This window comes from Allobosea sp. GW823-FHT02B03, from assembly GCF_058797755.1.
This window is the reverse complement of record NZ_JBXAJY010000004.1, coordinates 1-54,976: the sequence shown is the minus strand read 5'-3', so window position 1 is coordinate 54,976 and position 54,976 is coordinate 1. Positions and strand designations below refer to the sequence as shown.

The following is a 54,976-nucleotide window of genomic DNA, read 5'->3' as shown; positions in this document are numbered from 1 at the left end:
CTTGCCCTTTCCCGCGGACAAGCGCCTCGCCGCGCTTTGCCGAGCGTATATGGCCGCCCCCTCTGTCACCGAACGGCTGGACGACTGGGCCGGCAGACTGGCGATGAGCAGGCGCACCTTCACCCGCTTCTTCCAGAAGGAGACCGGCCTCAGCTTCGTCGCCTGGCGCCAGCAGGCGAGCCTGTTCGCCTGCCTGCCAAAGCTGGCCGAAGGCGCATCGGTCACCGACATCGCCATGCTGGCGGGCTATGACAATGTCGCGGCCTTCACCACGATGTTCAAGCGAAGGCTCGGAACCGCGCCGCGCAACTACATGCGCGCCGCGATGTCGCGATAACCGCTCGCCAGCCAGCGCGACGCGACGGCGGCAGTCTCAGCCGACAGCGAACTGCGCCTCGACCGCGCCGAGCGCCTCGATCTCGACCCGGACGGTAGCGCCCGGCGGCACCCATTGCGTCTTCACCAGGCTGCCGAGCAGCACGGTCTCGCCGGCCCGCAGCGGTTCGCCTCGCGCCAGCGCGTGATCGGCGAGCCAGGCCAGTGCCGTGTATGGGTGGCCGAGCACGTCCGCTCCGACACCGGTGCCGACCTCGACGCCGTCGACCAGCGTGCGCCCATGCAGCCCGGCGAGATCCGGCAGAGCGTCCGGTGCCAGCCCGGCGCCGAGCACGCAGCCGGCGGCGAAGAAGTCGTCGGCGATCAGCATCGGCGTGCCGATGGTCTGCCAGTCGACATAGCGGTTGTCGACGATCTCGATCGCCGCCATCACCGCGCCGACGGCGCCGCGCACGCTGTCCGCGGTCGCTCCCTCCCCGGCAAGATCATGCGCCAGCCTGACCGCGATCTCGCACTCGACGCCTACGCGGACGAAATCGCCATGGCGCAGCACGGCGCCGCTTGCATGGCTCGAGCCGGCGAAGAGCCCGGCGGCACAAGGGTGGCCGATGCCGAGATAGTCCTGCATCACCGGCGTGGTGCAGCCGATCTTCCAGCCGCTCCGCCGGCCGAAGCGCGAGGCTGCCAGCCGCCGATGCACGGCGCCCTGCACGGCATAAGCCCGAGCGACGTCGGGCGGCGCATTGCCTGCTTGCGCCGGCAGCGGCGCGCGCGCAAGCCGGGCGGTGGCGATGGTCTCGGCGAGGGCGTCGATGGCTTCAGTCTCAGGCAAGGCGGTCTCCGGCATTCCTCTAGCGGGAGCCTGCCATAGCCGCGCCCGCTCTGGCCAGCACGGAGCCATCAAAACAGAAGGCCCGCTTGCGCGGGCCTTCCAGGTCGTTTCCAGGGTCCAGACAGCGTTACCTCGGCGCAAAAATGCCGACGCTGCTCGCGGTGATGTCGAAGGACAGCGTGCCGACCACGGTCGGATTGCACCACTTCGATCGGCCCGAGCCCGAGACGATGCCACGCGGATCGGCCGTCAGCGCGAAGCACTCGGTTTTCGACAGGCTGGTGTCGTGATAGCGCACATCCGCCGTCAGGTTCTTCCAGGTGTAGGAGAGGCCTGCGTTCCAGTAGGTGTAGTCGGGCAGGTTGACCGGCGCGGGGAAGTAGATGCTGGCATTCGGCGTGCCGATCCAGTAGCGGCCGAGTTCGCCGGAGATTGCGAGCCCCTCGAGGAAGGGCAGGTTGTACTTCGCAGTGAGCGCGCCATAAGTGCCGGTCGCGCCCGTGCCGAGCCAGTCCCAGGCGTAGAAGAGATTGGCGCCGACGATCAGCTTGTCCTCGTAATTATAGGACAGCTTGCCGTAGACCTCGGTGAAATCGGTGTTCCTCGGCGTCCAGTAGCCACCGGCGAGGTCGATATACTGCTTCTCACCGGGGTAGTAGTACTGCCAGACACCGACATCCACGGTGAAGGGGCCGAATTTCGGCCGGATACCGGCATAGAAGTCGACCTCCGCCGTCGGGCTGGTGGTGAGATCGACATTCGAGGCGTAGACGCCGGCATAGAACAGGTTGTCGTAGAATTGCAGCTCGGCGCCGCCCTGGATCGCCGGCTTGCGGTCGGTCTGCGAGATGCCGCGGAAATTGTAGTCCGTCATGCCTTTGACGCTGACGGCGATGTCGAACCAGGTGATGCTCGGAGCCACGGGCGCCGGCGGCGGCGCCTTCCGGCTCGGCAGGTCGGAGGCCTGCGCCATGCCAGCGGCCGCCAGCGAGATCGACAGCGCCGCGGCGGCCGTCGCAAGCCTGCAAATACCAAAGACCATCGAAAGCTCCGTCGAAGGGTTCCATGCGCGATTCACTTCGCGCATCCGCCTCGATTACGCTTGCGATGCTCCAAAACCGGCAAGATGAGGTTTTTTGCAGCACGCCCAAGGACTAGGCAGACAGGGCTTCGGCAGCTGATTCCGTGCCTAGCAAAACGCCCGCCGCCAGCAATGACGACGGGCGTGATATTTTTATCTCAGCGCGACAGAGCGCCGATGCGGCCTTCAGCGCGTCGCCGGCTGGCTCGCATAGGCCGCATCAGGCTGATCCAGACGCGACGTGCGCAGGGCCGGCGAGCGGCGCGGCGGCAGCGGCGCCACAGTGCGCTGCGGCGTCTCGGGAACGACCGAGGCGATCGGCGCCGTCTCCGCCTTCGGCTCGGACGAGCCGCCCAGCAGCGGCACGAAGCTGAGCGCGCGCTGGTAGAAGGAGGGCTGCTCGGCGCTGGCGGCCGTCTGGATCGGCGCGGGCGTGGCCGCACCGGGCGAGACCTTGGCGACCTGCGTCGCGGCATCGGCCGGCTTCGCAGGGCTGGCGGGAGTGGCTGCGGCAGCGACCGCAGTTGCCGGCTTGGCCTCGGCCGCAGGCTGCTCGGCAGCGCCGCGCACCGCGGCGAGCACCGCGTCATTGTCGGCCGACTCGGCCCGGACGGTGGCCTTCGTCCGGCCCTTGTCGTCGAGGACGACGACGCGCGGGCCGATCAGCGAGTCGACGCGGCTGATGCCGACATCGCGCGATCCCCAGGCGACCGACTTGTTCATCGCATCGGCACCGGACTGCGCCAGCTGGCGCTTGAAGGAGGAATGCTGGTCGCCGTCGTCATAGATCAGCTTGACCGCCGGTGTGCCCTTGGCAACCAGCGCCGCGACCTGGACGTCGTCCTGCTGGCGCTTCTGCGCGACCGCCTGCGAGACCGACGTATTGCCGCCACCATTGAAGACGTAGCGGCCGCCGGACACGCCGACTGCGGGCTCATCCTTGGCGATCTCGAAATAGTCCGAGCCTTCCTTCAGGTTCTTCCAGAACGCCATGTTCGGGTCGAGCCGGTGCTTGGCGAGGTTCTCCGGCGTCATCCGGAACGGGAAGGCCTGCATCTGAACAGCCCGCTGCCCGCCATTATGGGCCTCGCGCACCAGGGCGTAGAGCTCGCCGATCTGGTCGTCGGTCATCGAATAGCAGCCGGCCGAAGAGCAGGCGCCGTGCACCATCAGATGCGCGCCGGTGCGGCCATGCGAGCGGTCATAGGCATTGGGATAGCCCATGTTGAACGAGACGTAGAAGGACGAGTTCGGATTCATCTGCGCCGGGGTGATGGCGTAGAAGCCTTCCGGCGCCATTCGGTCGCCTTCGCGGATCTTCGGGCCGAGCTGGCCGGACCAGCGGCACATCGGGAAGGTCTTAAGCAGCACGTACTGACCGTCCGAGCGCTTCTTCCAGACCTCCAGCTCCGATTCCTTCTTGTAGGAACGAATCACGATCGGCTGGCTCTTGGTCACGCCCTTCTCGGACATGAGCGCATAGGTCGCGGACGGGATCGGAATGTTGTGGCGCTGCGAGCCGCGATAGCGATCCTCCTCGCAGGCGGCCACGGAAAGGGCGATCAGGGCCGTCAGCGCGAGATGTTTCAATGCCACGTCGTCATTCCCATCGCTCGGCCGTCTGACCCGACCATGCATCAGGCATCGCGGCCAAATTATGCCGCTTGCCCGGATTTAGAACCGTTAGGCTTGACCGTTCCTTACCACAGGCCCTGCCGGGATGGCCATATGCTGAAATCCCGGCAAATCAGCGGGCCCGATCGCCGCCGGCTTCAGAGCGAGCGGCCGATCGCGAGGTACTTGTCCGCCCGCCGTTCCACGATCTCGTCAGCGCTGAGCCCGGAAAGATCCGACAGCGCGGCGGCGATCGCCGCTCCGGCGCGCTCGATCGCGAGCTGCGGCTCGCGGTGCGCCCCGCCCGTGGGCTCCGAGACGATCTTGTCGATGATCCCGAACTTCAGCAGGTCCTGCGCGGTGATCTTCATGCCCGTCGCGGCGTCCTGGGCGCGGGCCGTGTCGCGCCAGAGGATCGAGGCCGCGCCTTCCGGCGAGATCACCGAATAGATCGCGTGCTCCATCATCAGCACCTTGCTCGCGGCCGCGATCGCGATAGCACCGCCCGAGCCGCCCTCGCCGATCACCAGCGCGACGCTCGGCGTGCGCAGGGCAAGGCAGGTCTCGGTCGAGCGCGCGATCGCCTCGGCCTGGCCGCGCTCTTCGGCCTCGATGCCGGGATAGGCGCCGGCTGTGTCGATGAAGCTCAGCACCGGCAGGCCGAAACGGTCGGCGAGCTCCATCAGGCGCACCGCCTTGCGATAGCCCTCGGGCTTCGGCATGCCGAAATTGTGCCGGATGCGGGTCTCGGTCGAGTTGCCCTTCTCCTGGCCGATGACGCAGACCGGCTCGCCGCGGAAGCGGCCGAAGCCACCGACAATGGCCTCGTCCTCGCCGAAGGCGCGGTCGCCGGCCAGCGGTGTGAACTCGTCGATCAGCCCGGAGCAGTAATCGAGAAAATGCGGCCGCTGCGGATGGCGCGCCACCAGAGTCTTCTGCCAGGGCGTCAGGGCGCCATAGAGCTCCTTGAGCGACTGTCCGGCCTTGGCTTCCAGCTTCCCGATCTCCTCGGTCAGCGAATAGCCGTCGCCCTTGGCGTCCAGGGCCCGCAACTCATCAGCCTTGGCCTCCAGTTCGGCGACCGGCTTCTCGAAATCCAGATAGCTTCGCATCGACATCCAGTTCTGGTCCCACATCCTGAAGGGAGACGCGTCCGCGCTGCGGCTACGGTCGGGGAACCTAAGAAAAAGCGGCGGACCTTGGCCGCGCCCCGCCGCGATTGTCAACCCGGCGGCGGTGACGCACCACGATCCCGGGTCAGGCGGCGGGACGGCGTAGGCTGCGGCAACAACACCGGCCGGAAGGCGAAACTGCGGCGCGTCGCCCGCAAGGGCGCCTGGCGATAGAACTGTTTGGTCGCGTCCACGACATGCACGCCGGCGAAGGGCAGCGCGAGGCCCGCGCCGAACTTTTCCCAGGCTCCGGCCGAGCGCAGGAACAGGCGCCGGCGCAATGGCGGCACATAGAGCGCCTCGGCCCAGTTCTCCGGCGAGAACATCGCCCGGCGCATCAGGTTCTCGAGCTGGCTGCGGCTGAAGGGCCGGCCATGGCCGAAGGGCGTCGTGTCCATCCTTGCCCAGAGCCCGCGTCGATTCGGCACGATCACGATCAGCCTGCCGCCGGGGTTGAGCACCCGCGAAGCCTCCTCGAGCAGATCCTCGGGGCTCTCGGTCTCCTCGAGCGCGTGCACGATCAGCACGCGGTCGACCGAGGCGGTCGGCAGCGGCAGCAGGGTCGGCTCGACAAGGGCGGAAGCCGAGAGGCCCTGTGACGGCCAGTTCAGCACGCCCTGAGCAGCCGGCATGAAGGCGATGACGCGCTCGGCCTCGCCTCCGATCAGGGGCAGATAAGGCGTCGCGAAGCCGAGCCCGAGCAGGCGCTGGCGCTGGCAATGCGGCCAGAGCCTTATCACGACCCGTCCGACCGCCTGGCGCGCCACATGCCCGAGCGGACTGGCATAGAAGGCACGCAGGTCGACGACATCGAGAGCCATGACCACGGAGATGGCGCAGGCGGCGGGCCAGCGCAAGGGCATCTTACGCTGCGTAGTGTTGGGCTTGGCCCGGCAAAGCCGCTATGAACGGCTCGATCGCCATTGCGGCAGCGACTCGCTGCCCGCGCCCCGGAGCCTGCCATGCCTCTCGACATCCATGTCTTCCGCACGCTCAGCGACAATGCCGGCGCCCTGCTGCACGACCCGGCGAGCGGCGTCTGCGCCGCGGTCGACGTGCCCGATGCCGCCGAGGTCCTCGCCGCCGCCCGCGCCAAGGGCTGGCGGATCTCGCAGGTGCTGGTCACGCATGAGCATGCCGACCATGTCCAGGGCATCCTCACCCTGAAGCAGGCGACCGGAGCCAAGGTCTTCGCGCCCGCGGCCGCCCGCGGCGCCGCGCCGGTCGACGTCGTGATCGGCGAAGGCGACCATGTCGCGCTCGGCGCCTATGATTTCGAAGTCTGGGCGACGCCGGGCCATGCCGAGGGGCATGTCAGCCTGGTCAGCCGGGAAGCCCGCCTCGCACTCGTCGGCGACGTCGTCTTCGTGATGGGCTGCGGCCGCGTCATGCCTGGTCGCATGGATGCGATGTGGGCCTCGCTCTCCCGCATCATGGCGCTGCCGGACGCGACCAGGCTGATCACCGGCCACGACTACACCTTGTCGAACGGCCGCTTCGCCGCGGCGATGGACCCAAGCAATCCGGCTGTCGCCGCCCGCCTCGCCGAAGCCGAGGCCGCCAAGGCCGAGGGCCGCTTCTGGGCCGTGACGACGATCGCCGAGGAAAAGGCGACGAACCCGTTCTTCCGCTCTGGCGAGGATGCGCTAGCCGCCACCCTCGGCATCGTCGGCAAGCCTGCGGGCGAGGTCTTCGCCGCGCTGCGCGAAGCCAAGAACAAGTTCTAGAGGCAGCGATGATCGCACTTCACGGCCTCGATGCGGCCGGCATCATCGCGCTGCTCGAGCTGAAGCCCCATCCCGAGGGCGGGCATTACCGCGAGACCTTCCGCGACCCGCAGGGGCCGGAAGGCCGCGGCTTCTCGACCGCGATCTATTACCTGCTCGATGCCGGCGAGAGCTCGCACTGGCACCGTGTCGACGCGGCAGAGATCTGGCATCACTATGCCGGCGCGCCGCTGGCGCTCAGCCTGTCGCAGGACGGCGCCAGCGCCTCGACCCAGCATCTCGGCAAGGACCTCGCCGCCGGCCAGCGCCCGCAGATCGTCGTGCCCGCGGGCTGCTGGCAGAGTGCCGCCACGCTCGGCGGCTGGACGCTGGTCGGCTGCACGGTCGCGCCGGGCTTCGCCTTCTCGGCCTTCGAAATGGCGGAGCCGGGCTGGCAGCCCAGGGATCACTGAGCATGGACAAGCCCGTCACCGATCTCGCGCTGGTCCGCGCCTGCGAAAGCCGCATCGTCAATGCCTGGCCTGCCCCGGCCACGCTGGTCATCGACGACTGGGTGGTGCGCTTCGCCAACGGCTATTCCGGCCGCGCCAACTCCGCTTCGGCCCTGCAGGCCGACGCCGAGATGGACGATGGCACCCTGGCCTTCATCGAAAAGCTCTATGCCGAAGCCGGCCTGCCGCCGCGCATCCGCTTCACGCCACTCGTCGCCGAAAGCGCCCGCCGGCGTTTCGCCGCGCGCGGCTACCGGATCGAGACCGCCTCCTTCGGCATGGTCGCCGAGCTCGATCCTGCCCGGCATCCGGAAGATCCGGAGATGCTCGTCGATCCGCTGGCGATGGAGGCTTGGATCAGCGGCGTCTGCGGCCACCAGACCGGCAACAAGCGCAACCGCGAGCATCTGTCCGCCATCGTCTCTGGCGTGCGCCTGCCGGCCGCCTTCGCGACCCTGCTGCATGAGGGCCGCCCCGCCGCCTATGCGATGAGCGTCGCCGAGCGCGACATGGCCGAGATCGGCGCGGTGATCGTCGACGAGAGCCTGCGCGGGAAGGGCCTCGGCAAGAAGCTGATGCTCGGCCTGATGGGCTGGGCCGCGGCGCAGGGCTGCAGCCTCGCCTATCTCCAGGTCGACCAGAGCAACGGCCTCGCCTTCGAGATGTATCGCCGGCTCGGCTTCCGCACAGTCTATGCCTACGAGACGCGGGTGCTGGACCGCTGAGGCGGCGTTCCGGCACCCGGGCCGAAGCTCGCGACCAGCGCCCCGACCACGATCAGCACGCAGGACAGGCCGAGCAGCCAGCTCGCCGCCGCATAGCCGGCGAGCACCAGGATGATCGTGGAGAGCACGGGAGCGGCATAGGAGGCGACGCCGAGCAGGGAGACGTCGCCCTTCTTCATGCCGATGTCCCAGCAGATGAAGGCGAGCCCGGTCGAACCGAGGCCGAGCCCCAGCACCCCGCCCCACTCGACGAGGCTCGGCGTCCACAAGGTCTGCTCGAAGGCGAGATGGCAGGCCAGGGCCGCGACTGCGCAGCCGAGCATGGTGACGCCGAGGCTCTCCGAGGGAACGCCGGCGAAGCGGCGCGAGACCACTGAATAACTCGCCCAGACGAAGGCACCGAGCGCCGCCAGCACATGGCCGAGCTGGATGCCGCCACCGCCGGCGCCGAGACTGCCGGAGATCAGCACCGCCGTCGCCACGAGCCCGATCAGCGCGCCGGCGAGATGGCGCAGCTTCAACCCGCCGCCTGGCAAGAGCGCCGCGAACAGCACGATCAGCAGCGGCCAGAGATAATGGATCAGGTTCGCCTCTGCCGGCGGCGCCGTCTTGACCGCGGCGTAGTAGAGTGCGGTGTCGCCGAACGGCCCGTAGAGCCCGAGCAGGAAGGAAGCCGGCGTCGGCCGGGCCAGATGCAGCCGCCCCCGCGCGGCCGCGATCGCGAGGATGAAAAGGCCGCCGATCACGAAGGTCATGGCGACGAGCTGGAAGGCCGGCAGCCGTCCGCTCATCGCCGTGAACAGCGCCAGCGTCGACCAGAGCAGGATGGCGACGAAGCCGGTCGCGGTGGCGGTGCGGGAGGTCATCGGCGTCGAGCTCGGGAGGACGGCGCTCCGCTTAGCAGAGCGGCCCCGTCCTGCCTATGCCGCCTCGTCACCGAAACCGGCGACGCGCCGCCGCGAAGACGGCGCGCCGTGGGGCGTCAGGCCATGTACTGGCCGCCATTGACGGCGAAGGTCGCGCCTGTGGCGAAGGCGCCGTTGTCGGAGGCGAGGAAGACCACTGTCTGCGCGATCTCCTCGGGCTTGCCGAGGCGGCCGACCGGGATGCCGGCGACGACACGTTTCAGCGCCTCCTCGGGCATGGCGGCGACCATGTCGGTGCCGATATAGCCCGGCGTGATCGCGTTCACGGTGATGCCCTTGTTGGCGTTCTCCTGCGCCAGCGCCTTGACGAAGCCGATATCGCCGGCCTTGGCGGCGGAATAGTTGACCTGGCCCATCTGGCCCTTCTGGCCGTTGATCGAGGAGATCACGATGATCCGGCCGAAGCCGCGCCCGCGCATGCCCTCGATCACCGGCCGCGTCATGTTGAACAGCGAGTCGAGATTGGTGCGGATGACGGCCGACCACTGGTCCTTGGTCATCTTGTGGAAGAAGCCGTCCCTGGTGATGCCGGCATTGTTGACGAGGATGTCGACCGGCCCGACCTCGGCCTCGACCTTGGCGATGCCGGCAGCACAGGCGTCGTAGTCGCCGACATCCCATTTGTAGACGGGTATCCCGGTCTCGGCCTTGAACTTGGCGGCAGCCTCGTCATTGCCGGCATAGCTCGCGACGACCGTATGACCGGCCTCCTGCAGCGCCTTGCAGATCGCCGCGCCGATGCCGCGCGTGCCCCCAGTCACCAAAGCAACCCTAGCCATCGTCTGCTCCTCCCTCTGGGCCGGCCCCTCGGCCGCTTTATTGTTGCGAGAGATCGAGACCGGGCTCGTAGGCCCGGTCCACATCCTTGATGACCGCCTGTCCGCAGATCACGCGCCCCGCCTTCTCGTCATAGGTCAGGGTCGGGGGCCCGTAGAGCACCCAGCCACGGCTCAGCGCCTCCGAAACCCGATGACAGAACGAAGCGTCATCGGGCCCGGTCAGGTAGCGGTAGAGCGTGGTCTGCTTGGGCATGGTCGGCGGCTCAGCGCTCCACAGCCAGGGCGACGCCCATGCCGCCGCCGATGCACAGCGTGGCGAGGCCCTTCTTGGCGTCGCGCTTGGCCATCTCGTGCAGCAGCGTCACCAGGACGCGCGCGCCCGAGGCGCCGATCGGATGGCCGATCGCGATCGCGCCGCCATTGACGTTGACGATATCGGGGTCCCAGCCGAGGTCCTTGTTGACTGCCAGCGCCTGGGCCGCGAAGGCCTCGTTGGCCTCGACGAGGTCGAGATCGCCGATCTTCCAGCCGGCCTTTTCCAGCGCCTTGCGGGTTGCCGGGATCGGCCCGGAGCCCATGATCGCCGGATCGACCCCGGCGGTCGCCCAGGAGGCGATGCGGGCGAGCGGCGTCAGGCCGCGCTTGGCGGCTTCCTTGGCGGTCATCACCACGAGCGCCGCGGCGCCGTCATTGATGCCCGAGGCGTTGCCGGCGGTGACGGTGCCGTCCTTCGAGAAGGCGGGCTTCAGCTTGGCCATCGCCTCGAGCGTCGCGCCATGGCGCGGATACTCGTCGGCATCGACGATGATGTCGCCCTTGCGGGTCGAGACGGTGAAGGGAAGAATCTCGTCCTTGAAGCGGCCGGCCTTCTGGGCGGCCTCGGCCTTGTTCTGCGAGCCGACGGCGAAACGGTCCTGCTCCTCGCGGCTGATCTGCCATTTGGTCGCGACGTTCTCGGCGGTGGTGCCCATATGGTAACCGTGGAAAGCGTCCCAGAGCCCGTCCTTGATCATCGTGTCGATGAACTTGGTGTCGCCCATCTTGGTGCCGGAACGCAGATGCTGGGCATGCTGCGACATCGACATCGATTCCTGGCCGCCGGCGACGATGATGTCGGCGTCGCCATTGGCGATCTGCTGCAGGCCGATGGCGACGGCGCGCAGGCCGGAGCCGCAGAGCTGGTTGAGCCCCCAGGCGGTCGCCTCCTGCGGGATGCCCGCGATCATCGCCGCCTGGCGAGCCGGGTTCTGGCCCTGACCGGCGGTCAGGATCTGGCCCATGATCACTTCGTCGACCTCGCCGGCCTCGACCTTGGCGCGCTTCAGCGCCTCCTTGATCGCCGCGGCGCCGAGATCGTGAGCCGGCGTATTGGCGAAGGCGCCGTTGAAGGCGCCGACTGCGGTGCGCGCAGCGCCCACGATCACGATGTCAGTATCAGCCATGGGCTTGTCCTCCGGTTCTCTCACGCCTCCCGCCTTCCAGCGGTCCGGCAAACTCTCTCACGCACCTTCGAAGGGCGCGGCGACGCCGTCAAGCCAGCCATGGGGCGAAGCCTATCATCGAGGCAACGGCCGGCCCTGCCGCAACGGCGCTCAAAAAACTTGCAGCAGGGCGCCGACGAGCTATCGTCTGGCGGGGAACCGTTTTCCGGCTCCGTCCCGATCCCGGGGCGGACGGCCGGAGCAAGGCGCGTGGGTATCTATGGCCAGCGACAAAGAAGCGACCGTCATCAAGAAATACGCCAATCGTCGGCTGTACCACACGGGCACAAGCTCCTACGTCACGCTGGAAGATCTCGCCGGCCTGGTGCGCAACGGTGAGGATTTCGTCGTCTACGACGCCAAGAGCGGCGAGGACATCACGCGCTCAGTCCTGGCGCAGATCATCTTCGACGAAGAGAGCAAGGACGGACAGAACCTGTTGCCGATCACCTTCCTGCGTCAGCTTATCCGCTTCTACGGCGACAGCATGCAGGCCCTGGTGCCGCGCTATCTCGAATTCTCGATGGAGAATCTGACCAAGGAACAGAACCAGTTCCGCGAGCAGATGAGCAAGGCCTTCGGCGGCGGCACCTTCGGCACCGGCGCGCTCGACGCGATCCAGGCCCAGACCCGCGCCAACATGACGATGTTCACCGAGGCCTTCCAGCTCTTCAACCCGTTTGCCGCGGCAGCAGCCAAGGCGCAGGCGGAAGCCCCGTCGGCTGCGCCGGAAAACGCCGAGCTCGGCGATCTCAAGCGCGAGCTCAACGAGATGCGCGAGCGGCTCGACAAGCTCGCCAAGAGCAAGTGAACGGGTAAGAGCGCCAGTCGCGCGAACAGCTATTGCAACGGGCGGCAGCCATGCCGCCCGGATGCTTCAGACGGCTTCGCGCAGCGGCTCCGCCTGCGCCCGGTCGGGCTGCCAGAGCTCCGCCTTTCCGACCAGGTGACCCTGTAGATAGGTCACGCCCCAGTCGCGCAGCATCGCGGCCTGGAGATCGTCGTCGACCCACTCCGCCACCGTCTCGACTTCGAGATGGCGCGCCAGTTCCAGCAAGGTGCGCACGAAGAACCGGTCATCGGTCGAGCGCCGCAGATTCTGGGTAAAGGCGCCGTCGAGCTTCAGGATGTCGATCGGGAAGGCGCGCAGATGCCGCAGCGAGGTGTGGCCGGCGCCGAAATCGTCGATGGCGATGCGCGCGCCCTGCTCCTTGATCCGCGTCAGCAGCTTCACCATCCGCGCGGAATCGTCGATCGTCGCCGTCTCGGTGACCTCGACGATCAGCCGCGAGGTCTCGGCGCTGCGGCCCCCAGTGCAGGCTAGGAAGGCATCCAGCCATTCCGGATCGGCGAGCGAACGCGGCGAGACATTGACCGAAAGCACCATCTGCGGCTGCTCGGACAGCAGGGTCATGACGAGCTCGAGCACGCGATGGTCGAACAGCCTGATCAGACCGCGCCGCTCGAGCACCGGGATCAGCTCCGGCGTGGCGAGGAAGCCCCCGCCCTGCGCCCGCTCGACCCGCAGCAGCGCCTCATTGAAGACAGGCACGCGGGTGGCTGCGCTGACCACGGGCTGCAAAGCGAGCCGGACCCGGCGTTCGTTGAGCGCGACCACGGCCTCGATGTCATGGCTCACAGTCCCGCCACGGGATTCGCGCACGACGCTGCGCCGGGCTATCACAGCTTCGTCGACCGCCCCCGCCTTGGCCCCGGCAAGGGCATTCTCCGCAGCCGCGACCAGCACGCCGCCCTCCCGTGACAGGTCCGGCGCGACCGCCGCGCCAACCCGCAGCCGCGCCAGCGCGATGCCGCGCGAGGTCTCGATCGCGGACTGGGCCACGGCCTTGATGAAGCGCTGCGCCGCCACCTCGACCTGCGACGCCGGGCAGCCCGACAGCAGGATGGCGAAGCGATTGCCGGAATAGCGCATCAGGTGGTCGCGCCGGCGCATCACCGAGCGCAGGCGCTCCTGCACCTCCTGGATGATCTCGTCGGTCGCCTCATGGCCGAAATCGTCGTTGAGGCGGGCAAGCTCGTCGATCGCGCCGATCAGGACGACGAGGCCTCGCTCGGCGGGCAGATGCTCGGCCAGTGCCGTCTCGACATGCTCGACCAGCGAGGCGCGGTCGCAGAGATCGTGATGCTCGGCGCCGAGCTCCTCGGCGCGCACCGCCCGCTCGAGCCGCAGCACGCCGCGCGCCCGGGCCGGCCTACCGTCCATGCCGACGAACCAGCGCCCGGCATCCTCGATCCACATCTTGCGACCGGCGAGATCCGCCGCATAGCGGGTGCGGTAGACCACCCCATCGCCGAAATCGTGCCCCCCCACCGAATAGATCGCATCATAGCGGCTGCGCCCGCTACCGGGCTCCACCAGCCCGGCGAAGGCGAGGCCCCGCGCCAGCACCGCCGGCGCGACCGGGCCGAGCACCTCGGCGACGTTCGGGCCCCATTCCAGGGCGTCGGTGGCGATGTCCCAGGTGTAGACCACCTCCCCGATCGAGGAGAGCAGGCTGCGCGGATCGACAATTCTCTCGTCGCGGGAGCCGAAGATGGAAGGCGCGGGCATCGGACAGCGGCCTCGGCGACGGAAAGGGGCCGTCGGACCCGGATTCGAGAGGGCGGAATCTGTGCCGAAACGATGCATCCGACTGCGTTAACGCACGGTTAAGGCCGGCCCCCCGCTTGCAGCTTCGTCCCCCGAAAAGCCCTGGCGTTTCGGAGCGGAACAATGGCGGGAGAGATTTGGGACGGGGTTCGGGAACGCCGCAGAACCGAGCGGCGCAAGCCGCCGACCGCGCTCGTCCCGGCCGCTTTCCTGGTCCAGCTCGCCGCCAGCCATGCCGGCATCGGCCCCTTCGCCCGCCGCGACCGTGAGACGCCCGCCGCTGCGACCAGCCTCTACCGCAAGGCTGCCGGCGCCCCGCGCCGCACGCCCCGGATCGCGGCGCGTCTCGCCTGAACATCACTGCGAACGCGAAAAAGCCGGCCTGGCGGCCGGCTTTTTCCGAATCTCTCTGGACGGTCGGGGCTTCGAGCCCCGCCCGTTATCAGGCCTCGGTCTTGGCCTTCAGGACCTGGCGGCCGCGATACATGCCCGACTTCAGGTCGACATGGTGCGGACGGCGCAGTTCGCCGGAGTTCTTGTCTTCGATGTAGGCGGGCTGCTTCAGCGCATCGGCCGAGCGGCGCATGCCGCGCTTCGACGGCGAAGTCTTTCTCTTCGGAACGGCCATGGTACTCTCCATCATGCCGTCGCGGAACGCGCCGGGCTCTCGCCCGCACGACCTGTGCGACGACGTCACATTCGTGAGGTGGCAGGCCTTTACACGCTTGCGCGCGCTCTGGCTAGAGCATCCGGCCGAAAATCTGGCAAGGCCGCCGCCCTCCGGCGCGGCAGCGCACAGTCGCCGAGCGGCCCGAGCTGCTGCATGCGCCGCTGCACCCGCCCAGCCGCAGCCTGCAGGCCACGGTTCGGCCGGGCGGGATTTCGCACGATCGGATTGGGCAGTGCCCCGGCGAGCCGCGCCGCCTCGGCCGGCGTCAGCTTCGCGGCGGGCTTGCCGAAATAGAGCTGCGCTGCCGCCTCCGCGCCGAACACCCCCTCGCCCCATTCGGCGACGTTGAGATAAACCTCGATGATCCGCTGCTTGGGCCAGGCGAGATCGATCGACAGCGCCACGGGCAGCTCCAGCGCCTTGCGCAGATAGGAACGCCCCGGCCAGAGGAAGAGGTTCTTGGCGGTCTGCATGGTCAGCGTCGAAGCGCCGCGGCTCGGCCCGTCCTCGTCCTGCAGCACCGCGTTGAGCTCGCCCCAGTCGACACCGGCATGGCTGCAGAAGCGCTGGTCCTCGGAGGCGATCACGGCACGGACCAGATGCGGCGAGATCTGCTCCAGCGGCACCCAGTCACGATTCACCTCGCGAAAGGTCAGCCAGCGCCCGAGCATCAATGTCGATGGCGCCGGGACGAAGCGATAGAGCGCGAGCGCCACGCCGAAGCTGATCGCCAGAACCAGCATGGTCATCGTCAGGATGCGGATGATTCGCGTCACGAGGCCGCTGCGCTTCGGACCCGGATTGCCTGCCATTCCTGTCATGCCCCACGCTTGACGATGAAGCCCGCCTCCTGCAAGCCCCAAAACGCTGGGCACCGGCCCGGCGAGCGAACGCAAGAGGGCTTCATGAGTTCCGCGCAACCTGCCTCCGAAGAGGCTCTCGCCGCCGGCCTTGCCGAGACCGCCGATGCCATCGAGGCGCTTCTCGCCAGCCTGTTGCACGACGAGCCCGAGGCGGGCGAGATCCACCGGCCGGCCCGCCTGCTGGCGGCGATGCGCCATGGCGCGCTCGGCGGCGGCAAGCGCCTGCGCCCCTTCCTGGTCGCCGAAACCGCTCGAATCTTCGGCGCCGAGCCTCCGCAGGCCCTGCGTGCCGGCGCGGCCGTCGAGCTCGCCCATTGCTACTCGCTGGTCCATGACGACCTGCCGGCCATGGACGACGACGATCTGCGCCGCGGCCGGCCGACCGTGCACAAGGCCTTCGACGAGGCGACCGCAATTCTCGCCGGCGACAGCCTGCTGACGCTGGCCTTCGACGTTCTCTCCGATCCAGCCACCCATCGCGACGGTGAAACCCGGGCTGCGCTTGTCCTGATGCTGTCGCGTGCGCTCGGTGCCGGCGGCATGGTCGGCGGCCAGATGCTCGATCTGGCCGCAGAGGGCCGCTTTCCCGCCGAAGGCGCGCCGGCGCGCCTCGGCGAGGCCGCGATCCTGCGCCTGCAGGCGATGAAGACCGGCGCCTTGCTGGCCGCGAGCGTCACGCTCGGCGCCCGCCTCGGCCAGGCCGATGCCGTAAGCATGGCAGCGCTGACCGAATACGGCCGGGCACTCGGAGTGGCCTTCCAGGTCGCCGACGACATTCTCGATGTCGAGGCCAGTCCCGAGCAGATGGGCAAGGCGACCGCCAAGGACGATGCCAGGGGCAAGGCGACCCTGGTCGCGGCTCTCGGGCTGGAGGCGGCGAAGCGCGAGCGCGATCGCTTCAGCGAAGCAGCCATCGCGGCGCTGGCAGCGTTCGGCGCGGAGGCCGGCATGCTACGCACCGCCGCGCGTTTCGCCGCGAGCCGAAAGAGCTGAGCCCGGCACCCGGGCCGTCCACGGCCTTTCCGGGGGCGCTGCCGCAGCGGCGAGCCCGGAAAGAGGCCGGGCCGCCTGCGGTCGCGCTTCGCGCCTAGACCGTTACCTGTGTGCCGACCTCGACCACGCGTCCCGTCGGGATCTGGAAGAAGCTGGTGGCGTCGGTCGCGCTCTTGGTCAGGCCGATGAAGAGATTGTCCTGCCAGACCGGCATGCCTGAGTTCGGCGAGGCCTTGATCGAGCGCCGCGACAGGAAGAACGAGGTCGACATGATGTCGAACTTGAAGCCCTGCTTGCGCAGGATGGCGAGCCCCTTGGGGACGTTCGGGCTCTCCATGTAGCCGTAGATCATCTCGACCCGCCAGAAATCGTCGGTGATCCGCGAGAGCCTGACGCGCTCGCTTTCGGCGACGCGCGGCGTGTCGGCCGAGCGCACGGTCAGGATCACGTTGCGCTCGTGCAGCACCTTGTTGTGCTTGAGGTTGTGCAGCAGCGAGGCCGGCGCCGTCTCCGGGTCGCTGGTCAGGAACACGGCCATGCCCTTGACCCGGTAGGGCGGGCTCTTGGTCAGCATCCCGACCAGTTCGAGCAGCGGCACGTCGGTCTTGCGGGTCTTGTCGAACAGGATCCGCGTGCCGCGCACCCAGGTCCACATCAGCACCGTCAGTGCGATCGCGAACAGCACCGGAACATAGCCGCCGCTGAACAGCTTCAGCAGGTTGGCGGAGAAGAAGGCGATGTCGATGATGAGGAAGGGCACCAGCACCAGCGAGGTCGCCAGCAGGCTCCAGCGCCAGCCGCGCCAGATCACGATGAAGGCGAGCAGCGAATCCACCGCCATCGCGCCGAACACCGAGATGCCATAGGCGTGCGAAAGGTTGGATGAGGTCCTGAACGTCCAGATCAGCAGCAGCACCGTCAGCAGGAGCAGCGTGTTCATCCGCGGGATGAATATCTGGCCGGAGGTATGCTCCGAGGTGTGCCGGATCTCGAGGCGCGGCAGGAGGCCGAGCTGGATCGCTTGCCGGGTGAGCGAGAACGCGCCGGTGATCACCGCCTGGCTGGCGATGATCGTGGCGATCGTCGCCATGATCACCAGCGGCAGGGTGAAACCCTGCGGCGCGAGGCGAAAGAACGGATTCTCGATCGCCGAGGAATCCGAGAGGATCAGCGCGCCCTGACCGAGATAGTTCAACCACAGCGCCGGGAAGACCAGATAGAGCCAGGCGCCGCGGATCGGCCCGCGCCCGAAATGGCCCATATCGGCGTAGAGCGCCTCGGCCCCGGTGACCGCGAGGCAGACCGTGCCGAGCACGGCGAGCGACAGGCCGGGATGGTCGATGAAGAAGCGCAGGCCGTGATAGGGGTTGATCGAGGCCAGGACCCCGAGATCATCGGAAATATGGTAGATGCCGAGCCCGCCCAGGGTCAGGAACCAGAGCGTCATCACCGGGCCGAAGAAATTAGCGACCTTCGCCGTGCCGCGGCTCTGCACCAGGAAGAGCACGATCATGATCACCGAGGCGATGGTGACGACGTAATCGTCGAGCACCGGCGTCACCAGCTTGATGCCTTCGATCGCCGAGAGCACCGAGATCGCCGGCGTGATCACCGCATCGCCATAGAACAGCGCCGCGCCCGCCATGCCGAGGAACAGCACCACGCCCCCTCGGCTACGGCCGAGCGCGCGTTGCGCCAGGGCGACCAGAGTCAGCGTGCCGCCCTCACCGTTATTGTCGGCCCGCAGCAGCAGCACGACGTATTTCAACGTCACCACGCTGACCAGCGACCACAGGATCAGCGAGAGCACGCCGAGGATCACCTCGCGCGGCAGCGGCCCGGCCAGCGTCACCTCGACGGTGCTGCCATGGCCGCCCGAGGCGGCGCCGGTCGCGGCCAGGATCGTCTCGCGCAGCGCATAGAGCGGGCTGGTGCCGATGTCGCCGAAGACGACGCCGAGCGCACCGAGGGCGAGCGCGGCATAGCTGTGCGAGGAATGGCCGCCATTGGCCGGTTCTTCGAGGCCGAACCGGTCCCCATCCGGCTTGGCAGGGGCCGGATTCTGCTGGTCATGACCCATCAAGGGTGCTCCGCGGGTGCTGCGACGCAGCGAAAGGCCGGGGCCTCTAGCACAGCCCGTATCGCGCGCATAGGCGCAAGCGCAGCAAAGCCACAGGCCGTCCGCAGCTACTCCGCCGCCTTGGCGCGCAGCTCATAGGCCTGTCCGTAGCGCCGGCCGATATACTCATCGACCATCGTCTTGAACTCGGCCGCGATATTGGCACCGCGCAGCGTCATGACCTTCTTGCCGTCGACGAAGACCGGCGCCGTCGGCGCCTCGCCGGTACCGGGCAGCGAGATGCCGATATCGGCATGCTTGGATTCGCCGGGACCGTTGACGATGCAACCCATCACCGCGACGTTGAGCTCCTCGACGCCGGGATAGCGCAACTTCCAGTCCGGCATGGAGGCGGCGATCCAGTCCTGGATGTCGCGCGCCAGCTCCTGGAACACGGTCGAGGTCGTGCGCCCGCAGCCGGGGCAGGCCGCGACCTGCGGCACGAAGGCGCGGAAGCCCATGGTCTGCAGCAGTTCCTGGGAGGCCTTGACCTCGAGCGTGCGGTCGCCGCCCGGCTCCGGCGTCAGCGAGAAGCGGATCGTGTCGCCGATCCCGTCCTGCAGCAGTACGCCGAGCGCCGCCGAGGAGGCGACCAGCCCCTTGGAGCCCATGCCTGCCTCGGTCAGGCCGAGATGGATCGCGTAGTCCCCTCGCGAGGCCAGCATCCGGTAGACCGCAATCAAATCCTGCACGCCGGACACCTTTGCGGAAAGGATGATCCGGTCGCGCCCGAGTCCGATCTCCTCGGCGCGCTCCGCCGAGAGCAGGGCCGAGCGCACCATTGCCTCGCGCATCACGGCGCGCGCGTCGAGCGGCCGCGGCGAGCGCGCATTGATGTCCATCAGCCCGGTCAGCAATTCTTGGTCGAGCGAGCCCCAATTGGCGCCGATGCGCACGCTCTTGCCGTGCCGGATCGCGAGTTCGACGATCTGGCCGAACTGCCTGTCCTTCTTGTCCTTGAAGCCGACATTGCCGGGGTTGATCCGGTACTTCGCCAGCGCCTGCGCGCAGGCGGGATGATCAGCGAGCAGCTTGTGGCCGATATAGTGGAAATCGCCGATCAGCGGCACGTCGATGCCGAGAATGTCGAGCCGCTCGCGGATATAGGGCACAGCCGCCGCCGCCTCGTCGCGGTCGACGGTGATGCGCACGAGCTCGGAACCCGCCCGTGCCAGCGCCGCGACCTGGCCGACAGTCGCCGCGATGTCGGCAGTGTCGGTATTGGTCATCGACTGCACGACGATCGGCGCGCCGCCGCCGACCTTGACATGCCCGACCATGACCGGGACCGTGCCCGCCCGGGGTGCGGGTGCGGCTTGCGGACCTTCAGGCAGGCAGATCTGTAGCGGCTCGGTCATGAAAGAGGTCCGGATTTCAGGGCCGGTAACGGTTCGCACCGGCTGAACTGCGCCCTTGCGGGAAGATCGTCAAGCCGCCTCGGCATTTCGGCAGTGCTCGCAGCGCCCGACGATCTCGACCACCTGATACGAGGTCTTGAACTGCCTGGCCTGCGCCATGCCGCGAATCGCGCTGCGCATCGCCGGCGAGGCGTCCTCGTCGACCCCCCCGCAGACCTCGCAGATCAGGAAGGCGACGGCCTCGTCGGCGCCATGCCCGTGCGGGCAGGCGATGAAGGCGTTGCGCGAGCTCAGCCGGTGGACGAAGCCCTGCTCGACGAGGAAGTCGAGGGCGCGGTAGATCGAAATCGGCGCCAGCCGCCGTCCGCCGGGCGGGGAAATGCGGTCGGCGAGATCATAGGCTCCGACCGGGCGGTGATCGGCATAGAGCGCCTCCAGCGTCTTGCGCCGGATCGGCGTCAGCCTGAGGCCGCGCTCGCTGCAGACGGCTTCGGCCCGCGCCAGCCCGGCCTCCGCCTGATCGGCATGGTCATGGGCGTGCTGGCACAGCCCGTGACCATGGTCGTGCAGATGGCGATGGTCGTCGCCATGGTGGTGCGCGTCTGGCTGCATTTTCGTCATGTTGCGTTGCAATATCACATCGGGCAGCGTTGGGCGACCGCAGCCGCCCCGGCTGGCGCGGCCGCCCTCACCGCCTGTAAGCTAAGCAATTCCCCGCAGAATGTCAGGAGCTGCCCGCAATGTTCCTCAAAGACCGCACCGCGCTCGTCACCGGCTCCACCTCCGGCATCGGCCTCGCCTACGCCCGCGCGCTCGCCGCCGAAGGTGCCAATGTCGTGATCAACGGTTTCGGCGATGCCGACGCGATCGAGAAGGAACGAGCGGGCATCGAGGCCGAGTTCAAGGTCAAGGCGCGCTACTCGGCCGCCAACATGATGAAGCCTGACGAGATCGCAGCCATGGTCGCCGAGGCCGAAAAGGAATTCGGAGCCATCGACATCCTCGTCAACAATGCCGGCATCCAGCATGTCGCGCCGGTCGACGAGTTCCCGCTCGAAAAATGGGACCAGATCATCGCGATCAACCTGTCCTCGGCCTTCCACGCCACCCGCGCCGCCCTGCCGAAGATGAAGGCGAAGGGCTGGGGCCGGATCATCAACACCGCTTCCGCCCACGCCTTCGTCGCCTCGCCGTTCAAGTCCGCCTACGTCGCCGCCAAGCACGGCATTGCAGGCTTCACCAAGACGGTGGCGCTCGAAGTCGCGACCCATGGCATCACCGTCAACGCGATCGCCCCCGGCTATGTCTGGACGCCTTTGGTCGAGAAGCAGATCCCCGACACGATGAAAGCGCGCAATCTCACCAAGGAGCAGGTCATCAACGACGTGCTGTTGCTCGCCCAGCCGACCAAGCAGTTCGTCACCGTCGAGCAGGTCGCGGCGCTCGCCATCTTCCTGTGCACCGACGCGGCGAAGTCGATCACCGGCACGACCTTGCCGATGGACGGCGGCTGGACCGCCGCGTGACCGGCCGCAAGCAGCGCCGCGTCCCGCAGGTCAAAGGCCTCGCCGGGCCGAAGGCGGAGAAGTCGGTCAACCTCGCTCTGCAAGGTGGCGGCGCCCATGGCGCCTTCACCTGGGGCGTGCTCGACGCCATCCTCGCCGACGGCCGGATCGCGATCGAAGCCATGACCGGCGCCAGCGCCGGCGCGATGAATGCCGTCGTCCTGGCCGAGGGCTGGCTCGATGGCGGGGCCGACGGCGCCCGCACGGCGCTGGAGAATTTCTGGCGCCGGATCAGCGTCGACGGCAAATATGGCGGCTCCGAGCGCTCGCTGATCGACACCATGCTCGGCGCCTGGAGCAATGGCCACCCGCCAGGCCTGATCTGGTTCGAGATGTTCTCGAAGATGGCGAGCCCCTATGACGTCAACCCGCTCAACATCAATCCGCTGCGCGGGGTGATCTCGGACCTGATCGACTTCGACAAGGTGCGCGGCTGCGCCGACGTCAACCTGTTCATCGCCGCGACCAATGTCCGCACCGGCAAGATCAGGGTCTTCACCCGCCAGGAACTCACCGCCGACCATCTGATGGCCTCGGCCTGCCTGCCGATGCTGTTCCAGGCCGTCGAGATCGACGGACAGGCCTATTGGGACGGCGGCTATATGGGCAATCCGGCGCTCTATCCTCTGTTCTACGAGGCGCAGGGCGACGATATCCTGCTGGTCCAGATCAATCCGCTCGAGCGCCGCGAACTGCCGACCAATGCCCGCGCCATCCAGGACCGGCTGAACGAGATCACCTTCAACGCCTCGCTGCTGCGCGAATTGCGCGCCATTGCCTTCGTCAACCGCCTGATCGATGCCGGCAAGCTCTCGACGGCCGATTACAAGCGCGTGCTTATGCACCGGATCGATGGCGGCGCGCCTCTGGCGCAGCTCACCAGTTCCTCGCGCCTCAGGGCCGAATGGGATTTCCTGCTGCGCTTGCGCGATATGGGGCGCAATGCCGCCAAGCGCTGGCTCAAGCGCAATTACGACGCGATCGGCAAGCAGGGCACGGTCGATCTCAAGGACGCAATCGACTGAAAGCGAACCGCAGCGCCATTACGGCGCACCCGCCAGCCGCCAGACCGAGCTCTTCTTGATCTCGGCATCCTCCAGCGCCCGCGTCACCGGCACCTGATAGGTCGCGACCTCGACGAGCTTGTCCTTGGGGAGGTAGCTGCGGCCGGGATCGCCGATCAGGACCTGCGCGCCGCGCCCGGCGAGCGCGGTCAGCCAGTCGATCACCTGTCCGGCAAGCTCGCGCTCATAGCAGATGTCGCCGGCGAGCACGGTTTCCCAGCCCTCGTCCCGGCCGATCAGGTCCTCGCGCCGCGGCGCGACCAAGACGCCGTTGGCCGCGGCATTGAGGCCGATCGCCGCTGCGGCAAACGCGTCGATATCGGCAGCCGCCACGCTGGTCGCGCCGGCCTTCGCCGCCGCTATAGCGACCAAGCCGGAACCGCTGGCGAAATCGAGGACACGCCGACCCCGCACCGTCTCCGGATGATCGAGGACATAGCGCGCCAGCGCCTGCCCGCCGGCCCAGGCAAAGGCCCAGAAAGGCGGCGGCAGGCCGATTGTCGCCAGTTCCTCCTCGGTCTTCTGCCAGAGCTCCGTCGCTTCCTCGGCGACATGGAGCGAGATCTCCGGCGCATGCGGCACCGGCAGGAGGCGCGTATGGGCGCGGATGAAGCCGAGCCGATCCTCCGTCGCGAGCGCCTCACTCATGCGACGATATCCGCCTGCGGCTGGCCGAGCAGGCCGTGATAGAGGCCCTTCACGCCCTCCATCACGTCGCGCTCGGTATAGCCGGCGAGCAGCCGCTCGCGCGCGCTCGTCCCCATGCGCTCGACCATGCCGGGCGAGCCGGCGAGCGCCATCAGCGCCTTGGTCAAGGCCGTGACATCATTGGCCGGGACGACGAAGCCGTCCTGCCCGTCCCGCACGAAGGAGCGGCAGCCGGGCACGTCGGTGGTCAAGAGTGCCCGGCCGCAGGCTGCCCCTTCCAGCAGACTGCGCGGCAGGCCTTCGCCGCCGCGCGACGGCAGGCAGCAGACCTGATGGGCGCGCCAGACGCCCTCGATATCGCGCGTCGGCCCGGCCCATTTGATGCCGGGCCGCGACGACCATTCCCGCAAGGTCGCTTCCGGCACCGCCTTGGGATTGGACGGATCGGGGGCGCCATACAGCGTGAGTTCGATGCGCGCACCCTGCTTGCGCGCCAGCGTCACCGCCTCGACGGCGAGGTCGACGCCCTTCGACCAGAGCATGCGCGCGACGACGGCGACCTTGAGCGGTGGCTGCGGTGGCATTGGCTCCGGCATCAGGATCAGCGGGTCGACGCCGGCGCCGCCGACGATCGCGACCTTGGTTGCATCGGTCGGATCCAGTCCGAGCATGACGGGATCGTCGGGGTTCTCGAACAGGAAGCGCACCTGCGGTCCATCGATCGCCTCGCGCAGCCAGAGCCGCGCCGCCAGCCGCGCCGCCTGCGCCGGGAAGCCCTCGCGGGCCCCGAGGAAGCCGAGCCCGGTCAGCGCATAGACGCGCCGCTCGACCCCCGCGAGTTTCCCGGCAAGCCCGGCAAGCGCGATCGGCTTCAGCGCGATACAATGCAGGATGTCTGGCTTCTCGGTGGCGATCAGCCGCTTCAGCGCGGCGACCTGCCGGTAGAGCGCCTTGGGCGACAGGCTGCGGCGCTCGGCCTCGAGCGCAATCAGCCGCGCGCCTGCCGCTTCGATCGCGCGCCGGTGCTGGCGCTCGCGGGCGATCACGGCGACATCGAAGCCGAGCTCGCGCGCCGCCCGCGCCATCGGCAGGAAGTGCGAGGCGAAGAACCAGTCCTCGGTGGCGACGAAGAGAAGCTTGCGGCGGGCCATGCGCGCATCAGGCTGATGCCGCCCCGAAAATCAAGCACCAAGGCAAGAACCAAGAATTGGCTCAGGCAGGGCCGCCATGCCCTCCGGTTGCTGGACGCGAGGCCCCATGCTTGCGAGAAGGGGCCGAAAGCTCACCCAACACGGGACGTAGAAATGGACAACCGCAACGATCTCTGGCGCCATGTCGACGCCAGCAAGGAGCGCTTCATCGAACTCAGCGACCGCGTCTGGGCGATTCCGGAAGTCTGCTACACTGAGAAGCGCTCGGTCGCCGAGCATGTCGCCGAGCTGAAGCACCAGGGCTTCCGCATCACCGAGAACGTCGCCGATATCCCGACCGCGGTGATCGGCGAGGCCGGCGAAGGCGGCCCGGTCATCGCCTTCCTCGGCGAGTACGACGCGCTGCCGGGCCTTTCCCAGGAGGCCGGCGTCGCCGAGCATCGCGAGATCGAGGCCGGTGGCCACGGCCATGGCTGCGGCCACAACCTGCTCGGTTCGGCCGCCCTGCTGGCCGCGACCGCGATGAAGAACTGGCTGGCTGAAAACAAGCTGCCCGGCCGCGTGCGCTATTATGGCTGCCCGGCCGAGGAAGGCGGCGCTGCCAAGGCCTTCATGGTTCGCGCCGGCGCCTTCAAGGACGCCGATATCGCGATCTCCTGGCATCCGAACAGCTTCTGGGAGGTGACGCCGCCCCTCTCGCTCGCCAATACCCGCGCCGACTTCACCTTCACCGGCCGCACCTCGCATGCCGCCGCCTCGCCCGAGCTCGGCCGCAGCGCGCTCGACGCCGTCGAGCTGATGAATGTCGGCGTCAACTACATGCGCGAGCACATGCCGAGCGATGCGCGCGTCCACTATGCGCTGCTCGACACCGGCGGCATCGCCCCGAACGTCGTCCAGGCCCATGCCCGCGTGCGCTATTCGATCCGCGCCCGCGATCTGCCCGGCATGCTCGAGCTCGTCGGCCGCGTGAAGAAGATCGCCGAGGGTGCGGCGCTGATGACCGAGACCAAGGTCGAGGTGAAGATCGTCAGCGCCGTCTCCAACGTCGTCGGCAACGGCCCGCTGGAGAGCGCCCTGCAGGGCATCATGGAAGATCTCGGCCCGCCGCATTTCGACGAGGCCGACCAGGAGTTCGCGCGCAAGATCCGCGAGACGCTGACCCAGAAGGACATCGACGCGCTCTGGCGCTCGATCGGCATGCCCAAGACCGATGCGGCGCTCGCCGACTTCACCGTGCCGCTCGACGCGCCGCGCAACCCGGCGATCGGCTCGACCGATGTCGGCGATGTCAGCTGGGTGGTGCCGACCGTGCAGGCCCACGCGCCGACGGTCGCGATCGGCACGCCGTTCCACACCTGGCAGGTGGTGGCGCAGGGCAAGACCCCGGCTGCGCACAAGGCGATGGTCCAGGTCGCCAAGGCGATGGCCGCAACCGGCGCCGCCGTGCTGACCGATCCCGCCCTGATGGCGGCGGCCAAGGCCGACTTCCAGAAGCGCGTCGCCGCCGATGGCGGCTATGTCTCGCCGATCCCGGCCGAGGTGAAGCCGCCGCTGACCATGTCGACCGGCGGCTGAACAAGACCGCGATACGAAAAAAGGCCCGCCTTCTGGCGGGCCTTTGAGTTTGGCCGGGGAGGACGGCCTCGGGAAAGCTTAGTAATAGGTGCGGCAGACGCGGCGGGTGCCGATGACGTCGCCATAATAGTTGACGCGGTCGACCAGATGGCAGCGACGCACCGGGCCGTAGGCGTAAGCGGGCTCGTAGCCGTAGCCATAACCGTAGCCGTAGGCGGGGCTGGCGGCTGCCGCCGCGAGCGCACCGACGGCGAGCGCACCGACGATGCCGGCTCCGATGGCGGCGCCGCGATAGCGCGGGCGGGCTTCGGCATCAGAGGTGGCGAAAACGGAAGCGCCCAGCGCCAGGGCGGCGACGGCAGCGGCGAAGCTCTTCTTGGTGCGGGTCATGTTCGTTCTCCGATCAGGTAGCCGGGTGGCGAACCATTCGCCATGTCCCGGTCTTGTCCGCCGCTGAACCGGAATCGCCAGAGGCCCCAAAAAAAGAATCGAACGCGCCCTCGGCTCGATTGAGACGGCAGGCAACGGCCCGGTCTCGCAGGGCTTGTTTTCTGCCGTCGGCAGCGTTTGATGCGGGCAGCGCCGCGGAAGAAGGCCTCGCCATGCCGATGAGGACGATCGCTCTAGGATTCTGCCTCGCGCTGACCGGCGGCAACGCCGTGGCGGAAAACTGGACCAGCGACTACACCAGCCATGACTACGGCAAATGCCGCAAGGCGAAGCCCGACGACCAGGGCGTCTCGGTGCATCGCTGCGCCGGCAAGGCCGGCATCCCTGTGATCTGGACGGCCGGCGACGATTCGTCCTCGGTCGATTTCAGCACGCGGCCGATCGCGGAAACGATCTCGGACAAGGCGAGCTTCTTCGAAGCAGGTCGGACCATCGAATGGCGCGGCCCCAGGGGTGGCCGGCCGCAGGCCGCGATCCTGCGCTACGCCACCGGCCGGAATGTCGGCAAGCTCGACGGCAGCCGCCTCGTCGTCTACCGCCTCGGCCCCGACGGCGTGTCCTGCGTCATCGGCAGCGTCGACGGGCGCAGCCGCGACGCCAATGCCGCCGCCCGTCGCCTTGCCGATGAGAAGGCGGCGGGCTTCCGCTGCGGCCAGGACGGCCGCGTGGAGGAGTAGGCTCTAACAGTCGCCTCAGCCCTCATCCTGAGGAGCCGCGTAACGGCGTCTCGAAGGATGCTTCAGGATGCTCCCGAACCTTCTGGAGCATCCTTCGAGACGCGCTCCTGCGGAGCGCTCCTCAGGATGAGGGCTGAGAATTCTCGAACAGCTGCAACTCTAGCCGTAAAGGTATTTCGGCAACCAGAGCGCGATCCCCGGGAAGACATAGACCAGAACCATCGCGAACAGCACGATCGCCAGATAGGGCATTACGCCCGCGAAGATCTGGTTGATGGTGACATGCGGCGGCGCGATGCCCTTGAGGTAGAAGGGCGCCATCGCCACCGGCGGCGACAGGAACGAGGTCTGGATGTTCAGGGCGATCAGGATGCCGAAGAACAGCGGATCGATCTTGAAGAACTCCAGCAACGGCAGGAAGATCGGCACGAAGATCACGATGATCTCGGTCCACTCCAGCGGCCAGCCAAGCACGAAGATGATGACCTGCGCCACGATCAGGAACATGGTCGGTGACAGGTTCAGCGCCGTGACCAGGGTCTTGATCGGCTCGTGACCGCCGAGAATGGCGAAGATCGACGAGAAGATGAAGGAACCGACGAAAAGCCAGCAGACCATCGCCGACGTGCGCGCCGTCAGGATGACGGAATCCTTGATCTTGCCGAAGCTCAGCGAGCGATAGGCCGCCGCGAGGATCAGGCTGCCGAGCGAGCCGACGGCCGCTGCCTCGGTCGGCGTCGCGATGCCGAAGAAGATCGCGCCCAGCACCGACATGATCAGCAAGGTCAGCGGGAAGAAGCTCGTCGCCAGCGCCCAGGCTACCGTCGTCCAGGGCACGTCGGTCTGCTCCTTCGGCAGCTTCGGCGCGAGCGCCGGGTTGAGCCAGCAGCGGATCAGCACATAGAGCATGTACATGCCGGCCAGCAGCAGCCCCGGGAACAGCGCGCCTGCATAGAGCTTGGGCACCGAGACGCCGGCCGTCGCACCATAGAGGATCAGCATCACCGAAGGCGGGATCAGGATGCCGAGACAGCCGCCGGCACAGACCACGCCGGCCGAGAGCTTTACGTCGTAGCCGGCCCGCAGCATTGCCGGGAAGGCAAGCAGACCCATCAGGGTCACCACCGCACCGACGATACCGGTCGCGGTCGCGAAGATCGCGCAGGTCGCGAGCGTCGCGATGGCGAGCGAGCCGGGAACGTTGCCGAGGGCGAGCTGGATCGAATGGAACAGTTTGTCGAGAATGTTCGCCCGCTCGATGATGTATCCCATGAAGATGAAGAGCGGGATCGAGACCAGCACGTCATTGGCCATCACCGAGTAGGTGCGCTGCACCACCAGGTTGAAGACCGTGTCGCCCATCGCCCAGTAGCCGAAGCCGACACCGAGGGCCATCAGCGTGAAGGCGATCGGGAAGCCGAGCATGATGAAGACGATGAACAGGACGAGCATCAGCACGCCCAGTTCGGGATTACCCATGCCAAGCAGCATCAGATCGCTTTCCCGGCTTCGGGCGCGCCTTGCGCAGCCGCGGCCTGTTCCAGAATGAGCTTTTCGGTTTCCTCGACATCATGCAGCCGCGGCGGCCATTCGCCGGTGCGCAGGCAGATGACGCAGCGCGCGACCTCGGCCAGCCCCTGCACCGTCATGAGCACGCCGGCGATCGGAATCAGCGATTTGAAATGGTAGAGCGGTGGGCCGTTCGGCGAGTTCGAGGAATGCTCGCCGATCATCCAGGAGAAGGCCGCGAACTTGTAGCCGGCCCAGGCGAGCGCGATGATCCCGGGGAAGAAGAACAGCAGATAAAGCGCAAGATCGAGCCGCGCCTGGGTTCGCGGCGCCCATTGCCGATAGAGGAAGTCGCCGCGAACATGGGCGTTGCGGGCGAGCGCATAGGGCCCGGCCAGCATGAACAGGGTCCCGTAGAGGATGTAGCTGACGTCGAAGGCCCACTCGGTCGGCGCGCGCAGCACGTAGCGGGCGAAGACCTCGTAGCTGATCGCCAATGTCAGGATCAGGATGGTCCAGCCGGCGAGCTTGCCGATGGCGGTATTCACTTTGTCGATCGCCAGGATCAGTCCCATGCGTATCCGCTGCCTGCTGCTTGGAATCGAGGGCGCAGAACGCCCACCACCGCGAGCGGTGGCGGGCGAAGCTTCATCGGGCGGACCTGGTCAGGTCTTGAAGAAGTGGTTGAAGGCGAGGTCGCGCGACGGCTCGTTGAGCCGCTGGAAAGAAACCGTGCGCTTCACCCAGTCCTTCTGCGAATCCACCACCTTCTTGAAGAAAGCGTTCTCGCCGCCGAGCTTCTCCAGCACCTTGTCCCAGGCCGCGAGCTGCGCCTTGAGGATGGCCTCGGGCGTCGGCACGACATTAACGCCCTTGGCGCGCAAGGCCTCGATGTCCTTGGAGTAGCGGTCGAGCGCCTTCCAGTTCATGTCCGAGGACGCGGACTCGGCCGCGAACTTCACCATCGCCTTGAGCTCCGGCGCCAGGGCATCGAACTTGGTCTTGTTGAAGAGCAGTTCGAAGCTCTCCGCCGCCTGATGGTAGCTCTGCAGCATGTAGACCTTGGCGACGTCCTGGAAGCCGAGGATCGAGTCGGAGGACGGGTTGTTGAACTCCGCCCCGTCGATCACGCCGCGCTCCAGGGCCGGCACGATCTCGCCGCCTGCGAGGATGGTCACCGCAGCGCCCATTTCGCGCTTGAGATCGGCCGCGAGGCCGACGGTGCGGTACTTCAACCCCTTGAAGTCGTCGGCGGTCTTCAGCTCCTTCTTGAACCAGCCAAGCGGCTGGCAGGGCATCGGCCCCGAGAAGAAGCCGACGAGATTGAGCTTGAGCTGGTTCTGGACGAGGTCGTTGTAGAGGTCGTAGCCGCCGCCATAGTTCATCCAGCCGAGGAAGTTGGTGGCGTCCCAGCCCAGCGCCGGCGGCGTGCCGAACAGCGAGAAGGCCTTGTTCTTGCCGTACCAATAGGCCGAGACGCCGTGGCCGCCGTCGAGAATGCCGGCCGCGACCGCGTCCTGCATCTGGAAGGCGGGCACCACCGCGCCGGCGGCGAGCACGTCGAGCTTCAGCCTGCCGCCCGACATGTCGTTGACCCGCTTGGCGAAGTCGCCGGCGAATTCGTGGAAGATGTCCTTGGTCGGCCAGGTCGACTGGAATTTCCAGGTCACGGTCTGCGCCCGGCTGACCTGCGGCATGGCGACGGCCCCAGCGCCGGCGAGCCCGGCGACCTTGAGGAAGTTGCGCCTGCTGGCGCGCGTCTTCGTCGGTTCGGAAGTCACGTTTCTCTCCCCAGAAGCTGCGCCGTTCGAGCGGCGTGCATTTGATTGAGGCTCTCTCGGCCGAAGACCAGAGTTTCGTGGACTAGCGCATCTGGCAAGGGGCAATTAGTCGAAGGACTAGGCTCACCCGGGAATGAGTGCTGTTCCCCCGCAGAAACAAAACACTATCACCGCATGTTTTACTGCAATGCACCATCAAGGTGACGCAAAGAAATCAATCAAGTCGTCGCCAAGCAAAAAGCCCGCCCGGCATGGCCGGACGGGCTTTCGTCAAGAAATTCTCGAGATCTCGTCGCCTTCGCGACGAGCGCGCGGTGTCAGCGGCGGCCTTTGCCGGCGACGCGCATTTCCATGTACTGCACGGCCTCCAGCAGGACGCGGCGCGGACGCTCGGCATCGCGCTTGGCCTGCTCGGCCTTGCGGATCGCCTCGCGCTCGGCCTCGGCGATGCGCTCGGCTTCCTCGCGGGCGGCCTGCTCAATGGCCGCCAGACGCTCGGCTTCCTGGCGCTCGGCCTCCTTCTTGGCCTCACGCTCCGCGCGTGCGTCGGCGATCGCCTGGCGCTCGGCCCGACGCTGCACCATCACGGGATCGTCCGGGCCGGGACGCTTCTTGAAGCGCTCCAGCAGGGCCTTCTTCGCATTTGCGGAATTGGCCTGGCGATCAGTGAAATGGCGGTCGTTCGGGTTCTTCAAGGCTTCGCTTCTCTTTGCTTGCACGGGCGAGGATGCCGCCCGCGCGAGCGTTTACGGCAAATCGCTGGAGATTTGTACTGAGATCAACGCGGGGCTGCTGCGACCCCAGGGCGGGGCTTCATGACCTTCGGCTTCGGCGCGGCGATCAGGCCTTCACGCTGAGCCTGCTTGCGGGCGAGCTTGCGGGCGCGACGAATGGCATCGGCCTTTTCGCGGACGCGCTGCTCGGAAGGCTTCTCGTAGGCGGCCCGGCGCTTCATCTCGCGAAACACGCCCTCGCGCTGCATCTTCTTCTTCAGAACTCGGAGGGCCTGGTCGACATTGTTGTCGCGCACGAGAACCTGCATGCATTTCTCCTGACAAGGGACTGAATGGGAGGGGCCAAGCAGTCGGCAGTCCCTCGATCTGCGCGGTGCGGTAGCAGACTGAGGCCGAAAGCGCCAGTGCATCCGCGTCCATAAGTGGCAATAAGTCGCCTTTTCACTGCATTTTGTCTCAGAGGCAGTGCACTCCGTATCCTTCCGCCTGCGATCCGGACGGATGGTAGCGCGGGAGATGCTCGGCCCGCCGAACGCCGGCGTACCCCCAACAAGGCATTGATTTCGCTTACTTATCAATCCAGACTCAGCTGGGAGACCGGCGACTTCGCTGCCTCCCGCCCGCCGCCAGCGGGCCGGGACGAAGCGCGCCGCCCCGTCACGCGGACCGATGGCCGCCATGCGCCCCGCGCGGCGCCGCCTCCCGCAAACACGGCTCGCAAGGCCCGCTCTGCGTGTCGTACGGCTTTACAACAGCCGCGATTTCGCCAAGACGGTACCGCTCGGTACCCGCTTTCCCTGTCCTGCCCGGTCCATCCGCGTGAGCATCCCTGCCCTTCGCCAGTTCCGCCGCGTCGTCGTCAAGGTCGGCTCCTCCCTGCTCGTCGACCGTGCCGGCGGCCGGCTGCGCCATGCCTGGCTCGCGGCGCTCGCCGAGGATCTCGCCGAGCTGCATGCGAGCGGCGCCGATGTTCTCGTCGTCTCCTCGGGCGCGATCGCGCTCGGCCGCACCGTGCTCAAGCTGCCGGCCGGCGCCCTCAAGCTGGAGGAAAGCCAGGCCGCGGCCGCGATCGGCCAGATCGCTCTTGCCCGCAACTGGGCTGAATCGCTTGGCCATCACGGCCTGATCGCCGGACAGGTCCTGCTGACCCTCGCCGACACCGAGGAACGCCGACGCTATCTCAACGCCCGCGCCACGCTCGGTCGCCTCCTCGACCTGCGAGCCGTGCCGGTGATCAACGAGAACGACACGGTCGCCACCTCCGAGATCCGCTATGGCGACAATGACCGGCTGGCGGCGCGCGTTGCGACCATGGCCGGCGCCGACCTGCTCGTGCTGTTCTCCGATATCGACGGCCTCTACACCGCCCCGCCGCAATCCGACCCGGACGCGAAGCTGATCCCGGTCGTGCCCGCGATCACGCCCGCGATCGAGGCCATGGCCGGCGGCGCCGCCTCCGAGCTCTCGCGCGGCGGCATGCGCACGAAGATCGAGGCCGGCAAGATCGCCACCGCCGGCGGCGCCCATATGCTGATCGCCGACGGGCGCGGCAAGAATCCGCTGCGGCAGGTCGCTCAGGGCGGCCGCTGCACCTGGTTCCTCAGCGGCTCTACGCCTGCGACGGCCCGCAAGACCTGGATCGCCGGCACGCTCGAGCCCCGCGGCGTGCTTTACGTCGACGAGGGGGCCGCCTGGGCGCTGCGCGGCGGCGCCAGCCTGCTGCCCGTCGGCGTCACTCGGATCGACGGCAGCTTCAGCCGCGGCGACGCCGTGGTCATCCGCGCCGGCGACGGCAGCGAGCTCGGGCGCGGGCTCGTCGCCTATGACGCCGAGGAAGCCGGGCGCGTTCTGGGCAAGGCCTCTCGCGATATCGCTTCGGTGCTGGGCTATCCCGGCCGGGCCGAGATGATTCACCGGGACGACATGGCATTGCGCCTCGGCTACGATCGCGCTGACTGAGTGAGCATCACCGGATCATGACCAGCGAGAGCGCAATGCGCCTGCCCGAGGCGAGCAACCAGAACGGCGAGGTCGCAGCATTGATGCGCGAGCTCGGCCGCCGCGCCCGCGCCGCCGCAAGGCGCCTCGGAGCGACCACTGGCGCCCAGCGCGACGAGGCCCTGCGCGCCATCGCCGCGGCGCTGCGCGCCCGCTCCGACGCCATCCTCGCCGCCAACCGGCAGGATCTCGACGAGGCCCGCGCCGCCGGCCAGAACGCCGCCTATCTCGACCGGCTCGCGCTCGACGAGAGCCGCCTCGCCGCCATCGCCGAAGCCGTCGCGGGCATCGCCGCCCTGCCCGACCCGGTCGGCCGGGTGCTGGCGAGCTGGACCCAGCCCAATGGTCTGTTCTTCGAACGCGTCGCGACACCGCTCGGCGTCGTCGCCGTGATCTTCGAGAGCCGCCCGAACGTCACCGCCGATGCCGGCGCCCTTTGCCTGAAGAGCGGCAATGTCGCGATCCTGCGCGCCGGCTCCGACAGCTTCCGGACGTCGACCGAGATCGCGGTCGCGATGCAGGACGGGCTCGCCGCCGCCGGTCTGCCGCGCGACGCCATCCAGCTCGTGCCCAGCCGCGACCGCGCCGCCGTCGGCGAGATTCTCGCCGGGCTCGACGGCAATGTCGACGTCGTCGTGCCGCGCGGCGGCAAGAGCCTGGTGGCGCGGGTGCAGTCCGATGCGCGCGTGCCGGTCTTCGCCCATCTCGACGGCAACTGCCATGTCTATGTCCATGCGGCCGCCGATCTCGCCATGGCCGGGGAAATCCTGCTCAACGCCAAGCTGCGCCGTACCGGCGTCTGCGGCGCGGCCGAGACGCTGCTCGTCGACGAGGCCTGCGCCGCGACGCATCTGAAGCCGCTGCTCGCCGCCCTGCTCGACGCCGGCTGCGCGGTGCGCGGTGACGCGGCCTGCCAGGCGGCAGACTCACGCGTCACCGCGGCGAGCGAGGAGGACTGGGGCACCGAATATCTCGACCGCATCATCGCCGCGAAGGTCGTGCCCGGTCTCGACGCCGCGATCGAGCACATCGAGCGCTACGGCTCGCACCACACCGACGCCATCGTCACCGGCGATGCGGATGCGGCGAGGCGCTTCCTCGCCGAGGTCGATTCGGCAATCGTTCTGCACAACGCCTCGACCCAGTTCGCAGATGGCGGCGAATTCGGCTTCGGAGCCGAGATCGGCATCGCCACCGGCCGCATGCATGCGCGCGGCCCGGTCGGCGTCGAACAGCTCTGCTCGTTCAAATACCGGGTCCACGGCCGGGGCCAGACGCGCCCGTGAGCACCGAGGATCTGCGCCTACCGCCCTACGCGCCCGGCCTGCGCATCGGCCTGTTCGGCGGCTCCTTCAATCCGGCCCATGACGGGCACAGGATGGCGAGCCTGACGGCGCTGCGCCGGCTCCAGCTCGACCGCATCTGGTGGCTGGTCAGCCCCGGCAACCCGCTGAAGGACAACCGCGCCTTGCCGCCCCTGGCCGAGCGCATCGCCTTCGCCCGCAAGCTCGCCGACCATGGCCGTATCCACATTACCGGCGTCGAGGCCGGCCTGCGCACCCGCTACACCGCCGACACGTTGCGCGCGCTGAAGCGGCGCTGCCCGGGCGTGCGCTTCGTCTGGATCATGGGCTCGGACAACCTCGCCAGCTTCCACCGCTGGAACGAGTGGCGCACCATCGCCAGGATGATGCCGATTGCCGTGATCGACAGGCCGGGCTCGACCCATCGCTCGGTCTCTTCGCCCGCCGGCAACTGGCTTGCGCGCTGGCGTCTTCCCGAGAATCAGGGTGGCGCGCTCGCCGTGCGCACCCCTCCCGCCTGGATCTTCCTGCACGGCAAGCGCTCGGACCTTTCCTCGACGCAATTGCGCGAAAACGCCGAAAACGATTGAAATATGCCCCCTGAAAGCGTAGATTGGACCGGTCGCGCCGTGAGCGCGTCGTCACGTGAGGACACGGCTCTGACCCGTCAAAACCTCGGCGAAGCAGGCTCTGAGCCGCTGGCGCCGGCCACCGCAGCCGATCATCCGGCCGCGGCCGGCGTAACCCTTGCGCTCCAGGTCCTCGAGGACATGAAGGCCGAGGACATCACGGTCATCGACCTCGTCGGAAAGACTTCGCTGGCCGACGCCATGATCATCGCTTCGGGCACGGTCAACCGTCACGTCGGCGCTATCGCGGACAGTCTCGTCGAGGCCTTGAAGAAGGCCGGCGAACCGACGCCGAAGGTCGAGGGCGTACCGGCTTGCGACTGGGTGCTGATCGATACCGGCGACATCATCATTCATGTCTTCCGTCCGGAAGTGCGCCAGTTCTACAATCTCGAGAAGATGTGGGGCGCGGACCGTCCGCATGAGCGCCTGGTCGGCTGAAGCCGGCCGTCCATGCGCCTGTCGATCATCGCAATCGGCCGCCTCAAGGACGGGCCGGAACGCGACCTCTGCGCCCGCTACCAGGAACGCGCCACCGGGCTTTCGCGGAGTCTGGGCTTCACCGGCCCGGACATCGTCGAGCTCGCGGAGAGTCGCGGCCGTCGCAGCGAGGAACGGCGCAACGAAGAGGCGCGGCTGATCGCCGAGCGCCTGCCGCAAGGCCTCGTCATCGCGCTCGACGAACGCGGCAAGAACCTCGGCAGCGAGGCCTTCGCCGGCAAGATCGCCGCGGCGCGCGACGCCGGAACGCCGGCGGCGACCCTGCTGATCGGCGGCGCCGACGGGCTTGCCGAGGAGTTGCGGGCCCGCGCCGGACTGGTGCTCTGCTTCGGCGCGCTGACGATCCCGCACCAGATCGTCCGGGCGCTGGCGCTCGAGCAGCTCTATCGGGCCATGACGATCATGGCCGGGCACCCTTATCATCGCGCATGACCCGCATTCTCCGGCTGATTCGCGACCGCTTCCGCCGGCAGGCTCTCTGGCCGCTGCTGCTCGGCGCCTGCCTCGCGACCGGCCCTGCTTTCGGCCAGGCGGACAGCTCTCCCGAGCAGGAGCAGCTGGCGCGCGAGACCGAGCAAAAGCAGCAGGAGAAGCGCGCTCGCGAAACCGAGCTGAAGGCGATCGAGGAGCGGCTCGCCGGCAATGCCGAGGCCCGCGCCAAACTCGAGACGGAGATTGCCGGCATCCGGGCCGACCGGGCCCGCCTGAACGCCGCGCTACTCGAAGCCACCGCCAAGACGCAGGCCGCCGAGGCCCGCCTTGCCGCTCTGGAGCAGCGCCTCGCCCTGCTCCAGAACAGCGAGGCCGCAATCCGCCGCTCGCTCGAAAGCCGGCGCGGACTGATCGCCGAAGTGCTCGCGGCCCTGCAGCGCATCGGCCGCCGCCCGCCGCCGGCCGTGCTGGTCCGCCCCGAGGATATTCTGGAGGCCGTGCGCGCCTCGATGCTGCTCGGTGCGGTCGTGCCTGATCTGCGCCAGGAGATCACGATTCTCGGCACCGATCTCGGTGAGCTGGTTCGCCTGCGAGAAGGCATCGCCGGCGAGCGCAAGGCGATCAGCGCCGAGATGGAAGGGCTCGCCGGCGAGCGTCAGCGCCTCGCCTCGCTGGTCGAGGCCCGGCGGGAGCGCGAGGCCAGCGCTGCCCGGGACATCGAGGCCCAGCGCGGCGACGCAGGGGCCCTGGCCGCGCAGGCCAAGACCTTGCGGGACTTCGTCGAGCGCATGGAGAAGGAGATCTCGGTCGCCAACCGCGCCGCCGAAGCGGCCCGGCGGGCGCTGGAGAACGAGACCCGCGAGCAGCGCCAGCGCATGGCTGCACTGGCCTTCCGCGACCCGGCGCGACTCGCCCCGAAGATCGCCTTTCAGGAGACGCGCGGGATGCTGCCGCAGCCCGTGGCGGGATCACAATTGCGTGGATTCGGGGTTAACGACGACCTCGGCGTCGCGACGCGCGGAATATCGCTTTCCACCCGTCCAAATGCCGTTGTTTCGTCACCTTCCGATGCCTGGATAGTCTATGCGGGGCCGTTCCGGTCCTTTGGCCAACTCTTGATACTGAATGCCGGCAATGGTTACTATATCCTCCTGGCGGGCATGCAGCGTATTGATGTCTCGGTGAATCAATTCGTGCTCGCAGGCGAACCAGTTGCGGTCATGGGCGAGACCGCCGAAGCGGCGGCGGCGAATGTAGGAGCGGGAGCCGGCGAGCCGGTTCTCTATGTCGAGTTCAGAAAAGACGGCGTCTCGATCGATCCGACGCCGTGGTGGAAAAAACCGCAAAGCGAAAAGGTTCGCGGATGATGCGCAAGGTCTCTCTCGTTCTCGCAGGCGCGATCGCCGGCGCCGGCCTCACCGGCCTCGCGACGCAAACGGGCCTGCTCTCCTCGACCAGCGCGGTCGCGGCCTCGGCGGAGGTTTATCGCAGCCTCAACCTCTTCGGCGACATCTTCGAGAAGATCCGCACCGACTATGTCGAGAAGCCGGATGAGCAGAAGCTGATCGAGGCCGCCATCAACGGCATGGTCTCCTCGCTCGACCCGCACTCGGCGTTCCTAGACGCCAAGAGCTTCCGCGACATGGATATCGACATGCGCGGCCAGTTCGGTGGCCTCGGCATCGAGGTCACGATGGAGGACGGCGTCCTCAAGGTCGCCAAGCCGATCCGCGACACGCCCGCCGCCAAGGCCGGCATCCTGGCTGGCGACATCATCCGCCAGATCGACGGCGACGAGGTCAAGGGCCTCAGCCTGAACCAGGCGGTCGAGAAGATGCGCGGCATCATCAACACCCAGGTCAAGCTGAAGATCGAGCGCGCCAAGTCCGAGCCGCTGGAGTTCACCCTGACCCGTTCGAACATCGTCGTCCCGGCGGTGGAGGAGCGCGCCGAGGGCGATGTCGGCTATATCCGCATCGGCACCTTCAGCGAGCAGACCTATGAGGGCCTGCGCAAGGGCATCGAGAAGCTCAACGCCGAGATCGGCGCCGACAAGCTCAAGGGCTACATCATCGACCTCCGCAACAATCGCGGCGGCCGTCTCGACCAGTCCGTCCTGGTGTCCGACGCCTTCCTCGAGCGTGGCAAGATCGTCTCGACCCGCGGCCGCAACGCCGAGGAGACCCAGGTCTTCAACGCCAAGTCGGGCGACCTCACCAAGGGCAAGCCGGTCGTCGTGCTGATCAACGGTTCCTCGGCCTCGGCGGCGGAAATCGTCGCCGGCGCGCTGCAGGACCACAAGCGCGCCACCGTCATGGGCTCGCGCTCCTTCGGCAAGGGCTCGGTGCAGACCGTGATCCGCCTCGGCGATCAGGGCGGCCTGCGCCTGACCACGGCGCGCTACTACACCCCGTCGGGCAACTCGATCCAGGCCAAGGGCATCACCCCGGACATCGAGATCATCCAGGACGTCCCGGCCGAGCTGAAGGACAAGGTCGAGAACAAGGGCGAGGCCTCGCTCAAGGGCCATCTGCGCTCCGGCGACGGCAAGGAGGAGCAGTCCGGCTCCGCCTCCTACGTCCCGGCCGATGCCAGCAAGGACACGCAGCTGATCGCGGCGCTGAACCTGCTGCGCGGCGTCAAGAAGGACACCGCCGCTGCGGCGCCCAACGCTCCGGCCCCGGCTCCGGAGGCCCCCAAGGCCGATGCCGCCCCGACCGAAGCGCCCAAGCCGAACTGATCGCGCCTGAAGGACTGCCGCGCCATGACCATTGGCGCGGCACGCCCACGAGAGTTTGTTACCCCCGCCGCTGATTGCCGGTTGATTCCACATGGAATCATCCGACTCTAGGGCGGCGGACTGATTCGTGTCCGCGCCCGATCAGCGAGGACGGCTTCTTGGCCGGAATGCCGCTCAGCGAACTCGACCAGCCTCTCGGCCGGAACCGGCGTGCGCGTCCGCGCCCGCCGGTCGGTCGCTGGCTGTCGCGCGCGCTCGCGGGCGCGCTGGTCGTCACTTTCACCGGTTTGACGCTCTATGCCGCCTTGCGGCGCGATCCGGATGGCGGCGAACCGATGGCGACCGCCGCGATCCGCGAAAGGCCGCGAGCCCCGGAAACGGCGGCTACCGCCCCTGACAGCGGCCGACGCGAAGCGCCGCAAGGCCCGGCCAGCGCCCGCCAGCTCGAAACCGAATCCGGCGTTACCGTGGTCCGGCCCGGCGCCGATGAGACCGATATCCCGGGCGCCATCGTCATCACCGTGCCTGACGAGGGCACGATCAAGCTGGCGCCTTCCCCGGACAAGCGCCTGGTCGAGCGCACGCGGCACGGCTTCCTGCCAAAGGTCGGCCCGGACGGCGCGACGCCGGCGCAAGTCTATGCCCGCCCGCTCGGTCCCGCTCCCGCCACCAAGCCCGCGGGCCGCATCGCGATCATGGTCGGCGGGCTCGGCATCAGCCAGAGCTCGACCAGCGAGGCGATCACGCGCCTGCCCGGGGCCGTCTCTCTCGCCTTCGCGCCCTATGGCGCCGATCTCGAGAAGACCGCGGCCCGCGCCCGCGCCGAAGGCCACGAGGTCTTCCTGCAGGTACCGATGGAGCCTTTCGACTATCCCGACAACGACCCTGGCCCCCATACCCTGCTGACCGGCCCGAAGGGAGCCGACAATCTCGACCGGCTGCAATGGGCGCTCGGGCGCTTCACCGGCTATGTCGGCATCGTCAACTTCCTCGGCGGGCGCCTTACGGCCGACGATGCCGCCCTGACGCCGCTGCTGCGCGAGGTCGCCGGCCGCGGCCTGATGGTGGTCGATGACGGCTCCTCGCCGCGCAGCCAGCTCGCTCCCGCGGCGACGCGGGCGCAGATCCCGGCCTTGAAGGCCGATCTCGCCCTCGACGGCACGCCGCGCGCCGACGCGATCGACAAGGAGTTGCAGCGGCTGGAGACGCTCGCCCGCGAGAACGGCGTCGCGGTCGCGACCGCCAGCGCGCTGCCGGTCACGGTCGAGCGCATCACGCGCTGGGCGAGAACCCTCGAGGCCAAGGGCCTCGCCATCGTGCCGGTCAGTGCCGCGCGCGGCTTCCGCAACCCTTCGAGCACCGGCTCCCTGAGATGACCACCAACCCGCCCGCCGGCTACCGCCCCTGCGTCGGTCTAGCCTTGTTCAGCCGCGACGGCCGCGTCTTCATCGGCCGCCGCGCCAATCGCAATCAGCGCGAGCATGTCGCCCCTGGCCATGAATGGCAGATGCCGCAGGGCGGCATCGACCGGGGCGAGCAACCCCTGCAGGCGGCCTATCGCGAATTGCGCGAGGAAACCAATGTCAGCTCGGTCTCGCTGCTGGCGGAAGCGCCGGACTGGCTGAGCTATGACCTGCCGCGCGAGATCGGCAAGGAGGCCTGGCGCGGGCGCTATCGCGGCCAGTCGCAGAAATGGTTCGCCTTCCGCTTCGAGGGCGAGGAGGACGAGATCGACATCGCCAACCCCGCCGGCGGCCACAAGGCGGAATTCGACTCCTGGCGCTGGGCGCCGCTGGCCGACACGCCCGAGTTGATCATCCCCTTCAAGCGCGAGGTCTACCGCGAAGTCGTGCGGCTCTTCGCCGGCTTCGCCCGCCCCTAAGACCCTTCCCGGGAAGCCGAAAAGCCCGGTGAGGCGCGCGCCTCACCGGGCCTGGAAGCCCACCGCCCGCCATGGGCGGCGTCGGCTAGCTGCTGCGGCTTACTTGCGGGCCGAGTCGAGCTGCTCGTGGTTCTTCTCGACCTCCTGGGCCTTGAGATAGCTCTCGATCAGCAGCTGATAGGCCGGGAAGATCTTGGTGTAGACGCCGGCCCATTCCTGGGCGTCCTCGCGGTTCCAGGTCTTCTGGATCTCGGAGGCGACGGCCGCGGTATCCATCGGGACGACGCCCGCCTGGACGACCCGGGCCAGCGTGATCTCCTGCGCCATCTTCGAATAGGTGCCGGAGGCGTCGATCACGACGAAGACCTTGTAGCCGTCCTGCACCGCCGAGATGGCCGGGAAGGCCATGCAGACCGAGGTGATCGTGCCGGCGATGATCAGGGTCTTGCGGCCGGTCGCCTTCACCGCAGCGACGAAGTCGGGATTGTCCCAGGCGTTGATCTCGCCCTTGCGCGCCACGTACTTGGCATGCGGGGCATTCGCATGGATCTCGGGGATCAGCGGCCCGTTCGGGCCCTGCGGCACCGAGGCGGTGGTGATCACCGGGATGTTCGCGAGCGTGGCCATCTTGGCCAGCGCCGCGGCATGGTTGCGCAGAACCGGCATCGGCATGTCGCCGACCGTCTGGAACAGACCGCTCTGATGGTCGATCAGCAGCATGACGGCGTCGTTCGGGTCGATGACCGGGCGCTGGCCGTTGAAATTGGCGGGATTGGTCATGGTCAGTCTCCTTGCCTCAGTTGAAAAGCAGGTGGTTTTGAAGCCGGCACCTGCTTGGCCGGCCTTGTCCCGACATCGATCGACGGGGGAAAACGGTAGGGATCAGGCGGCGATGGCCCCGAAACGGCCGGCCCTGAAATCGGCAAAAGCCTGGTTCAGCTCTTCGGCCGTGTTCATGACGAACGGCCCGCGCATCGCCACCGGCTCGTCGATCGGCTCGCCGCCGAGCAGCAGCACGGTGGCGTCGCTCGCCGCCTCAAGGCCGACGACGCCGCCCTTCCGGTCGAGCAGGACGAACTGGCCGTCCCGTGCCGTCGACGTTCCGTTGACGAGAACCGTGCCGCGCAGCACGGCGAGCCCAACCATGTGGCCTTCGGGCAGATCGAGGGCGACCGCCTTGGCCTGCTTCAGGCGCAGGTCCCAGAGATCGATCGGCGTGAAGCTGCGGGCCGGGCCCTTGTGCCCGAGATAGTCGCCGGCGATCACCCGTAGCTGGCCGGCGCCGCCGGGAAGGCCCACGGACGGGATGTCGCGGTCGCGCAGCGTCTGGTAGCCCGGCGCGGCGTTCTTGTGCTTTGCCGGCAGGTTGACCCAGAGCTGCACCATGTCGAGCGTGCCGCCTTGGCGGGTGAAGGCCTGCGAATGGAATTCCTCGTGCAGGATGCCGGATGCCGCCGTCATCCACTGGACGTCGCCCGGGCCGATCAGGCCGCCGGCGCCGGTCGAGTCGCGATGCTCGACCTCACCCTGATAGACGATCGTCACGGTCTCGAAGCCGCGATGCGGATGCACGCCGACGCCCCGCGGCTGGTCGGCCGGTGCAAACGCGGCCGGGCCGGCATGGTCGAGATGCAGGAAAGGGCTGACATGCTCGCCCTGCACCGCATGCGAAAGCATGGAGCGCACCGGAAATCCGTCGCCAACCCAATGCGGCTCCGCGCTGGTGTAGATGCCTCGAACCTGTCTCACTGCGTTTCTCCTGCTCGGTCGCCGCTTGAGCGATCCAACCGATGGGGAACTTACGCCTGGGACAAAACTCGCAGTAGGCGCGTCATTGGGCTACAATGTCCTGAAATCAGGACAATAGGGTCGACGCCACGATGCAGGATCTCAACGACCTCCGCTTCTTCGTCGAGGTGGTGGAGCAGAACGGCTTTTCGGCCGCAGCCCGCAAGCTCGACATGCCACGCTCACGCCTCAGCCGCCGCATCGGCCTGCTGGAGGAGAGCCTGGGCGTGCGCCTGATCCAGCGCTCGACACGCCAATTCATGGTCACCGAGATCGGCCGGGAATTCTATCGCCATTGCCTGGCGATGGTAGTGGAGGCGGAGGCGGCGCAGGAAGCGATCGAGCGAATGCGCGCCGAACCGCAGGGCATCGTGCGGGTGAGCTGCCCAGCCTCGATCATCTATTTCCAGCTCGGCGACATGATCGCACGCTTCATGGCGAAGCATCCCAAGGTCGCGGTCCATCTCGAAAGCACCAATCGGCGCGTCGACGTGATCCGCGAGGGCTTCGACATGGCGGTCCGGGTGCGATTTCCGCCGCTCGACGATAGCGATCTGGTGATCCGCAAATTCGCCACCAGCCGGCAGCGGCTGGTCGCAAGCCCTGCTCTGCTCGATGGCTGCTTCGCGCGCCCTCTGGTTCCGGCCGATCTCTCGGCGATGCCGAGCCTCGCCTGGGAAGCGGCGCATGCCAGCCATGAATGGTCTCTCGACGGACCGGGTGGTGCCACCGCCATGATTCCGCACAGGCCGCGTCTGGTGACCGAGGACATGGTGGCGCTGAGGCAGGCGGCACTGCGGGGCATCGGCGTCTGCCAGTTCCCGACCATGGTGATCCGCGACGACCTCAAGGCGGGCCGGCTGATCGACATCCTGCCGCAATGGACGCCGCGCGCCGGCATCATCCACGCCGCCTTCCCGTCCCGGCGCGGCCTCCTGCCTTCGGTGCGCAGCCTGCTCGACTTCCTGGCGACAGAGTATGCCGCCCTCGACCGGCTGGAAGAGCATGATGAGGAAGAGGCAAGGAAGGCCTGACCGCGCGTTCCTACGCGCGGTCCATCCCCTTTGGCCCGTGGCTCCCCACGATCAAACGCGGAAGGCGAGCTCCGGACCGACCGGGACGATGCCGCTCGGATTCAGGGTGCGGTGGCTCTGGTAGTAGTGACGCTTGATATGGCCGAGGTTCACGGTACCGCGGACACCCTCGACCTCGAGAAGCGCGCGCAGATAGGCCGACAGCCGCGGATAATCGGCGATGCGCCGGATATTGCACTTGAAGTGCCCGACATAGACCGCATCGAAGCGGATCAGCGTGGTGAACAGCCGCCAGTCGGCTTCGGTGGTCGTCTCGCCGGTCAGGTAGCGCCGCGTCGCCAGCCGCTCCTCGAGCCAGTCCAGCGTCTCGAACAGAGGCAGCACGCCTTCCTCATAAGCCGCCTGCGTCGTCGCGAAGCCCGCGCGGTAGACCCCGTTGTTGACGGTTGCATAGATGCGCTCGTTCAGCGCGTCGATCTCGGCCCTGAGCGCCTGCGGATAATAGTCACCTTGCCGCGCACCAATCCCGTCGAAGGCGGAATTGAGCATGCGGATGATCTCCGACGACTCATTGTTGACGATCGTGCCGGTCTTCCTGTCCCAGAGAACCGGCACGGTGACACGCCCCGAATAGCTCGGCTCGGCCCTGGTGTAGACCTCGTGCAGATAGCGCGCGCCGCCGATCGGATCGGGAACCACGCCCTCGCCATCCGCGAAGGTCCAGCCCTGCTCGGCCATCAGCCAGTGCACCACCGAGACATCGATGAGATCGGCCAGCCCCTTCAGCTGGCGAAAGATCAAGGTGCGATGCGCCCAGGGGCAGGCCAGCGAGACATAGAGCAGATAGCGCCCGGCCTCGGCCTTGAAGCCGCCCCTGCCGCTCGGGCCGGGCGAACCATCCGCCGTCACCCAGTTGCGGAAGGCGCTCTCCTGGCGGATGAAGCGCCCGCCGCTTTCCTTCGTCTCATACCAGCGATCATGCCACCGGCCGTCGATCAGCAAGCCCATTGCGGTCTCCTTGCGCGCCTCGGGCCGGTCGGCCCGAGGCGGAACTTCGGATCATCCCGCATGCCTGCGCTTTGAGCCAGGGTTGTGACCGTCCATAAGGCCGGGCGCTGGGCGAGGACGGTGGCGGCGGGCCTTGCCGGCCTCACCGCCACCGTCCTCGCTCAGCCGCTCTCCGCCGCCACCGGCTGCGCCCCCTCGTTCCTCCTGCGCCGCGCGATCCACCAGGGCAGGGCGACGATCAGCGCCGCCGAGATCCACAGGATGACCGAGATCAGGCTCTCGACCAGGATTGAGGCATAGCCCCCCGAGATCGCCAGCGCATTGCGCAGATTGGTCTCCAGCACCTTGCCCAGCACGAAGCCGAGCACGATCGGCGCCATGTCAAAGCCGAGCTTGCGCAGACCAAAACCGATGACGCCGATCCCGAGCATGATCAGCACCGACATCACGCTGGAATAGGCGGTGTAGACGCCGAGCACCGAGAGAACCACGATGGCCGGGATCAGCCACATGTTCGGCACCTGCAGCATCCGCGCGAAGACACCGATCAGCGGGATGTTCATCAGCAGCAGGAGCACGTTGCCGACATACATCGAGGCGATCAGCCCGCCGGCGATCTCGGGGCGCTCGGTGAAGAGCTGCGGGCCCGGCGTGATGTTGTAGAGCATCAGCGCGCCCAGCATCACCGCCGTCGTCCCCGAGCCGGGTACGCCGAGCGTCAGCATCGGCACGAAGGCGCCGCCGGCCGCGGCATTGTTGGCGGCCTCTGGCGCCGCGATGCCGCGCAGGTCGCCCTTGCCGAAGGTGCCGCGGTCGAGCAGGCGCTTCTCGGTGGTGTAGGCGACCGCGCTGGCGACGGAGGCGCCCGTCCCCGGCAGCACGCCGATGACGAAGCCGCTCGCCGAGCTGCGGATCGTCGGCCAGAACGAGGCCTTGATGTCGGCCCAGCTCGGAAAGCCCTTGCCGACCGGGATCGGCTTCAGGCGACCGGCCATCTGGTGCTCGAGCATCAGCAGCACCTCGGAGATCGAGAATAGGCCGATGACCAGGATGATGAACTCGATCCCGTCATGCAGCTCGGGCTGGTCGAAGGTGAAGCGGTAGGCGCCGGAGGTCGGATCGAGGCCGATCGTCGTCAGCAAGAGGCCGAGCGTGCAGCCGATCAGCGTCTTGATCGGCTCGTGGCCGACCATCGAGGCGAGCGTCGCGAAGGCGAAGACCATCAGCGCGACATACTCGGCCGGGCCGAACTTGATCGCGATCAGCCCGAGCGCCGGCGCGAAGAAGGTCAGGCCGATCACCGCCAGGATGCCGCCGACGAAGGAGGACAGCGCCGAGATCGTCAGTGCCTCGGCCGCCCTGCCTTGCCGCGCCGCCGGGTAGCCGTCGACCGCGGTCATCACCGCCCCGGCATCGCCGGGCACGTTGAGCAGGATCGAGGAGATCCGCCCGCCATATTCGGCGCCGTAATAGACCGCCGCCAGCAGGATCATGGTGCTTTCCGGCGGCAGCTTGGCGGCGAAGGCGATCGGCAGCAGGAGCGCGATGCCGTTGATCGGGCCGATCGCCGGCAGCGCGCCGATGATCGTGCCGAGGAAGCAGCCGATCAGGCCGAAGGCGAGGTTCTGCGGCTGCAGGGCGACGCTGAACCCGGTCCAGAGATAATCGAGCGACATCGTCTCAGCCCCCCGAGAACAGCGTGCCCATCGGCAGATAGGTGCCGAGCGCATATTTGAAGCAGGCGAACCAGAACGCCGCCTGGACGACGCCGATGACGGCGGCGCCCTGCGGCGTGGCGCCGAAGAGATAGGCGGTGACGCCGATCAGCACGGTCATCGCCGGCAGGAAGCCGACGAGGTCGAGCAGCGCCACGGTGACGAAGCAGGTGGCGATGAAGACGAAGCTGCGCAGCAGCAGCGGCCCCTGCGGGAAGGCCTCCGCCCCGCCGGGGCGGAACCAGTAGTAGAGGGCGAAGAGTGCCAGCAGCCCCGACAGGATCAGCGGCACGGCCTGCGGCCCGAGCGGGTCGGAGGAGAAGGCATAGTCGATCTGCGTCGCGGCCGCCCCCAGCCCGATTGCGATGGCGAGCAGGATCGCAGCCGCGATCCTCCCCGAGCGGTTCGTCGTCGGCGTCGCTTGCGCCATGTCCTCTCCTCCCGTCATGCGCGATCGCGGCTCAGAGGCCGGCCTCCTTGGCGAGGTCGCGGAAGCGCTGGACATCCTTCTGCACGGTGTCGTGGAAGGCCTGGCCCATCTCGTCGAACGGGTAGAGGCCGCGGGCCTCGCGCTCGCGCTGGAATTCCGGCGTCTTCACGAGCTTGCCGAAGGTCTCGACCCACCAGGCGTAATCGGCGTCGCTGACCTTCGGCCCGACATAGAAGCCGCGCCAGATCGGCCAGACGATGTCGTGACCCTGCTCCCTGGCGGTCGGCACCTCCGCGAGATCGCCCGGCAGGCGCTTGTCCGACATCACGGCGAGAATCCGGATCTTGCCCGCCTTGTGATTGGCTACCATCTCCGAAGCGTCGCCCGAGGCGATCTTGATGAAGCCGCCCTGCAGATTGGTCTGCACCGCACCGCCGCCTTCGAGCGCGACATAGCGGATGCTCTTGGCGGGCACGCCGGCGGCCTTGGCGAGAACCGCCGCCTTCATCCAGTCCTGGCTGCCGACGGCGCCGCCACCGCCCACCGGAAACTCGCCGGGCGCCTTGCCGAAGGCCTCGACCAGTTCCTTCAGCGTCTTGATGGGTGAATTGGCCGCGACCGCGACGATGCCGTAATCGGCGCCGACCGAGGCGACCCAGCGCACGGCCGTCGCATCGTGATGGCCGAACTTCTTCTGAGCGAGCAGCAGCGCCGAGCCCGAGGATGTCGCCGTTACCAGCCCGCTATCGCCGGGCCTGGTGCCGACGACATGGTTGTAGGCGACCGCGCCGACGCCGCCCTCCATATAGGTCACCGCCATCGGCCGCTCGACGAGCTTTGTCGCCGTCAGGGCATTCGCCGCGAGACGGCAGGTCAGATCGAAGCCGCCGCCGGGCTTGGCGCCGACGAGGCACTCGGTCTTCTCCGGCGCGGCAGTCGCGCCTGAAATACCGAGGGCACCGAACAGCAAAGCGGCAAAAACAATTCGCATATCTTCCTCCCAAATCCACGCAGGCAGCAGAAATTATTCGCCGCTCATACGCGTCGTTATATTGAAGCAGGCTTTTGACTTGAGACCGCACAAGTCGTGCGTCAGGTAATTCTATCCGTGAGCGCTCATCTCACTTCCTCCCGTGCCGATTTTTGTTATGCTTCCTATGCGTGGCGTTTGCTCATAGGACGGGCAGCTGTCATCAAGCTGTCACGGGAGTCTTGGCCTCAGGCATGCGCATCCTGCTGATCGAAGATACCAACGACGTCGGCGAGGCGATCGTGGCGCGCTTCGTGCGCGGCGGCCATGCGGTCGACTGGGAGGTCGACGGGCAGGCGGCGGCCGAGATTCTCGACTTCACCCGCTATGATCTCGTCATCCTCGACATCATGCTGCCCGGCCTGGACGGCTTCAGCATCCTGCGCCGCCTGCGGGGCAAGCAGTCCCGGACTCCGGTCCTGGTCCTGACCGCGCGCTCGGAGGTCGAGGACCGGGTCAGCGCCCTCGACCTCGGCGCCGACGACTATCTGGTGAAGCCCTTCGATTTCCGTGAGCTGGAAGCACGGGCGAGGGTGCTGCTGCGCCGCCGCGAGGGCAATGCGACCAATGTCCTGGCCTGCGGCGACATCGTCATCGACCGCAATCTCCGCGCGGTCCGCATCGGCAATCGCGAGGTCGGCCTGAAGCGCCGGGAATTGACCCTGCTGGAGATCCTGGCCGCGCGCCCCGGAAAGGTCTTCAGCAAGGACGAACTGCTCGACCAGCTCTTCGGCTTCGACGAGGCGCCCGGCCCCAATGCGATCGAGCTCTATGTCGGGCGGCTCAGGCGCAAGCTCGAAGGCGCGCGCGCCGAGATCCGGACGATCCGGGGGCTAGGCTACCAGCTGGTGCCACATGAAGACGCGTGACCCCTCTCTTTTCACGCGGCTCGCGGTCACCATCGCCCTGGTCCTGGCCGTCGGAGCGGCAGGACTGACCTCGCTCGCCTGGTATTCCGCCCGCACGGCGGCCGACGAGGCCTATGACCGGCTGCTGGTCGGCGCCGTCCTGCAGATCGCCGAGGCTCTCACCGTCCAGAATGGCGAAGTCACGGTCGATCTGCCGATCTCCGCCTTCGAGATGCTCGCGCTCTCCGACCGCGACCGCATCTTCTACCGGCTCACCGGCCCGAAGGGCGAGTTGCTGACGGGCTACCCGGACCTCCCCGTGCCTGCATCCGGCGGCGAGCGTCGCGACCGGCCGGTCGTCTCCGATGGCGTGTTCCGCGACGTACCGGTGCGGATCGCCTCTGTCGGACGCTCCTTCGCCGGCGCCGATGTCCAGGGCTGGGCCCAGGTCGTCGTCGCCCAGACCCGCGAGGCCCGCTTCTCGCTCGCCCGCGACCTGACGCTGAACGCGACCGGCCTCGTCCTGATCATGAGCGGCATCGCCTTCGGCGGCGTGATCTTCGCGCTCCGCTACTCGTTGAAGCCCCTGACCCGGATCGAGACGGCGCTGACCCAGCGCGACCCACATGACCTGACCCCGCTCTCGCTCGAGACACCGCGCGAAATCCGCGCCCTCGTCGGCTCGATCAACCATTTCATGAGCCGGCTCGGCGAGCGCATGGAGCTGATGCAGCGTTTCATCGCCGATGCCGCCCACCAGATCCGCACGCCACTCACCGCCCTCTCCGGGCAGGTCGATCTCCTCGCCCATGAAGCCGACGCCGTCCGCCAGCGCCGCCACCTCGAACGCGTCCAGGCCCGGACCAAGCAGCTCGGCCGCCTCGCTAACCAGCTCCTCAGCCATGCGATGGTCGTCCACCGCAAGGAATCCGTGCCCTTCGAGCGCATCGATCTCGCCAAGGTCGCACGGCTCGCCTTGCGCAACACCCTTCCGGTTTCGCTGAGCCCCGACATCGTCACCTCCTTCGAGGCTCCGCCGGGGCCGCTTCTCATCCATGGTGACCGGGTCAGCCTGCGCGAGGCGATCTCCAACATCCTCGACAACGCCGTCCAACACGGCGCCGTCGCACGCCTCGGCATCGTGCTGAGCCGCCAAGGCACCTCAGCCCGGCTGGAAGTTCACGATGACGGCCCCGGCATCCCGCGCAGCCAGTGGGCGCTCGTCACCCAGCGCTTCGCCAAGGACCCGTCCGGGCGTCGCAGCGGCGGACTCGGGCTCGCCATCGCCTCCGAGGTCGCCGCGACCCATCAGGGCCAGCTGAGCTTCTTGGAGCGTGACGGGAAGGGCTTCATCGTCGCCCTGAGCTTCCCCCTGGCCGATCCAGAGGAAGATCCGTGATGCCCGCGAAGCCTGCTCTTCTTGCCACGCTACTGGCTGCGGTCCTGGCTCTTGCCGCGGCGCCCGCCCCGGCCCGCGCCCAGGAAACGAGCCATTTCCCGGCGCGCGCCAACGAGGTCGACACCCTCACCATCCACGCCGCGGCCGACATCGCCGCCATGAAGCCGCTGATCGAGGGTTTTCAGGAGCGCCATCCGAACTGGGGTGTGCGCTATGTCGAATACGTCACCAACGATCTCGTCGTCGCCGCGACCAGGGCCTGCGAGACGGGGAAGGTCCTTGGCGACGTGCTGCTGTCCTCGGCGGTCGACCATCTCGTCAAGCTCGCCAATGACGGCTGCGCCCGGGCGCTTCGCTCGGATGCCGGGCGCGCTTTGCCGCATTGGGCGAACTGGCGGGACGAGGTCTTCGGCTTCACCTTCGAGCCCGCCGTCATCGCCTATAACTACGACGCCGTGCCGCCCGGGGACGTGCCACGCACGCGCGTCGAGCTCGCAGAATTGCTGCGCTCCAAGGAGGATTTCTATCGCGGGCGGATCGGCACCTATGATCCGCGGCGCTCCGGCATCGGCTATCTGCTGACCATCTCGGACGCCCGCCAGACCAGCGCCTATGGCCGCCTGATCGAGAGCTTTGGCCGGGCCCGGGCCGTCGTGCATTGCTGCACCAGCGACCTGCTCGACGAACTGGAGCGCGGGCGCCTCCTGATCGGCTACAACCTGCTTGGCTCCTATGCCTATGCAAGGATCAAAGCCGGGGCGCGACTTCGCATCGTGCTGCCGCGCGACTACACGGTGGTGCTGAGCCGCGGCGCGATGATACCGGCGCTCGCACATCGCCCCGCGCTCGCCAGCGCCTTCGTCGAATTCATCCTCTCGAACGAGGGGCAGCGCATCAGCCGTGAGCGCGCGTTCTTCTTCTCGATCGACGGCGCCTCGCCTGCAGACGTCGATGGCCCTTCCTCGATCATCAGCGCCGGGCTGTTCAGGCCAATCAACATCGGTCCGTCTCTGCTCGCCGTCTATGACGAGGCCCGCCGCACCCGCTTCCTCGCGGAATGGACGCGCTCGGTCGTCACCGTGCCCGCCCGAGACTGAAGGCTCTCGTCTTCACTCCGCGGCTGACTTCTGGGCGTAACCGAGTTTCTGGTTGAGTTCCTCGAGAAGCTTTTCGGCGGCGTCGGCGATGACGGTTCCGGGCGGGAAGATCGCGCTGGCGCCGGCCTCATGCAGGGTCTCGAAGTCCTGCGGCGGGATCACGCCGCCGACCACGATCATGATGTCGGGTCGGCCGGCCTTGGCGAGCGCCGCCTTCAGCTCCGGCACCAGGGTCAGGTGGCCGGCGGCGAGCGAGGAGACGCCGATGATGTGGACGTCGTTCTCGACGCCCTGGCGCGCCGCCTCGTCCGGGGTGGCGAAGAGCGGGCCGATATCGACGTCGAAGCCGAGGTCGGCGAAGGCCGAGGCGATCACCTTCTGGCCGCGATCATGCCCGTCCTGGCCCATCTTGGCGACGAGGATGCGCGGGCGGCGTCCATCGGCCTCCTCGAAGGCCTCGGTCATCGCCTGCACCCGTGCGACCGCAGGGTTCATCGTGCCGACCTCCCGCTTGTAGACCCCCGAGATCGCCTTGATCTCCGCCCGGTGGCGCCCGAAGACCTTCTCCAGCGCCATCGAGATCTCGCCGACCGTCGCCTTGGCCCGCGCCGCCTTGACGGCGAGGTCGAGCAGGTTGGCCTCGCCCGCAGCACCCTCGGTCAGCGCGGCGAGCGCCGCCTGCACCTGCGCCTCGTTGCGCTCGGCCCTGAGCCGCCGCAGCTTGTCGAGCTGCTGGGCCCTGACCGCGGCATTGTCGACCTTGAGCACCTCGATCGCCGCCTCGTTGTCGGGCTTGAAGCAGTTGACCCCGATGATCGCCTGCTGGCCGCCATCGATCCGCGCCTGCGTCTTGGCGGCGGCCTCCTCGATCCGCAGCTTCGGGATGCCGGCCTCGATCGCCTTGGCCATGCCGCCGAGCGCCTCGACTTCCTGGATATGGGCCCAGGCCTTGGCGGCAAGCTCGGCGGTCAAGCGCTCGACATAATAGGAGCCGCCCCAGGGATCGATGATCCGGGTCGTGCCGCTCTCCTGCTGCAGCAGGATCTGGGTGTTGCGGGCGATCCGGGCGGAAAAATCGGTCGGCAGCGCCAGCGCCTCGTCGAGGGCATTGGTGTGCAGCGACTGGGTGTGCCCCTGCGTCGCCGCCATCGCCTCGATCATCGTCCGCGGCACGTTGTTGAAGACGTCCTGCGCGGTCAGCGACCAGCCGGAGGTCTGGCAATGGGTGCGCAAGGGGAGCGACTTCTCGTTCTGGGCGCCAAAGTCCTTGACGAGCTTGGCCCAGATCAGCCTTGCAGCCCTGAGCTTGGCGACCTCCATGAAGAAGTTCATGCCGATCGCCCAGAAGAACGACAGGCGCGGCGCGAAGACATCGACGCTGAGGCCGGCGCGCTGGCCGGCACGGATATACTCGACGCCGTCGGCGAGCGTGTAGCCCAGCTCCAGGTCCTGCGTCGCTCCGGCCTCCTGCATGTGATAGCCGGAGATCGAGATCGAGTTGAACTTCGGCATGTTCGCCGAGGTGTAGGCGAAGATGTCGCCGATGATCCGCATCGAGGGGCCGGGCGGATAGATATAGGTGTTGCGGACCATGAACTCCTTGAGGATGTCGTTCTGGATGGTCCCCGAGAGTTTTGCCGCCAGCATGCCCTGTTCTTCCGCCGCGACGATGTAGAGCGCCAGCACCGGCAGCACCGCGCCGTTCATCGTCATCGAGACGCTCATCTCGCCGAGCGGGATGCCGGAGAACAGCGTGCGCATGTCGTAGATCGAATCGATCGCGACGCCGGCCATGCCGACATCGCCGCCGACCCGCGGATGGTCGCTGTCATAGCCGCGATGCGTCGCAAGATCGAAGGCGACCGAGAGCCCCTTCTGCCCGGCGGCGAGGTTGCGCCGGTAGAAGGCGTTCGAATCCTCGGCCGTCGAGAAGCCGGCATATTGCCGGATCGTCCAGGGCTGGTTGACATACATGGTCGGGTAGGGCCCGCGCAGATAGGGCGGCAGGCCCGGCAGGCTGTCGACGAAGGCAAGCCCCGCGCGGTCGGCTTCCGTATAGACCGGCTTCACCGCGATCCCCTCAGGCGTCTGCCAGAGGTCGCCGGTCACGGGCGAGACGCTCTGCGTGGCCGCGATCTCCGCAAAGCCAAGCGTCCTAAAATCCGGGATCAAGCTCATCGATGACTCCCGTCAGGCCGCCGCAATGGCGTGGGCGCTTCGCAGCGTTTCGATCACGTCGCAGCCGGCAAAGATGAACGCGCTCAGCCCGGCCTGGTTCAGGGCGCCTTCGAGATCGCCCGGCCGGCCCGCGAGCCAGACCGTCGCGCCTTTGGCGCGTAGCGCCTGCGCAGCCGCGACCGCCTCGCTGGCATAGCCGGCATCGGAGCCGCAGAGGCAGGCGAGCTTCGCGCCCGAGGCCTCGAAGGCCGCGACGAGCGCTGTGAGATCGGTGCCCTCCGTGCCGGGAAAGCCGTCATGGCCGGGGGCGGCGAGACCACCGGCCTCGAACAGATTGCGGGCGAATCCGGCCCGCGCGGTGAAATCAGCGATCGAGCCCAGCGTCGCGAGGAAGACGGTCGGACGCTTGCCGAGCTGCACCGCCGCAGCTTCCGCGGCGTCGCGCAGCGCCTCGAAATCCTCGGCAAGTCGGACGGAGGGCAGCGCATCGGCCGCGAGCATCGTCTCGGGCGCAATCGCCGCGGCCCCAGCCTCACGAGACGACTCCGGCTTCGATCGGACCACGGGCGCAACCGCGAGCACGTCGACGGCGCCTTCCCCGAGATGCGGAAACTCGCTCGTCCCGGTGATCGGCTCGCGGCGGGTTGCGATCGCCTTGGCGCGCAACGCACGCTGGCGGGCCAAGCCCTGCTGGACATGACCGTTGGCGAGCGCCGCGACCATGCCGGGCAGCCCGTCAGCGGCTTCGCGTTCGAGATCCTGCAGCTTGCTCCAGCCCTGCTCGCAGAGCGCCTGCGTCAGCGCCTCGAAGCCGCCGGCGCCGGCGGCCGGGTCGGCGACACGCCAGAGATTGGCCTCTTCGAGCAGGATCAGCTGCGTATTGCGGGCCACGCGCCGGGCAAAGGCGTCGGGCAGGCCGAGCGCCGCGGTGAAAGGCAGGACGGTGAGCGAATCCGCGCCGCCGACCCCGGCCGAGAAGCCGGCGATCGTGGCGCGCAGCTGGTTGACGTAGGGATCGCGGCGGGTGAGCGAGCGCCAGGCGGTCTCGGCGTGCAGCGCCATCGGCTTCGCTTCGAGGCCGCAGGCCTGCTGCACGTGCTCCCAGAGCAGCCGCGCCGCCCGGAACTTGGCGATGGTCATGAACTCCTCGGTATCGGCGACGAGCGTGAAGGAGATCGCGTCGCGCGCCAGGTCGAGCGCCATGCCGCCGGCCTCCAGCGCCCTGAGATAAGCGACTGCCGTCGCCATCGCCGCGCCGAGCTCCTGCGCCTCGCTCGCACCCGCCTCATGATAGGGCCGGCTGTCGACCGTCAGGAACGGGCCGGAAAAGCCACGCCCCCTGAGTTCGTCGATCAGCGTGGCGAGGCGCCGGCCGAGCTCAGGCCACGTCGCTGGAAGCGCGCCATGGCTGGCGAGCACGCCGATCGGATCGAGGCCGAAGTCGACCCCCACCTTGGCAGGATCGAGATCGCGGCGCGCGATCAGCTCCGCGATCAAACCGGCGTTGTGTTCCCCCGCCGGCGCGGGGTCGAGCCGCAGGCGGATCAGGTCCAGCATCACGCCATCGAGCGCCGCGCCGAGCGCCGCGACATCTTCGGCGACCAGCCCGTAGCCGCGGGCAGCACGCGCGCCGGTGAAGCTGAGGATCAGCGTTTCGGCCCCGCCTTCGAGATCGGCCAGGGCAAGCTCGCGCGCCGCAGCCGGCGAAGGATGGTCGAGCCGGGCGGCGACGTGCCAGCGGCCCGCTTCGGAGCGGAATGGGCGCGTCTTGGCGTTCGCGGCGGGATAGAGCGGCGCGATCCGGATACCGTCAGCGCTCTGGGAGACGAGGCGCTTCTCGAAATCGGCGCCTTTCAGCACCTTGTCGACGGCGCTGCGCCATTGCGCCTCATCGGGCAGCGGAAAGGCGGCGGCGACCGTTTCGGGAAGCATGGCGTCCTCCGTGGCGTCTCTCACGCGAATTCGATGATGACGGCGTCGACGGCGAGGGAGTCGCCTTCCCTGGCGAGGATTTTTGCGACGGTGACG

Annotated in this window: 55 protein-coding genes (1 of these 55 cut by a window edge); 24 read left to right on the top strand and 31 right to left on the bottom strand. The window is 67.9% G+C overall.

All coding sequences use genetic code 11. From position 1 onward, the window contains the following. Positions 1–337 carry the 3' end of an AraC family transcriptional regulator gene (locus tag AC1REK_RS13825; protein WP_492270735.1) on the top strand. 485 nt of this gene lie to the left of the window's left edge, so the window shows 337 of its 822 coding nt (coding positions 486–822); its start codon lies beyond the left edge, outside the window; the stop codon is at positions 335–337. A gap of 36 nt (positions 338–373) precedes the next feature. Here AC1REK_RS13825 and AC1REK_RS13820 read toward each other — a convergent pair whose 3' ends face one another. From AC1REK_RS13820 to AC1REK_RS13800, 5 genes are all read right to left on the bottom strand, one after another. Next, a complete protein-coding gene (locus AC1REK_RS13820; protein ID WP_492270736.1) occupies positions 374–1,168 on the bottom strand; it encodes a 2-keto-4-pentenoate hydratase in 795 nt (264 codons plus the stop codon). 127 nt (positions 1,169–1,295) lie between these two features. Further along, positions 1,296–2,210 (bottom strand): TorF family putative porin, encoded by a 915-nt coding sequence (locus AC1REK_RS13815; protein WP_492270737.1) that lies wholly within the window; start codon positions 2,208–2,210, stop codon positions 1,296–1,298. A gap of 225 nt (positions 2,211–2,435) precedes the next feature. Further along, a complete protein-coding gene (locus AC1REK_RS13810) occupies positions 2,436–3,845 on the bottom strand; it encodes a hypothetical protein (protein WP_316018507.1) in 1,410 nt (469 codons plus the stop codon). A gap of 176 nt (positions 3,846–4,021) precedes the next feature. Then, on the bottom strand, positions 4,022–4,975 hold the full coding sequence (locus AC1REK_RS13805) for an acetyl-CoA carboxylase carboxyltransferase subunit alpha (RefSeq protein ID WP_316018508.1): 954 nt from the start codon (positions 4,973–4,975) through the stop codon (positions 4,022–4,024). Positions 4,976–5,085: 110 nt separating this feature from the next. After that, positions 5,086–5,856 carry a class I SAM-dependent methyltransferase gene (locus tag AC1REK_RS13800; RefSeq protein WP_316018556.1) on the bottom strand — a complete coding sequence of 257 codons (771 nt, stop codon included), beginning with the start codon at positions 5,854–5,856 and terminating at the stop codon, positions 5,086–5,088. Between the two features lie 141 nt (positions 5,857–5,997). On the opposite strand from AC1REK_RS13800, the gene gloB reads away from it, so the two are divergent. From gloB to AC1REK_RS13785, 3 genes are read left to right on the top strand one after another with little or no spacing between them, the layout of a single operon-like run. Then, on the top strand, positions 5,998–6,762 hold the full coding sequence (gene gloB / locus AC1REK_RS13795) for a hydroxyacylglutathione hydrolase (protein WP_492270738.1): 765 nt from the start codon (positions 5,998–6,000) through the stop codon (positions 6,760–6,762). 8 nt (positions 6,763–6,770) lie between these two features. Further along, the gene (locus tag AC1REK_RS13790; protein ID WP_492270739.1) at positions 6,771–7,214 is read left to right on the top strand and encodes a cupin domain-containing protein; all 444 of its coding nucleotides are present in this window, start codon (positions 6,771–6,773) and stop codon (positions 7,212–7,214) included. Between the two features lie 2 nt (positions 7,215–7,216). Further along, a complete protein-coding gene (locus AC1REK_RS13785; RefSeq protein WP_492270740.1) occupies positions 7,217–7,978 on the top strand; it encodes a GNAT family N-acetyltransferase in 762 nt (253 codons plus the stop codon). On the opposite strand, the gene yddG is transcribed toward AC1REK_RS13785, so the two are convergent. From yddG to AC1REK_RS13765, 4 genes are all read right to left on the bottom strand, one after another. Further along, positions 7,951–8,844, bottom strand: a complete 894-nt coding sequence (yddG, locus tag AC1REK_RS13780) for an aromatic amino acid exporter YddG (protein ID WP_492270741.1) — start codon at positions 8,842–8,844, stop codon at positions 7,951–7,953. The genes AC1REK_RS13785 and yddG overlap by 28 nt on opposite strands. Positions 8,845–8,960: 116 nt before the next feature. Continuing rightward, complete coding sequence (gene phbB / locus AC1REK_RS13775; RefSeq protein WP_316018513.1) at positions 8,961–9,683, bottom strand: acetoacetyl-CoA reductase; 723 nt, start codon at positions 9,681–9,683, stop codon at positions 8,961–8,963. A 37-nt stretch (positions 9,684–9,720) separates the two neighbouring features. Then, the gene (locus AC1REK_RS13770; protein ID WP_316018514.1) at positions 9,721–9,936 is read right to left on the bottom strand and encodes a DUF1737 domain-containing protein; all 216 of its coding nucleotides are present in this window, start codon (positions 9,934–9,936) and stop codon (positions 9,721–9,723) included. A gap of 10 nt (positions 9,937–9,946) precedes the next feature. After that, positions 9,947–11,125, bottom strand: coding sequence for an acetyl-CoA C-acetyltransferase (locus AC1REK_RS13765; protein WP_492270742.1), 1,179 nt, complete (start codon positions 11,123–11,125; stop codon positions 9,947–9,949). Between the two features lie 259 nt (positions 11,126–11,384). Between AC1REK_RS13765 and phaR the strand changes: the two genes are divergently transcribed. After that, positions 11,385–11,975 (top strand): polyhydroxyalkanoate synthesis repressor PhaR, encoded by a 591-nt coding sequence (gene phaR / locus AC1REK_RS13760; protein ID WP_316018516.1) that lies wholly within the window; start codon positions 11,385–11,387, stop codon positions 11,973–11,975. A gap of 66 nt (positions 11,976–12,041) precedes the next feature. On the opposite strand, the gene AC1REK_RS13755 is transcribed toward phaR, so the two are convergent. Further along, a complete protein-coding gene (locus AC1REK_RS13755) occupies positions 12,042–13,736 on the bottom strand; it encodes an EAL domain-containing protein (RefSeq protein WP_492270743.1) in 1,695 nt (564 codons plus the stop codon). A gap of 162 nt (positions 13,737–13,898) precedes the next feature. On the opposite strand from AC1REK_RS13755, the gene AC1REK_RS13750 reads away from it, so the two are divergent. Continuing rightward, positions 13,899–14,129, top strand: a complete 231-nt coding sequence (locus tag AC1REK_RS13750) for a hypothetical protein (RefSeq protein WP_492270744.1) — start codon at positions 13,899–13,901, stop codon at positions 14,127–14,129. 88 nt (positions 14,130–14,217) lie between these two features. Here AC1REK_RS13750 and rpmF read toward each other — a convergent pair whose 3' ends face one another. Both rpmF and mtgA read right to left on the bottom strand, forming a co-directional pair. After that, positions 14,218–14,403 carry a 50S ribosomal protein L32 gene (gene rpmF / locus AC1REK_RS13745; RefSeq protein ID WP_291638998.1) on the bottom strand — a complete coding sequence of 62 codons (186 nt, stop codon included), beginning with the start codon at positions 14,401–14,403 and terminating at the stop codon, positions 14,218–14,220. An 89-nt stretch (positions 14,404–14,492) separates the two neighbouring features. After that, complete coding sequence (mtgA, locus tag AC1REK_RS13740; protein WP_492270745.1) at positions 14,493–15,221, bottom strand: monofunctional biosynthetic peptidoglycan transglycosylase; 729 nt, start codon at positions 15,219–15,221, stop codon at positions 14,493–14,495. A gap of 129 nt (positions 15,222–15,350) precedes the next feature. Between mtgA and AC1REK_RS13735 the strand changes: the two genes are divergently transcribed. Beyond that, positions 15,351–16,301 (top strand): polyprenyl synthetase family protein, encoded by a 951-nt coding sequence (locus AC1REK_RS13735; protein WP_492270746.1) that lies wholly within the window; start codon positions 15,351–15,353, stop codon positions 16,299–16,301. 94 nt (positions 16,302–16,395) lie between these two features. Here AC1REK_RS13735 and AC1REK_RS13730 read toward each other — a convergent pair whose 3' ends face one another. The 3 genes from AC1REK_RS13730 to AC1REK_RS13720 all read right to left on the bottom strand — a co-directional run bounded on the left by AC1REK_RS13730 (position 16,396) and on the right by AC1REK_RS13720 (position 20,399). Next, positions 16,396–18,381, bottom strand: coding sequence for a potassium transporter Kup (locus tag AC1REK_RS13730; protein ID WP_492270747.1), 1,986 nt, complete (start codon positions 18,379–18,381; stop codon positions 16,396–16,398). A 107-nt stretch (positions 18,382–18,488) separates the two neighbouring features. Beyond that, positions 18,489–19,778 (bottom strand): flavodoxin-dependent (E)-4-hydroxy-3-methylbut-2-enyl-diphosphate synthase, encoded by a 1,290-nt coding sequence (ispG, locus tag AC1REK_RS13725; protein ID WP_390893340.1) that lies wholly within the window; start codon positions 19,776–19,778, stop codon positions 18,489–18,491. A 69-nt stretch (positions 19,779–19,847) separates the two neighbouring features. Then, positions 19,848–20,399 carry a transcriptional repressor gene (locus tag AC1REK_RS13720; protein WP_492270748.1) on the bottom strand — a complete coding sequence of 184 codons (552 nt, stop codon included), beginning with the start codon at positions 20,397–20,399 and terminating at the stop codon, positions 19,848–19,850. Between the two features lie 119 nt (positions 20,400–20,518). Here AC1REK_RS13720 and AC1REK_RS13715 point away from each other — a divergent pair, with 119 nt between their 5' ends. Next, positions 20,519–21,304 carry a 3-hydroxybutyrate dehydrogenase gene (locus AC1REK_RS13715; protein ID WP_316018522.1) on the top strand — a complete coding sequence of 262 codons (786 nt, stop codon included), beginning with the start codon at positions 20,519–20,521 and terminating at the stop codon, positions 21,302–21,304. Then, positions 21,301–22,368 (top strand): patatin-like phospholipase family protein, encoded by a 1,068-nt coding sequence (locus AC1REK_RS13710; RefSeq protein ID WP_492270749.1) that lies wholly within the window; start codon positions 21,301–21,303, stop codon positions 22,366–22,368. Before AC1REK_RS13715 ends, AC1REK_RS13710 begins: the two co-directional genes overlap by 4 nt. Positions 22,369–22,386: 18 nt before the next feature. On the opposite strand, the gene AC1REK_RS13705 is transcribed toward AC1REK_RS13710, so the two are convergent. Then, positions 22,387–23,055, bottom strand: coding sequence for a class I SAM-dependent methyltransferase (locus AC1REK_RS13705; protein ID WP_492270750.1), 669 nt, complete (start codon positions 23,053–23,055; stop codon positions 22,387–22,389). After that, complete coding sequence (locus AC1REK_RS13700; protein WP_492270751.1) at positions 23,052–24,206, bottom strand: glycosyltransferase family 4 protein; 1,155 nt, start codon at positions 24,204–24,206, stop codon at positions 23,052–23,054. The genes AC1REK_RS13705 and AC1REK_RS13700 overlap by 4 nt, the downstream gene beginning before the upstream one ends. A 153-nt stretch (positions 24,207–24,359) precedes the next feature. Here AC1REK_RS13700 and AC1REK_RS13695 point away from each other — a divergent pair, with 153 nt between their 5' ends. Beyond that, complete coding sequence (locus AC1REK_RS13695) at positions 24,360–25,784, top strand: M20 family metallopeptidase (protein ID WP_316018526.1); 1,425 nt, start codon at positions 24,360–24,362, stop codon at positions 25,782–25,784. A 78-nt stretch (positions 25,785–25,862) separates the two neighbouring features. On the opposite strand, the gene AC1REK_RS13690 is transcribed toward AC1REK_RS13695, so the two are convergent. Next, entirely contained in the window at positions 25,863–26,174 is a 312-nt protein-coding gene (locus tag AC1REK_RS13690) for a hypothetical protein (protein ID WP_327524826.1), read from the bottom strand. 212 nt (positions 26,175–26,386) lie between these two features. Here AC1REK_RS13690 and AC1REK_RS13685 point away from each other — a divergent pair, with 212 nt between their 5' ends. Continuing rightward, positions 26,387–26,911 (top strand): hypothetical protein, encoded by a 525-nt coding sequence (locus AC1REK_RS13685; RefSeq protein ID WP_492270752.1) that lies wholly within the window; start codon positions 26,387–26,389, stop codon positions 26,909–26,911. Positions 26,912–27,070: 159 nt separating this feature from the next. Here AC1REK_RS13685 and AC1REK_RS13680 read toward each other — a convergent pair whose 3' ends face one another. The 5 genes from AC1REK_RS13680 to rpsU form a co-directional block, all read right to left on the bottom strand. Then, positions 27,071–28,390 (bottom strand): TRAP transporter large permease, encoded by a 1,320-nt coding sequence (locus tag AC1REK_RS13680; RefSeq protein WP_492270772.1) that lies wholly within the window; start codon positions 28,388–28,390, stop codon positions 27,071–27,073. An 11-nt stretch (positions 28,391–28,401) separates the two neighbouring features. Continuing rightward, entirely contained in the window at positions 28,402–28,995 is a 594-nt protein-coding gene (locus AC1REK_RS13675; RefSeq protein WP_492270753.1) for a TRAP transporter small permease subunit, read from the bottom strand. 90 nt (positions 28,996–29,085) lie between these two features. Further along, the gene (locus AC1REK_RS13670; protein ID WP_327524824.1) at positions 29,086–30,201 is read right to left on the bottom strand and encodes a TRAP transporter substrate-binding protein; all 1,116 of its coding nucleotides are present in this window, start codon (positions 30,199–30,201) and stop codon (positions 29,086–29,088) included. A gap of 317 nt (positions 30,202–30,518) precedes the next feature. Continuing rightward, the gene (locus tag AC1REK_RS13665) at positions 30,519–30,896 is read right to left on the bottom strand and encodes a DUF6481 family protein (RefSeq protein WP_316018531.1); all 378 of its coding nucleotides are present in this window, start codon (positions 30,894–30,896) and stop codon (positions 30,519–30,521) included. A gap of 83 nt (positions 30,897–30,979) precedes the next feature. Next, complete coding sequence (gene rpsU / locus AC1REK_RS13660) at positions 30,980–31,243, bottom strand: 30S ribosomal protein S21 (protein ID WP_316018532.1); 264 nt, start codon at positions 31,241–31,243, stop codon at positions 30,980–30,982. Positions 31,244–31,754: 511 nt separating this feature from the next. Here rpsU and proB point away from each other — a divergent pair. The 9 genes from proB to AC1REK_RS13615 all read left to right on the top strand — a co-directional run bounded on the left by proB (position 31,755) and on the right by AC1REK_RS13615 (position 40,421). Continuing rightward, complete coding sequence (proB, locus tag AC1REK_RS13655) at positions 31,755–32,894, top strand: glutamate 5-kinase (RefSeq protein WP_492270754.1); 1,140 nt, start codon at positions 31,755–31,757, stop codon at positions 32,892–32,894. Between the two features lie 35 nt (positions 32,895–32,929). Beyond that, complete coding sequence (locus AC1REK_RS13650; RefSeq protein WP_492270773.1) at positions 32,930–34,219, top strand: glutamate-5-semialdehyde dehydrogenase; 1,290 nt, start codon at positions 32,930–32,932, stop codon at positions 34,217–34,219. After that, entirely contained in the window at positions 34,216–34,827 is a 612-nt protein-coding gene (locus AC1REK_RS13645; protein WP_316018534.1) for a nicotinate-nucleotide adenylyltransferase, read from the top strand. Before AC1REK_RS13650 ends, AC1REK_RS13645 begins: the two co-directional genes overlap by 4 nt. A 3-nt stretch (positions 34,828–34,830) precedes the next feature. After that, complete coding sequence (gene rsfS, locus AC1REK_RS13640) at positions 34,831–35,307, top strand: ribosome silencing factor (RefSeq protein ID WP_492270755.1); 477 nt, start codon at positions 34,831–34,833, stop codon at positions 35,305–35,307. A 12-nt stretch (positions 35,308–35,319) separates the two neighbouring features. After that, entirely contained in the window at positions 35,320–35,799 is a 480-nt protein-coding gene (rlmH, locus tag AC1REK_RS13635) for a 23S rRNA (pseudouridine(1915)-N(3))-methyltransferase RlmH (RefSeq protein WP_327524822.1), read from the top strand. Continuing rightward, a complete protein-coding gene (locus AC1REK_RS13630) occupies positions 35,796–37,166 on the top strand; it encodes a murein hydrolase activator EnvC family protein (RefSeq protein ID WP_327524821.1) in 1,371 nt (456 codons plus the stop codon). The genes rlmH and AC1REK_RS13630 overlap by 4 nt, the downstream gene beginning before the upstream one ends. Continuing rightward, positions 37,166–38,539, top strand: coding sequence for a S41 family peptidase (locus AC1REK_RS13625; protein WP_316018537.1), 1,374 nt, complete (start codon positions 37,166–37,168; stop codon positions 38,537–38,539). The genes AC1REK_RS13630 and AC1REK_RS13625 overlap by 1 nt, the downstream gene beginning before the upstream one ends. Before the next feature lie 167 nt (positions 38,540–38,706). After that, positions 38,707–39,915, top strand: a complete 1,209-nt coding sequence (locus AC1REK_RS13620; RefSeq protein ID WP_492270774.1) for a divergent polysaccharide deacetylase family protein — start codon at positions 38,707–38,709, stop codon at positions 39,913–39,915. After that, positions 39,912–40,421 (top strand): RNA pyrophosphohydrolase, encoded by a 510-nt coding sequence (locus tag AC1REK_RS13615; RefSeq protein WP_316018538.1) that lies wholly within the window; start codon positions 39,912–39,914, stop codon positions 40,419–40,421. The genes AC1REK_RS13620 and AC1REK_RS13615 overlap by 4 nt, the downstream gene beginning before the upstream one ends. Positions 40,422–40,520: 99 nt before the next feature. Here the strand turns inward: AC1REK_RS13615 and AC1REK_RS13610 are convergent, their stop codons facing one another. Both AC1REK_RS13610 and AC1REK_RS13605 read right to left on the bottom strand, forming a co-directional pair. Continuing rightward, positions 40,521–41,201 (bottom strand): hydrolase, encoded by a 681-nt coding sequence (locus tag AC1REK_RS13610; RefSeq protein WP_316018539.1) that lies wholly within the window; start codon positions 41,199–41,201, stop codon positions 40,521–40,523. Between the two features lie 102 nt (positions 41,202–41,303). Continuing rightward, positions 41,304–42,170 (bottom strand): pirin family protein, encoded by an 867-nt coding sequence (locus AC1REK_RS13605; protein ID WP_492270756.1) that lies wholly within the window; start codon positions 42,168–42,170, stop codon positions 41,304–41,306. A 131-nt stretch (positions 42,171–42,301) separates the two neighbouring features. Here AC1REK_RS13605 and AC1REK_RS13600 point away from each other — a divergent pair, with 131 nt between their 5' ends. Beyond that, positions 42,302–43,243 (top strand): LysR family transcriptional regulator, encoded by a 942-nt coding sequence (locus AC1REK_RS13600; RefSeq protein WP_492270757.1) that lies wholly within the window; start codon positions 42,302–42,304, stop codon positions 43,241–43,243. 51 nt (positions 43,244–43,294) lie between these two features. Here the strand turns inward: AC1REK_RS13600 and AC1REK_RS13595 are convergent, their stop codons facing one another. The 4 genes from AC1REK_RS13595 to AC1REK_RS13580 form a co-directional block, all read right to left on the bottom strand. Then, positions 43,295–44,251, bottom strand: coding sequence for a glutathione S-transferase family protein (locus tag AC1REK_RS13595; protein ID WP_492270758.1), 957 nt, complete (start codon positions 44,249–44,251; stop codon positions 43,295–43,297). 161 nt (positions 44,252–44,412) lie between these two features. Beyond that, entirely contained in the window at positions 44,413–45,927 is a 1,515-nt protein-coding gene (locus AC1REK_RS13590; RefSeq protein WP_492270759.1) for a tripartite tricarboxylate transporter permease, read from the bottom strand. 4 nt (positions 45,928–45,931) lie between these two features. Further along, positions 45,932–46,396, bottom strand: coding sequence for a tripartite tricarboxylate transporter TctB family protein (locus tag AC1REK_RS13585; RefSeq protein WP_492270760.1), 465 nt, complete (start codon positions 46,394–46,396; stop codon positions 45,932–45,934). A gap of 31 nt (positions 46,397–46,427) precedes the next feature. Next, on the bottom strand, positions 46,428–47,387 hold the full coding sequence (locus AC1REK_RS13580) for a Bug family tripartite tricarboxylate transporter substrate binding protein (RefSeq protein WP_492270761.1): 960 nt from the start codon (positions 47,385–47,387) through the stop codon (positions 46,428–46,430). A gap of 233 nt (positions 47,388–47,620) precedes the next feature. Here AC1REK_RS13580 and AC1REK_RS13575 point away from each other — a divergent pair, with 233 nt between their 5' ends. The 3 genes from AC1REK_RS13575 to AC1REK_RS13565 are packed head-to-tail and all read left to right on the top strand — an operon-like array spanning position 47,621 to position 50,770. Continuing rightward, complete coding sequence (locus tag AC1REK_RS13575; protein ID WP_492270762.1) at positions 47,621–48,295, top strand: response regulator transcription factor; 675 nt, start codon at positions 47,621–47,623, stop codon at positions 48,293–48,295. Then, the gene (locus AC1REK_RS13570; RefSeq protein WP_492270763.1) at positions 48,282–49,673 is read left to right on the top strand and encodes a sensor histidine kinase; all 1,392 of its coding nucleotides are present in this window, start codon (positions 48,282–48,284) and stop codon (positions 49,671–49,673) included. The genes AC1REK_RS13575 and AC1REK_RS13570 overlap by 14 nt, the downstream gene beginning before the upstream one ends. Then, positions 49,673–50,770, top strand: a complete 1,098-nt coding sequence (locus tag AC1REK_RS13565; protein WP_492270764.1) for an ABC transporter substrate-binding protein — start codon at positions 49,673–49,675, stop codon at positions 50,768–50,770. Before AC1REK_RS13570 ends, AC1REK_RS13565 begins: the two co-directional genes overlap by 1 nt. Before the next feature lie 12 nt (positions 50,771–50,782). Here the strand turns inward: AC1REK_RS13565 and scpA are convergent, their stop codons facing one another. Together scpA and AC1REK_RS13555 are read right to left on the bottom strand one after the other, a co-directional pair. After that, positions 50,783–52,948 carry a methylmalonyl-CoA mutase gene (scpA, locus tag AC1REK_RS13560; RefSeq protein ID WP_492270765.1) on the bottom strand — a complete coding sequence of 722 codons (2,166 nt, stop codon included), beginning with the start codon at positions 52,946–52,948 and terminating at the stop codon, positions 50,783–50,785. 12 nt (positions 52,949–52,960) lie between these two features. Beyond that, complete coding sequence (locus AC1REK_RS13555; RefSeq protein WP_492270766.1) at positions 52,961–54,880, bottom strand: methylmalonyl-CoA mutase family protein; 1,920 nt, start codon at positions 54,878–54,880, stop codon at positions 52,961–52,963. Positions 54,881–54,976 lie beyond the last annotated feature (96 nt).

What these genes read in the sequence shown, in the direction of transcription:
- AC1REK_RS13630 (WP_327524821.1), top strand. Translation starts at nt 35,796, where the DNA reads ATGACCCGCATTCTCCGGCTGATTCGCGACCGCTTCCGCCGGCAGGCT.
- AC1REK_RS13730 (WP_492270747.1), bottom strand. Translation starts at nt 18,381, where the DNA reads ATGGGTCATGACCAGCAGAATCCGGCCCCTGCCAAGCCGGATGGGGAC.
- AC1REK_RS13690 (WP_327524826.1), bottom strand. Translation starts at nt 26,174, where the DNA reads ATGACCCGCACCAAGAAGAGCTTCGCCGCTGCCGTCGCCGCCCTGGCG.
- AC1REK_RS13735 (WP_492270746.1), top strand. Translation starts at nt 15,351, where the DNA reads ATGAGTTCCGCGCAACCTGCCTCCGAAGAGGCTCTCGCCGCCGGCCTT.
- AC1REK_RS13610 (WP_316018539.1), bottom strand. Translation starts at nt 41,201, where the DNA reads ATGACCAATCCCGCCAATTTCAACGGCCAGCGCCCGGTCATCGACCCG.
- AC1REK_RS13720 (WP_492270748.1), bottom strand. Translation starts at nt 20,399, where the DNA reads ATGACGAAAATGCAGCCAGACGCGCACCACCATGGCGACGACCATCGC.
- AC1REK_RS13695 (WP_316018526.1), top strand. Translation starts at nt 24,360, where the DNA reads ATGGACAACCGCAACGATCTCTGGCGCCATGTCGACGCCAGCAAGGAG.
- AC1REK_RS13585 (WP_492270760.1), bottom strand. Translation starts at nt 46,396, where the DNA reads ATGGCGCAAGCGACGCCGACGACGAACCGCTCGGGGAGGATCGCGGCT.
- AC1REK_RS13580 (WP_492270761.1), bottom strand. Translation starts at nt 47,387, where the DNA reads ATGCGAATTGTTTTTGCCGCTTTGCTGTTCGGTGCCCTCGGTATTTCA.
- AC1REK_RS13800 (WP_316018556.1), bottom strand. Translation starts at nt 5,856, where the DNA reads ATGGCTCTCGATGTCGTCGACCTGCGTGCCTTCTATGCCAGTCCGCTC.
- AC1REK_RS13815 (WP_492270737.1), bottom strand. Translation starts at nt 2,210, where the DNA reads ATGGTCTTTGGTATTTGCAGGCTTGCGACGGCCGCCGCGGCGCTGTCG.
- AC1REK_RS13805 (WP_316018508.1), bottom strand. Translation starts at nt 4,975, where the DNA reads ATGCGAAGCTATCTGGATTTCGAGAAGCCGGTCGCCGAACTGGAGGCC.
- phbB (WP_316018513.1), bottom strand. Translation starts at nt 9,683, where the DNA reads ATGGCTAGGGTTGCTTTGGTGACTGGGGGCACGCGCGGCATCGGCGCG.
- AC1REK_RS13650 (WP_492270773.1), top strand. Translation starts at nt 32,930, where the DNA reads ATGCGCCTGCCCGAGGCGAGCAACCAGAACGGCGAGGTCGCAGCATTG.
- AC1REK_RS13595 (WP_492270758.1), bottom strand. Translation starts at nt 44,251, where the DNA reads ATGGGCTTGCTGATCGACGGCCGGTGGCATGATCGCTGGTATGAGACG.
- AC1REK_RS13700 (WP_492270751.1), bottom strand. Translation starts at nt 24,206, where the DNA reads ATGGCCCGCCGCAAGCTTCTCTTCGTCGCCACCGAGGACTGGTTCTTC.
- AC1REK_RS13565 (WP_492270764.1), top strand. Translation starts at nt 49,673, where the DNA reads ATGCCCGCGAAGCCTGCTCTTCTTGCCACGCTACTGGCTGCGGTCCTG.
- AC1REK_RS13785 (WP_492270740.1), top strand. Translation starts at nt 7,217, where the DNA reads ATGGACAAGCCCGTCACCGATCTCGCGCTGGTCCGCGCCTGCGAAAGC.
- yddG (WP_492270741.1), bottom strand. Translation starts at nt 8,844, where the DNA reads ATGACCTCCCGCACCGCCACCGCGACCGGCTTCGTCGCCATCCTGCTC.
- rlmH (WP_327524822.1), top strand. Translation starts at nt 35,320, where the DNA reads ATGCGCCTGTCGATCATCGCAATCGGCCGCCTCAAGGACGGGCCGGAA.
- gloB (WP_492270738.1), top strand. Translation starts at nt 5,998, where the DNA reads ATGCCTCTCGACATCCATGTCTTCCGCACGCTCAGCGACAATGCCGGC.
- AC1REK_RS13615 (WP_316018538.1), top strand. Translation starts at nt 39,912, where the DNA reads ATGACCACCAACCCGCCCGCCGGCTACCGCCCCTGCGTCGGTCTAGCC.
- rpmF (WP_291638998.1), bottom strand. Translation starts at nt 14,403, where the DNA reads ATGGCCGTTCCGAAGAGAAAGACTTCGCCGTCGAAGCGCGGCATGCGC.
- AC1REK_RS13600 (WP_492270757.1), top strand. Translation starts at nt 42,302, where the DNA reads ATGCAGGATCTCAACGACCTCCGCTTCTTCGTCGAGGTGGTGGAGCAG.
- AC1REK_RS13685 (WP_492270752.1), top strand. Translation starts at nt 26,387, where the DNA reads ATGCCGATGAGGACGATCGCTCTAGGATTCTGCCTCGCGCTGACCGGC.
- phaR (WP_316018516.1), top strand. Translation starts at nt 11,385, where the DNA reads ATGGCCAGCGACAAAGAAGCGACCGTCATCAAGAAATACGCCAATCGT.
- AC1REK_RS13680 (WP_492270772.1), bottom strand. Translation starts at nt 28,390, where the DNA reads ATGGGTAATCCCGAACTGGGCGTGCTGATGCTCGTCCTGTTCATCGTC.
- AC1REK_RS13590 (WP_492270759.1), bottom strand. Translation starts at nt 45,927, where the DNA reads ATGTCGCTCGATTATCTCTGGACCGGGTTCAGCGTCGCCCTGCAGCCG.
- AC1REK_RS13620 (WP_492270774.1), top strand. Translation starts at nt 38,707, where the DNA reads ATGCCGCTCAGCGAACTCGACCAGCCTCTCGGCCGGAACCGGCGTGCG.
- AC1REK_RS13625 (WP_316018537.1), top strand. Translation starts at nt 37,166, where the DNA reads ATGCGCAAGGTCTCTCTCGTTCTCGCAGGCGCGATCGCCGGCGCCGGC.
- AC1REK_RS13755 (WP_492270743.1), bottom strand. Translation starts at nt 13,736, where the DNA reads ATGCCCGCGCCTTCCATCTTCGGCTCCCGCGACGAGAGAATTGTCGAT.
- rsfS (WP_492270755.1), top strand. Translation starts at nt 34,831, where the DNA reads ATGCCCCCTGAAAGCGTAGATTGGACCGGTCGCGCCGTGAGCGCGTCG.
- AC1REK_RS13705 (WP_492270750.1), bottom strand. Translation starts at nt 23,055, where the DNA reads ATGAGTGAGGCGCTCGCGACGGAGGATCGGCTCGGCTTCATCCGCGCC.
- AC1REK_RS13715 (WP_316018522.1), top strand. Translation starts at nt 20,519, where the DNA reads ATGTTCCTCAAAGACCGCACCGCGCTCGTCACCGGCTCCACCTCCGGC.
- AC1REK_RS13750 (WP_492270744.1), top strand. Translation starts at nt 13,899, where the DNA reads ATGGCGGGAGAGATTTGGGACGGGGTTCGGGAACGCCGCAGAACCGAG.
- AC1REK_RS13770 (WP_316018514.1), bottom strand. Translation starts at nt 9,936, where the DNA reads ATGCCCAAGCAGACCACGCTCTACCGCTACCTGACCGGGCCCGATGAC.
- AC1REK_RS13675 (WP_492270753.1), bottom strand. Translation starts at nt 28,995, where the DNA reads ATGGGACTGATCCTGGCGATCGACAAAGTGAATACCGCCATCGGCAAG.
- AC1REK_RS13765 (WP_492270742.1), bottom strand. Translation starts at nt 11,125, where the DNA reads ATGGCTGATACTGACATCGTGATCGTGGGCGCTGCGCGCACCGCAGTC.
- ispG (WP_390893340.1), bottom strand. Translation starts at nt 19,778, where the DNA reads ATGACCGAGCCGCTACAGATCTGCCTGCCTGAAGGTCCGCAAGCCGCA.
- AC1REK_RS13570 (WP_492270763.1), top strand. Translation starts at nt 48,282, where the DNA reads ATGAAGACGCGTGACCCCTCTCTTTTCACGCGGCTCGCGGTCACCATC.
- AC1REK_RS13555 (WP_492270766.1), bottom strand. Translation starts at nt 54,880, where the DNA reads ATGCTTCCCGAAACGGTCGCCGCCGCCTTTCCGCTGCCCGATGAGGCG.
- scpA (WP_492270765.1), bottom strand. Translation starts at nt 52,948, where the DNA reads ATGAGCTTGATCCCGGATTTTAGGACGCTTGGCTTTGCGGAGATCGCG.
- AC1REK_RS13575 (WP_492270762.1), top strand. Translation starts at nt 47,621, where the DNA reads ATGCGCATCCTGCTGATCGAAGATACCAACGACGTCGGCGAGGCGATC.
- rpsU (WP_316018532.1), bottom strand. Translation starts at nt 31,243, where the DNA reads ATGCAGGTTCTCGTGCGCGACAACAATGTCGACCAGGCCCTCCGAGTT.
- AC1REK_RS13790 (WP_492270739.1), top strand. Translation starts at nt 6,771, where the DNA reads ATGATCGCACTTCACGGCCTCGATGCGGCCGGCATCATCGCGCTGCTC.